Source organism: Polaribacter sp. (assembly GCF_049276715.1).
GTDB lineage: Bacteria > Bacteroidota > Bacteroidia > Flavobacteriales > Flavobacteriaceae > Polaribacter.
This window is the reverse complement of record NZ_JBASWY010000022.1, coordinates 57,672-115,342: the sequence shown is the minus strand read 5'-3', so window position 1 is coordinate 115,342 and position 57,671 is coordinate 57,672. Positions and strand designations below refer to the sequence as shown.

Annotated in this window: 50 protein-coding genes (2 of these 50 cut by a window edge); 18 read left to right on the top strand and 32 right to left on the bottom strand. The window is 28.5% G+C overall.

The genetic code is table 11. The features are described 5' to 3' along the window. Nucleotides 1–742 carry the 3' portion of an APC family permease gene (locus WAO74_RS06050; RefSeq protein ID WP_422160400.1) on the top strand. It extends 581 nt beyond the left edge of the window, so the window shows 742 of its 1,323 coding nt (coding positions 582–1,323); its start codon lies beyond the left edge, outside the window; it ends in the stop codon at nucleotides 740–742. 120 nt (nucleotides 743–862) lie between these two features. Here the strand turns inward: WAO74_RS06050 and WAO74_RS06045 are convergent, their stop codons facing one another. From WAO74_RS06045 to WAO74_RS06030, 4 genes are all read right to left on the bottom strand, one after another. Next, a complete protein-coding gene (locus WAO74_RS06045) occupies nucleotides 863–1,228 on the bottom strand; it encodes a Na(+)-translocating NADH-quinone reductase subunit F (RefSeq protein ID WP_422160399.1) in 366 nt (121 codons plus the stop codon). Continuing rightward, nucleotides 1,228–2,580 (bottom strand): DEAD/DEAH box helicase, encoded by a 1,353-nt coding sequence (locus tag WAO74_RS06040; RefSeq protein ID WP_422160397.1) that lies wholly within the window; start codon nucleotides 2,578–2,580, stop codon nucleotides 1,228–1,230. The genes WAO74_RS06045 and WAO74_RS06040 overlap by 1 nt, the downstream gene beginning before the upstream one ends. A 65-nt stretch (nucleotides 2,581–2,645) precedes the next feature. Continuing rightward, nucleotides 2,646–4,139, bottom strand: coding sequence for a sensor histidine kinase (locus tag WAO74_RS06035; protein WP_422160395.1), 1,494 nt, complete (start codon nucleotides 4,137–4,139; stop codon nucleotides 2,646–2,648). Nucleotides 4,140–4,148: 9 nt separating this feature from the next. Beyond that, nucleotides 4,149–4,889: a LytR/AlgR family response regulator transcription factor gene (locus WAO74_RS06030; RefSeq protein WP_422160394.1), complete on the bottom strand. Its 741-nt coding sequence runs from the start codon at nucleotides 4,887–4,889 to the stop codon at nucleotides 4,149–4,151. 239 nt (nucleotides 4,890–5,128) lie between these two features. Here WAO74_RS06030 and WAO74_RS06025 point away from each other — a divergent pair, with 239 nt between their 5' ends. From WAO74_RS06025 to WAO74_RS05980, 10 genes are all read left to right on the top strand, one after another. Next, nucleotides 5,129–5,281 (top strand): hypothetical protein, encoded by a 153-nt coding sequence (locus WAO74_RS06025; RefSeq protein ID WP_422160392.1) that lies wholly within the window; start codon nucleotides 5,129–5,131, stop codon nucleotides 5,279–5,281. Between the two features lie 11 nt (nucleotides 5,282–5,292). After that, a complete protein-coding gene (locus WAO74_RS06020; protein WP_422160390.1) occupies nucleotides 5,293–8,220 on the top strand; it encodes a T9SS type A sorting domain-containing protein in 2,928 nt (975 codons plus the stop codon). An 81-nt stretch (nucleotides 8,221–8,301) separates the two neighbouring features. Further along, nucleotides 8,302–9,066 (top strand): TatD family hydrolase, encoded by a 765-nt coding sequence (locus WAO74_RS06015; protein ID WP_422160388.1) that lies wholly within the window; start codon nucleotides 8,302–8,304, stop codon nucleotides 9,064–9,066. A 3-nt stretch (nucleotides 9,067–9,069) separates the two neighbouring features. Then, the gene (locus WAO74_RS06010) at nucleotides 9,070–9,780 is read left to right on the top strand and encodes a hypothetical protein (protein WP_422160387.1); all 711 of its coding nucleotides are present in this window, start codon (nucleotides 9,070–9,072) and stop codon (nucleotides 9,778–9,780) included. A gap of 6 nt (nucleotides 9,781–9,786) precedes the next feature. Next, a complete protein-coding gene (locus WAO74_RS06005; protein WP_422160423.1) occupies nucleotides 9,787–10,272 on the top strand; it encodes a methylated-DNA--[protein]-cysteine S-methyltransferase in 486 nt (161 codons plus the stop codon). Between the two features lie 81 nt (nucleotides 10,273–10,353). Further along, on the top strand, nucleotides 10,354–13,710 hold the full coding sequence (locus WAO74_RS06000; protein ID WP_422160385.1) for a hypothetical protein: 3,357 nt from the start codon (nucleotides 10,354–10,356) through the stop codon (nucleotides 13,708–13,710). Between the two features lie 57 nt (nucleotides 13,711–13,767). Further along, nucleotides 13,768–14,157, top strand: a complete 390-nt coding sequence (locus tag WAO74_RS05995) for a hypothetical protein (RefSeq protein ID WP_422160384.1) — start codon at nucleotides 13,768–13,770, stop codon at nucleotides 14,155–14,157. 70 nt (nucleotides 14,158–14,227) lie between these two features. Next, complete coding sequence (locus WAO74_RS05990) at nucleotides 14,228–18,547, top strand: CusA/CzcA family heavy metal efflux RND transporter (RefSeq protein WP_422160382.1); 4,320 nt, start codon at nucleotides 14,228–14,230, stop codon at nucleotides 18,545–18,547. Nucleotides 18,548–18,549: 2 nt separating this feature from the next. Further along, entirely contained in the window at nucleotides 18,550–19,662 is a 1,113-nt protein-coding gene (locus WAO74_RS05985) for an efflux RND transporter periplasmic adaptor subunit (RefSeq protein WP_422160380.1), read from the top strand. 87 nt (nucleotides 19,663–19,749) lie between these two features. Further along, nucleotides 19,750–20,247 carry a hypothetical protein gene (locus WAO74_RS05980; protein WP_422160379.1) on the top strand — a complete coding sequence of 166 codons (498 nt, stop codon included), beginning with the start codon at nucleotides 19,750–19,752 and terminating at the stop codon, nucleotides 20,245–20,247. 27 nt (nucleotides 20,248–20,274) lie between these two features. On the opposite strand, the gene dprA is transcribed toward WAO74_RS05980, so the two are convergent. Further along, nucleotides 20,275–21,378, bottom strand: a complete 1,104-nt coding sequence (gene dprA, locus WAO74_RS05975) for a DNA-processing protein DprA (protein WP_422160377.1) — start codon at nucleotides 21,376–21,378, stop codon at nucleotides 20,275–20,277. A gap of 93 nt (nucleotides 21,379–21,471) precedes the next feature. Between dprA and WAO74_RS05970 the strand changes: the two genes are divergently transcribed. The 3 genes from WAO74_RS05970 to WAO74_RS05960 are packed head-to-tail and all read left to right on the top strand — an operon-like array spanning nucleotide 21,472 to nucleotide 23,439. Next, nucleotides 21,472–22,371: a hypothetical protein gene (locus WAO74_RS05970; RefSeq protein ID WP_422160375.1), complete on the top strand. Its 900-nt coding sequence runs from the start codon at nucleotides 21,472–21,474 to the stop codon at nucleotides 22,369–22,371. A 42-nt stretch (nucleotides 22,372–22,413) separates the two neighbouring features. Further along, nucleotides 22,414–22,926, top strand: a complete 513-nt coding sequence (locus WAO74_RS05965) for an acyl-CoA thioesterase (protein WP_422160373.1) — start codon at nucleotides 22,414–22,416, stop codon at nucleotides 22,924–22,926. Between the two features lie 6 nt (nucleotides 22,927–22,932). Next, nucleotides 22,933–23,439, top strand: a complete 507-nt coding sequence (locus WAO74_RS05960; protein ID WP_422160371.1) for a mechanosensitive ion channel family protein — start codon at nucleotides 22,933–22,935, stop codon at nucleotides 23,437–23,439. A 32-nt stretch (nucleotides 23,440–23,471) separates the two neighbouring features. Here the strand turns inward: WAO74_RS05960 and WAO74_RS05955 are convergent, their stop codons facing one another. From WAO74_RS05955 to WAO74_RS05940, 4 genes are read right to left on the bottom strand one after another with little or no spacing between them, the layout of a single operon-like run. Next, nucleotides 23,472–24,695, bottom strand: a complete 1,224-nt coding sequence (locus tag WAO74_RS05955) for a murein hydrolase activator EnvC family protein (RefSeq protein WP_422160369.1) — start codon at nucleotides 24,693–24,695, stop codon at nucleotides 23,472–23,474. Further along, nucleotides 24,695–25,465, bottom strand: coding sequence for a DUF4292 domain-containing protein (locus WAO74_RS05950; RefSeq protein WP_422160368.1), 771 nt, complete (start codon nucleotides 25,463–25,465; stop codon nucleotides 24,695–24,697). Before WAO74_RS05950 ends, WAO74_RS05955 begins: the two co-directional genes overlap by 1 nt. 3 nt (nucleotides 25,466–25,468) lie before the next feature. Beyond that, nucleotides 25,469–26,449, bottom strand: coding sequence for a tetratricopeptide repeat protein (locus WAO74_RS05945; RefSeq protein WP_422160366.1), 981 nt, complete (start codon nucleotides 26,447–26,449; stop codon nucleotides 25,469–25,471). Continuing rightward, entirely contained in the window at nucleotides 26,450–27,466 is a 1,017-nt protein-coding gene (locus tag WAO74_RS05940; RefSeq protein ID WP_422160364.1) for a sugar phosphate nucleotidyltransferase, read from the bottom strand. 286 nt (nucleotides 27,467–27,752) lie between these two features. On the opposite strand from WAO74_RS05940, the gene WAO74_RS05935 reads away from it, so the two are divergent. Beyond that, nucleotides 27,753–29,621 (top strand): ABC-F family ATP-binding cassette domain-containing protein, encoded by a 1,869-nt coding sequence (locus WAO74_RS05935; RefSeq protein WP_422160363.1) that lies wholly within the window; start codon nucleotides 27,753–27,755, stop codon nucleotides 29,619–29,621. Here the strand turns inward: WAO74_RS05935 and WAO74_RS05930 are convergent. Together WAO74_RS05930 and WAO74_RS05925 are read right to left on the bottom strand one after the other, a co-directional pair. Next, the gene (locus tag WAO74_RS05930) at nucleotides 29,618–30,337 is read right to left on the bottom strand and encodes a 3'-5' exonuclease (protein WP_422160361.1); all 720 of its coding nucleotides are present in this window, start codon (nucleotides 30,335–30,337) and stop codon (nucleotides 29,618–29,620) included. The genes WAO74_RS05935 and WAO74_RS05930 overlap by 4 nt on opposite strands. A 106-nt stretch (nucleotides 30,338–30,443) precedes the next feature. Beyond that, complete coding sequence (locus tag WAO74_RS05925; protein WP_422160359.1) at nucleotides 30,444–32,612, bottom strand: T9SS type A sorting domain-containing protein; 2,169 nt, start codon at nucleotides 32,610–32,612, stop codon at nucleotides 30,444–30,446. A 210-nt stretch (nucleotides 32,613–32,822) separates the two neighbouring features. Here WAO74_RS05925 and WAO74_RS05920 point away from each other — a divergent pair, with 210 nt between their 5' ends. Together WAO74_RS05920 and WAO74_RS05915 are read left to right on the top strand one after the other, a co-directional pair. Then, the gene (locus tag WAO74_RS05920; protein ID WP_422160357.1) at nucleotides 32,823–33,518 is read left to right on the top strand and encodes a response regulator transcription factor; all 696 of its coding nucleotides are present in this window, start codon (nucleotides 32,823–32,825) and stop codon (nucleotides 33,516–33,518) included. Nucleotides 33,519–33,540: 22 nt separating this feature from the next. Beyond that, entirely contained in the window at nucleotides 33,541–34,581 is a 1,041-nt protein-coding gene (locus WAO74_RS05915) for a sensor histidine kinase (protein ID WP_422160356.1), read from the top strand. 8 nt (nucleotides 34,582–34,589) lie between these two features. On the opposite strand, the gene purD is transcribed toward WAO74_RS05915, so the two are convergent. The 18 genes from purD to rnpA form a co-directional block, all read right to left on the bottom strand. After that, complete coding sequence (gene purD, locus WAO74_RS05910; RefSeq protein ID WP_422160354.1) at nucleotides 34,590–35,864, bottom strand: phosphoribosylamine--glycine ligase; 1,275 nt, start codon at nucleotides 35,862–35,864, stop codon at nucleotides 34,590–34,592. 45 nt (nucleotides 35,865–35,909) lie between these two features. After that, nucleotides 35,910–36,680, bottom strand: coding sequence for a glycosyl transferase family 2 (locus tag WAO74_RS05905; RefSeq protein WP_422160352.1), 771 nt, complete (start codon nucleotides 36,678–36,680; stop codon nucleotides 35,910–35,912). A gap of 7 nt (nucleotides 36,681–36,687) precedes the next feature. Continuing rightward, entirely contained in the window at nucleotides 36,688–38,043 is a 1,356-nt protein-coding gene (locus tag WAO74_RS05900) for an exopolysaccharide biosynthesis polyprenyl glycosylphosphotransferase (protein ID WP_422160350.1), read from the bottom strand. Nucleotides 38,044–38,090: 47 nt separating this feature from the next. Further along, nucleotides 38,091–39,002 carry a hypothetical protein gene (locus WAO74_RS05895; RefSeq protein ID WP_422160348.1) on the bottom strand — a complete coding sequence of 304 codons (912 nt, stop codon included), beginning with the start codon at nucleotides 39,000–39,002 and terminating at the stop codon, nucleotides 38,091–38,093. Beyond that, on the bottom strand, nucleotides 38,989–39,609 hold the full coding sequence (locus WAO74_RS05890; protein ID WP_422160346.1) for an O-antigen ligase family protein: 621 nt from the start codon (nucleotides 39,607–39,609) through the stop codon (nucleotides 38,989–38,991). Before WAO74_RS05890 ends, WAO74_RS05895 begins: the two co-directional genes overlap by 14 nt. 575 nt (nucleotides 39,610–40,184) lie before the next feature. Then, a complete protein-coding gene (locus tag WAO74_RS05885; protein ID WP_422160344.1) occupies nucleotides 40,185–40,841 on the bottom strand; it encodes a WecB/TagA/CpsF family glycosyltransferase in 657 nt (218 codons plus the stop codon). A 109-nt stretch (nucleotides 40,842–40,950) separates the two neighbouring features. Next, on the bottom strand, nucleotides 40,951–42,108 hold the full coding sequence (locus tag WAO74_RS05880; RefSeq protein ID WP_422160343.1) for a glycosyltransferase family 4 protein: 1,158 nt from the start codon (nucleotides 42,106–42,108) through the stop codon (nucleotides 40,951–40,953). A 16-nt stretch (nucleotides 42,109–42,124) separates the two neighbouring features. Next, on the bottom strand, nucleotides 42,125–42,640 hold the full coding sequence (locus WAO74_RS05875; RefSeq protein WP_422160341.1) for a serine O-acetyltransferase: 516 nt from the start codon (nucleotides 42,638–42,640) through the stop codon (nucleotides 42,125–42,127). A gap of 3 nt (nucleotides 42,641–42,643) precedes the next feature. Next, nucleotides 42,644–43,405, bottom strand: coding sequence for a glycosyltransferase family 2 protein (locus tag WAO74_RS05870; protein WP_422160339.1), 762 nt, complete (start codon nucleotides 43,403–43,405; stop codon nucleotides 42,644–42,646). After that, the gene (locus tag WAO74_RS05865; RefSeq protein WP_422160338.1) at nucleotides 43,402–44,484 is read right to left on the bottom strand and encodes a hypothetical protein; all 1,083 of its coding nucleotides are present in this window, start codon (nucleotides 44,482–44,484) and stop codon (nucleotides 43,402–43,404) included. The genes WAO74_RS05870 and WAO74_RS05865 overlap by 4 nt, the downstream gene beginning before the upstream one ends. A 158-nt stretch (nucleotides 44,485–44,642) precedes the next feature. Beyond that, entirely contained in the window at nucleotides 44,643–45,881 is a 1,239-nt protein-coding gene (locus tag WAO74_RS05860) for a glycosyltransferase family 4 protein (protein WP_422160337.1), read from the bottom strand. 6 nt (nucleotides 45,882–45,887) lie between these two features. Next, complete coding sequence (locus tag WAO74_RS05855; protein ID WP_422160335.1) at nucleotides 45,888–46,670, bottom strand: FkbM family methyltransferase; 783 nt, start codon at nucleotides 46,668–46,670, stop codon at nucleotides 45,888–45,890. A 4-nt stretch (nucleotides 46,671–46,674) separates the two neighbouring features. Continuing rightward, on the bottom strand, nucleotides 46,675–48,039 hold the full coding sequence (locus tag WAO74_RS05850) for a lipopolysaccharide biosynthesis protein (RefSeq protein ID WP_422160333.1): 1,365 nt from the start codon (nucleotides 48,037–48,039) through the stop codon (nucleotides 46,675–46,677). Nucleotides 48,040–48,205: 166 nt separating this feature from the next. After that, nucleotides 48,206–48,763 (bottom strand): dTDP-4-dehydrorhamnose 3,5-epimerase, encoded by a 558-nt coding sequence (gene rfbC / locus WAO74_RS05845; protein ID WP_422160331.1) that lies wholly within the window; start codon nucleotides 48,761–48,763, stop codon nucleotides 48,206–48,208. A gap of 60 nt (nucleotides 48,764–48,823) precedes the next feature. Beyond that, nucleotides 48,824–49,864 carry a hypothetical protein gene (locus WAO74_RS05840; RefSeq protein WP_422160329.1) on the bottom strand — a complete coding sequence of 347 codons (1,041 nt, stop codon included), beginning with the start codon at nucleotides 49,862–49,864 and terminating at the stop codon, nucleotides 48,824–48,826. Between the two features lie 20 nt (nucleotides 49,865–49,884). Next, the gene (locus WAO74_RS05835; RefSeq protein WP_422160327.1) at nucleotides 49,885–51,573 is read right to left on the bottom strand and encodes a DUF6909 family protein; all 1,689 of its coding nucleotides are present in this window, start codon (nucleotides 51,571–51,573) and stop codon (nucleotides 49,885–49,887) included. A 28-nt stretch (nucleotides 51,574–51,601) separates the two neighbouring features. Then, complete coding sequence (locus WAO74_RS05830; protein WP_422160326.1) at nucleotides 51,602–53,236, bottom strand: S41 family peptidase; 1,635 nt, start codon at nucleotides 53,234–53,236, stop codon at nucleotides 51,602–51,604. Next, nucleotides 53,223–53,615: a ribonuclease P protein component gene (gene rnpA, locus WAO74_RS05825; protein WP_422160324.1), complete on the bottom strand. Its 393-nt coding sequence runs from the start codon at nucleotides 53,613–53,615 to the stop codon at nucleotides 53,223–53,225. The genes WAO74_RS05830 and rnpA overlap by 14 nt, the downstream gene beginning before the upstream one ends. Before the next feature lie 184 nt (nucleotides 53,616–53,799). Here rnpA and WAO74_RS05820 point away from each other — a divergent pair, with 184 nt between their 5' ends. Next, nucleotides 53,800–54,978: an acyl-CoA dehydrogenase family protein gene (locus WAO74_RS05820; RefSeq protein WP_422160323.1), complete on the top strand. Its 1,179-nt coding sequence runs from the start codon at nucleotides 53,800–53,802 to the stop codon at nucleotides 54,976–54,978. A 67-nt stretch (nucleotides 54,979–55,045) separates the two neighbouring features. Here WAO74_RS05820 and WAO74_RS05815 read toward each other — a convergent pair whose 3' ends face one another. The 3 genes in view from WAO74_RS05815 to WAO74_RS05805 are tightly spaced (at most 19 nt apart) and all read right to left on the bottom strand, a layout consistent with a single transcriptional unit that may run on beyond the window. Beyond that, the gene (locus WAO74_RS05815; protein ID WP_422160322.1) at nucleotides 55,046–55,249 is read right to left on the bottom strand and encodes a YgaP family membrane protein; all 204 of its coding nucleotides are present in this window, start codon (nucleotides 55,247–55,249) and stop codon (nucleotides 55,046–55,048) included. A 19-nt stretch (nucleotides 55,250–55,268) separates the two neighbouring features. Continuing rightward, nucleotides 55,269–55,574 carry a hypothetical protein gene (locus WAO74_RS05810; RefSeq protein ID WP_422160321.1) on the bottom strand — a complete coding sequence of 102 codons (306 nt, stop codon included), beginning with the start codon at nucleotides 55,572–55,574 and terminating at the stop codon, nucleotides 55,269–55,271. Nucleotides 55,575–55,586: 12 nt separating this feature from the next. After that, nucleotides 55,587–57,671, bottom strand: partial view of an efflux RND transporter permease subunit gene (locus tag WAO74_RS05805; RefSeq protein WP_422160319.1) — the 3' portion only. The gene runs 1,110 nt beyond the window's last position; only the last 2,085 of its 3,195 coding nucleotides appear in the window; its start codon lies off the right edge, out of view; the stop codon is at nucleotides 55,587–55,589.

The following is a 57,671-nucleotide window of genomic DNA, read 5'->3' as shown; positions in this document are numbered from 1 at the left end:
ATCAAGTGTTTTTTCAATTTTGATAGTTTCTTCATTAACTTTTGTTGCTTTTGAAGGCTTTCAATTAGTAATTAATGCAGTTAATGAAATGACGAATCCAGAAAAAAATATACCAAGAGCAATTTACAGTGCAATTTCATTAGCTGTAGTAATTTATGTAGTTATAGCAATGGGTGCGTTATTTGCAATACCAACTGAAGAAATTATAAAGAATAAAGAATTTGCACTTGCATCAGGTGCTGGAAATGTATTAGGCTCATTGGGAACGAATCTTGTTATTTTCGGAGCAATTTTAGCCACAAGTAGCGCTATAAGTGGAACTGTTTTTGGTTCTTCTCGTCAAATGTCTGTAATTGCGAAAGACGGTTATTTTCCTCAAATTTTATCCATCCGAAAAAATAATAGTCCTCAAAATGCAATTATTGCTATGGCAGTAATTTCTTGTATTTTAATCTCAATTGGTGGTTTGGAATTAATTCTTGAATTTGGTAGTGTTACTTTTCTTTTAGTTTCGTTACTTATGGCAATTGCTAATTTTAAAATTAGAAAAAAAACGAACTCATCTACTTTTTTGACAGTATTATCAATAATTGGATTAAGTATTGGTGGAATTTTAATTCTTTACTACGAATTAACAAACAACTGGAAACAAATGATGGCAATAGTTATAATATATATATTACTTGCATTAGGAGCTTGGAAATTTTCATCTAATAAAAAAACTGGGCATAACAATGTATAAAAATAATAGCGGTTTAATCGCTAAAACCAAAGTAAGTAAATATAAAAAAGGTCTGGGTTTAACCGAAAAGTTAGTGTGTGCAAATCCGCTACTATTCTTATACTAGACCGTTAAACGAACCTACTCTAAAATCTTTAAAAAATCTTCAAAAGCCACATAATAAGGCTGATCTTTAAAAACAGGATTTTCTACACTTTCTGCATTGGCAATGCCAACACCAGCAAACCAAACTTTGGCATTTTGTTTTTTGGCATGTTCTTTAAAAGTTTCCATCCAAAGAACATCGTATTCATTAGGGTTTTGTAAATTACTGGTTGTTTTTACCAACACAAATATGGTGGGTTCTCCTTTTTTAAACAATACAAATTGTGGATGTCTTTTTAAAGTGCTATTAATGGCTTGGAATTCATAGCCCATTTTTTCTAACTTTTCTCCAACAATATTCATTGCCAAATTATGCAATTCTTGTGCTGATAAAATTTGCATTACTTCTTTTTATTACGCTTATTGTAATTCTTGTCTCCTCTAGTTTGTGGCTTCTTATATTTTTTAGCAATTTCTCTTCTATAAGAACCACCCAAATTTACTTTGCTATTCTTTTCACTTTTTTCATGAAAAGCATCACCAGGAACATATTCTAATTTGCTTCTGTTTTTAGATTGCTCATGCTCTTCTTTTGGTCGTTCATCTTCTGTTAATAATTTCGATATTTCAACCTCTTCTGGAAGTTCTAAAAGCGGAATTTTAAAATCCATTAATTCTTCAATGGCCGCTTTTGCTTCTTGTTCTTTTTCTGTAGAAAATAAAATCGTTTTTCCTGCTCTTTCTGCTCTACCAGTTCTACCAATTCTGTGCATGTAATTTTCTGGAAAATCTGGTGTATCAAAATTAAAAACATGGCTTACATTATCGAAATCTAAACCACGAGCCATTACATCTGTTGCAACTAAAATTCTATTGTTTCCTTCATCAAACTGACGAATAGAACGTATTCTGTAATTCTGTGTTTTATTAGAATGAATTACACAGGTTTCACTACCAAAAACTTCTTCTAAATGTTTAAATAAATAATCTGCAGTTCTTTTAAAACCAACAAAAATTAATACTTTATGGTAAGTTTCTCTGTCTTTTAAAAGATGATTTAACAAATTAACTTTGGTGAAAAAATTAGGAATGTTATAAGAAATCTGCTCAATATTATCTAAAGGAGTTCCACTAACAGCCACAGAAATTTTAGTGGGATTTTTAAAAAAATCGTAAATTAATTCATCTACATCTTCTGTCATAGTTGCAGAAAATAAAATGTTTTGTCTTTTTTCTGGAAGAATATCGAAAATGTTCATCAATTGAAATCGAAAGCCCAAATCTAACATTACATCGACTTCATCTATCACCAATTTTTGAATCGATTTTAGCTTTAAAGCATTGCTTAAACCTAAATCGTACAAACGACCTGGAGTTGCCACAATTATATCTTGCCCCTGTAAAATAGATTGTTTTTGGGTGTTAATATTTGTGCCACCATAAACACCTAAAACGCGTAGATTTATATATTTTGATAGTTTTTCAATTTCATCTACTACTTGCAAAACCAACTCACGAGTTGGCACCAAAACCAAAACTCTTGGGTGTAATTGTTTAGAAAACTTTAAATCTCTTAAAATTGGCAACATGTATGCAAAGGTTTTTCCTGTACCTGTTTGCGCAATTCCAACCACATCTTTTCCAGATCTAACTATAGAAAATGCTTGTTCTTGAATGGGTGTTGGTTGGTCAAAACCTAAATCATCAATAGCATATTGTAGTTGATTTGATAAATCTAAATCTTTAAAAGTCATTTTCTAAATTTTATGCAAAGATACGTTTTCTTTAAAGCATGTAATTTATGATTTTAAAAGTGTTTTTAATCAATAAATAATTTTACAATAACTCTAGTTCCAACGTCTAAATCTTCGAATATTATTTGATGTTTCTGTTTTAAATGATTAGAAAAAACCGCTAATCTTTCTTCTGTAAGTTTTAAACCAATAGATTCTCTTTTCAACATTTTTTGCGCTTTAAACTCTTGCGCTTTTTTTCTTCCTATTCCATTATCTTCAATTGCTATTTCTATGTAGTTTGGATCTGTTTTAGTGATAGATAACACTAACTTTTTTTCTCCTTCTTTTGGAGATAAACCATGCCAAATTGCGTTTTCTACAAAGGGTTGTAAAATTAATGGTGGAATTTTAATTGTTTCTAAATTAATACTTTTATCAATATGTGTTAAGAATTCTATCTGGTTTTTAAATCTTAAATTTTCTATGCTTACGTAGAGTTCTAAAGTGTCTATTTCATCTTGTAAAGACACTTCTTTTTCTCTTGAAATAGTTAATATTTTACGAATTAATTTAGAAAACTTATTCAAGTAATAAACTGCATTTTCCTTATTATTTTTAATGATGTTTAGTTTAATAGAGTTTAAAGAATTAAAAATAAAATGTGGATTCATTTGACTTTGTAAAGACGAAACTTTTAGTTCTGCAATTTCTTTTTCGAAAGCCAATTCTAATTGTTTTATTCTTTCTTCTTCTGCTAATTTATTTAAAGCTACAATTTCTGTGGTTTTGGTTTCAACTTCTTTTTCTAATCTCTCTGTAAGTAAGTTTTTTAGTGCTGAATTTTCTTTATACTGTTCTATTAATTTTTGTTGAGATTCGTTTCGTTCTTCTAAAATTAAACTCTGCTTTTTTGCCAAACCTAAAGAGAAAAATATATTCTCTATAAAAACACCAACATAAAAATAAGACCAAGAAGAATAAGAACTACTACTTCCAAAAAGAGAGCTTGTTAATGCCAAAATAGAAAATATAGAAAATGCCAAACTACCAATAATAATATAATATTTAATAGCAGTTTTCATCCTAAAAAGATGATAATAAATAAAAATACTTAAAATGATTAATGCAGGTACTAAAATGAAAAGGAAGCCTCTTCTCACTAAATAAAAATCGTAAAATAAATCGATTATAAAAAAACCTAAAAGAACAACAGCCAAATATTTGACAATATTTTTAATCCTTTTTGATGTTTTACTTTTAAATAAAGAAAGTCCTCCAAACTCTGTTACAAAAATTAAATAAGCACTATTGTACAACCACTCAAAAGAAGTATGAAGTGAATTTGGCAAAGGCAAACTAGAATTTAAAACTGTTCTAAAATAAATACTTGAATTCACAATAACTTGATCTACAATTATTATTGAAGCATAAATTGCATACCATAAATAAGCATTATCTTTATAAATTCTGTAAAAAAAAATATTTTGAATTAGAATAATAATCAAAAAACCTATTATAAAAACAGAAAAAATCCCAAGAGGATTAACATCATAAAAATTACGAATTCCTTCTAACATTCCTTAAAATTAAACTCTTTTCATAGCTTCTAAAATGTATGCTCTGTTAGGTCTAGAAACTGGTATAGTTTTATTGTTTTCTAAAATCAAATAGTATCCTTCGCTTTTTACATATTCTCTTATATAATTGATATTCACTAAATAAGATTGATGCACCCTAATTATAGAATCAGAATTAAAAGCTTCAAATACATCTTTTATTTTTTTTGAATACAAGTGTTTTTCACCATTTTCTAAATATATAGTTGTATAATTTCCATCTGATTTACAATGAGTAACTTCTGCTATATTTAAAAAAATAATTTTTCCACTAGAAGGAATCGCAATTTTTTTTGTTTTTTTTTCTGAGGGTAATAGCAAGTCTTGTAAAGAAAAGCCAAGTTGTTTGTTTAACTTATTTTTTTTAATTCTTTTTACAACTTTTACCAAGTCATCATTGTCAATTGGTTTTAGTAAGTAATCTATGGCGTTTTCCCTAAAAGCTTTTAATGCGTAATTATCATAAGCTGTGGTTATTACCAAATCAAAATCACGATATTTTAGATGAGATAATAATTGAAAACCATCAATTTTTGGCATTTCTATATCCAAAAAAACACAATCTGGCTTTAAGTAGTTAATGGCAGAAATAGCATCTTCTGGATTTGTAAATGAATCAATTATATTAATTTCCTTACAAAAGGTTTTAATTTCCCAAGCTAAACTTTCTATAGCATCTTGCTCATCATCAATTAATATAGCTGTAATCATTTAGACAATTTTTATACATATTACAAAATAGTAAGCTATAAGGTTTTATTCTTTTCCTTTTCAACTCACTCAGTTCATAATCAACCAAATATAATTCATATTTAATTATTTATTAGAATTACTCTAAATATAAACTGAATATCACAAAAAATACAAGAGATATGTCCAAAAATAGAATAGCACAATTAGTTCGTGAATAATCATACTAAATTTAAAATGATTCAAAAATAAAAGAAGTTATGTCAAAAGAAATTATAGACAGAAAAGAAGCACTAAAAAAAATGAAAATTTATAGTAAATATTTTGCTTTAACTGCATTAGGTACCTATATAATGTTACACCCAAAAAAATCGCAAGCTTCAAGCCCAGAAGCTCCAGGAACTGGATTTTAAAAAAAAATATGATGAAAAAATTAAAAAAAATTATATTGATTATTGGAATATGTTTATTTAATCAAACAATAATTGCTCAAGATAATTATGGAGAGCAGATTATTGAACAACCTGTACAAGGTGCAAGTCACCATTTTGGGAACTCTGTCTCTATTGATGGTAATTATGCAGTAGTTGGTGCCCCAAATGAAAATGAGCAAACAGGAGCTGCAAATGTGTTTAAGAAAGATGAGAATGGAAATTGGGTTCATATTCAAAAAATAACGGCTTTTGTTGGGCAAAGTATAGATGAATATTTTGGCACAACTGTGCATATTCAAGGAAATTATATTTTTGTTTCAGCACCAACTGATAGATTAAATGAAGCTCAATTTCAAAACCCAGCAGGCTCTGTAATGATTTATAAAAATGATGGAAATGATAATTTTGTCGGTATTCAAAGAATTCGTTCTTCAGATATTAGCACAGGTGACTATTTTGGAGATTCTATAGATAGTTATGGTGATTATTTGGTAGTTGGTGCTCCACATGAGGATCATGATTTAGCTGGCAATAATACATTCGCAAGTGCTGGTTCTGCTTATGTGTTTAAAAAAGATGCTGTAAATGACGAATGGAATCAAATACAGAAACTAGTTCCAAGTCATAGAGAGGTGTCTGATGTTTCTGGAATTTCTTTAGCTATATCAGAAAATTACATTATTTTAGGTAGTAATAATAACACAGATGTAGACAATCTAAACCCTTTAATAGGGAGTGGTAGTGTATTTGTTTTTAAAAAAGATGATGTAAATGATGTTTGGTTAGAAACACAAAAGTTAAAAGGAAGTAATAACCAGTATACTAGTTTTGGGAGATTTGGTATTGATATTAATGGAGATTATATTGCTGTTGGAGCACCTGGAGAAGATAGTGTATATATTTTTAAAGTGAATCAAGTAGATGGTGTTTGGAGTCAAATCCAAAAAGTAAATGCAGTAGGTTTCAGTACTAGTAGTTTTGGAAAAAGTATCGCATTAAATGGAGATTTTTTTATAGCTTCTGCACCAAGTGCATCTGTACAGCAACCAAATGGAACTAATATTGTTTCTGGAACTGCTTTTATTTTTAAAAATAATAATGATACTTGGAATCAAGTTGGACAAATAGCACCTTCAGATGGCGAGTTAAATGACTTTTATGGAGGTGGAGATTCTTCCTTTACATTTTATTCCAATTCTGTTATAGATTTTGATGGCATTCACTTTATTGTTGGAGCTGGCTTTAATGATGTTACTAATGGAGGAAATACTTTTGTAAATGCAGGTAAAGCTTATATTTCTGGGAATTTTACTGGTTTATTCAATCAAATTTTTACTTGGACAGGAGCTATAAGCACAGACTGGAATACTGCTGGAAATTGGGATGTAAATGCAGTACCTACAGCATCAGATGATGTAATTCTAGCTGATGTTGTAAATGCTCCAAAAGTAAATTTTAATCAAAGCTATGTTGTAAATAATCTAACAATAAATGAAAATCTAACTATAAAAACTAATGCTAGTTTAACTGTAAATGGAAATTTAGATCATGGAGCTAATATACAGGTTGAATCTTTTGCAAATGGAAATGGAAGTTTTATTTTAAGAGGAAATCAAACTAATCTAAATCCTGCTGATTTAATTTATTTAAGATATGTAAGTGGTAACAATTGGCATATGTTATCTAGTCCTGTTACTAATTTCGATATTGATGTTTTTGCAGCTGCAACTGCTCTTGCAGAAGGTCAAGGAAATAACAGAGGTATTGGTTTTTACAATAATAACACAAATCCAAGATGGATTTATTATCAAGATGGTGCTGATGATACAGGAGATTTTATTGAAGGAAAAGGATATTCTATACAAACTTCTGAAAATGCTTTTCTAAACTTTACAGGAAAATTAAAAGCAACTGATTTAAACAACTATGTTATCACAGAAAATTTAGATGGCTGGAATTTAGTTGGAAATCCATATCCAGCATTTATAAATGCAAATACAAATGCTGATGAAAATGAAAATTTCCTAACTGAAAATGCAGACAATTTGGATCCTGAATTTGCAAATATCTATGTTTGGAACCCAAACACGACTTCTTACGAACCTATAGGAAATGGCTTAGGAGCTAAATATATTGCACCAGCACAAGGTTTTTTTGTAAAATCTAAAGTTAGTGGGGGAACAATAGACATTAATAAAAGCATGTTAACGCATCAACAAGGAGATTTATTTTTGAAAACAAACCCAACAAAAAAAATGGTATTACAAATAAAAGATGATACCAATATTTCAGAAACCACAATTGCTTTTAAAAATGGAATGACCAAAGGTTTAGATGTAACTTATGATGCTGCTGTTTTTTCTGGGGCAACAAATAATTTATCAATCTACACACATCTTTTAGAAGACAATAAAAACGTGCCTTTTGCCATTCAGTTTTTACCTGAATTAGAAAACAACGATTTCATAATTCCTCTTGGAGTTTATCAAAAAGAAGAAACAGAAATTACACTTTCTTTAAAAGAAATCGACATTTCAGATGATATAAAAATATATCTAGAAGATAAAACAGATAACACTTTTACTGAAATTACGAATGATAATTATCAATTTTCTCATCAAAAAGAGGATTCTGAAACTGGAAGATTTTTCCTTCATTTTCAACAAAAATCTCTAAACGTAGATGATGTTGCTAATTCCAAAATTCAAATTTATAAATCTGATGATTCTACAATTACTGTTTTAGGAATTCCAAAAGGAACATTAAACATCTATGATATTACTGGGAAAGAAGTTATGAAAAACAGAGAAATTAACAACCTCAAAGAACAGATTCAAATACCGAAATTATCAAAAGGAGTTTATCTTTTTAAAGTAAAAATTGGTTTACAGCAAGTTGTTAAAAAATTAATTTTTTAATTTTGATGAAATAAATTGATATCATTTCTTATAAAGTTGAATATACCTTAATTTTGTTGAGATATATTCAACTTTTTTTTGATGATTACAGATACACACACTCATTTATATTCAGAACAATTTGATGAAGATAGAAAAGCGATGATTCAGCGTGCAAAAGATGCAGGTGTTTCTAGGTTCTTTATACCTGCAATAGACTCTTCTTACACAGAAAAAATGTTTTCTTTGGAAAAAGAATATCCAAAGGATGTGTTTTTAATGATGGGTTTGCATCCAACATCTGTTAAAGAAAATTATTTAGAAGAATTAAATCATGTAAAAAACTGGGTTGATAAAAAAGACTTTTATGCCATTGGTGAAATTGGAATCGATTTATATTGGGATAAAACTTTTCTAACACAACAACAAGAAGCTTTTAGAACGCAAATTCAATGGGCAAAAGAGAAAAAACTACCTATTGTAATTCATTGCAGAGATGCTTTTGATGAGATTTTTGAAGTTTTAGAAACCGAAAAAGGAGAAGATTTATTTGGAATTTTTCACTGTTTTACAGGAACTTTAGCACAGGCAAAACAGGCTATTTCTTACAATATGAAATTGGGTATTGGTGGAGTTGTTACTTTTAAAAACGGTAAAATTGATCAATTTTTAAACGAAATTAATCTAAAACACCTTGTTTTAGAAACAGATGCACCTTATTTAGCGCCAACTCCTTTTAGAGGAAAAAGAAACGAAACTGCTTATATTACCAATGTAATTGATAAATTAGTTGATATTTATAACCTTTCTTTTAAAGAAATTTCAGAAATTACTACCCAGAATTCAAAAGAAGTTTTTGGAATATAAACTATGGTAATTAATACCATCAAAGCCAAATCAAACTTTTTTAATTTTAGTCATCCACAACCTTATTTAATTTTTAGTCTTGGTTTACTTTTAATTTCTATAGTATTTATAAATATCAATGATGAATATTTAAGCATCGATTTTCTAAATTCAATTTTAACTTTTATCGTTTTTATTTCAGGAATTATATTTGTATTATCATATATAATTCTTAAGTTTTCTAAAGAAAATCTGCAAGTCGTTAAAACAGGAACTTTAAAAATCACTACAGAAGAATTTATTTTTAATGGGGAAATTAAAATTCCATTTAATTCAGTTACAGATATCAAATTAATTACCAATGATTATGAAGGTAAATTAAAAAATTATAATAACGATTTTAATTCTAGTTACACTTTAGGAACTGAAAACTTCATCATTATTAAAGCAAGTAAAATGCAAATTAAAAAACAGATTCAACTAAATTCGGAAAGAGAATTAAATTTACTACACGACTTTCTTTCCTATCAGATTATAGAAAATAAATTTAAAAATGCACCTGTTAAAAAACTAATTTCTATTTTTAGGGATAACTACAAGTCAACAAATGAAGCAAGAAATTTTATTGCTTCAAAAATTAATTTAGGAAAATTAAATACTACAGAAGGTTTATTAATGATGAATTATACCTCTGACAATGAAGCAAAAGAGTTAAGAAAAAAATATAATCTTTAATTGATAATAGAAACCACATACCAAAAAACACCCATAGGAATCGCAAAAATTGTTGGCGATAAAAACGGAATTCAATCTGTTTCTATTTTAGATGATGATACCATTTCTGATGAATTACTAAATTCAGAAATTCCTGAATGTTTGCTGGATTGTGTAACTCAATTAGAAGAATATTTTAAGAGTGAAAGAGCCAGTTTTAATTTAACTGTAAATCCAAAAGGAACTTCTTTTCAAAAGAAAGTTTGGAAATCTTTATTACAAATTCCTTATGGAAAAACAACAAGTTACTTAGAACAAAGCAAAGCTTTAGGCGATATGAAAGCCATAAGAGCTGTTGCCTCTGCAAATGGTAAAAACCCACTTTGGATTATTATTCCCTGTCATAGAGTAATTGGTTCTGATGGTTCTTTAACAGGTTATGCAGGTAAAATTTGGCGTAAAAAATGGTTACTAGAGCATGAAAACCCTGTGAAACAGCAATCTCTTTTCTAATTTTAATAAAAGTCCAAGCATAAAAAAACTATTTTTACGTTCTTTACATATTGATGCTGTATGTATAAAAAAAGTCTTTTTTTGTTATTTCTATGTATTGGATTTTCTATCCAATCGCAAATTACATCAACAGATTTTAGAAAGATACTAATTGAAGTAAAAAAAGACACGATTCAGTTAGATTCTGTTGCCATTAATCCCCAAAAATTTAAAATTTTAGACAATTTAAATAATACGATTCCAAGTATTGCGTATCAAATCGATTTTAGTAAGGCCATTTTAATTATCGATGCTCGAAAATATCAAAAAATTACAGTGGAATATTTTAGAATTCCAGATTTTGTTACTAAAATTTACACCCCATTTGATGAAAAATATATTATACAAAGCAATACAAACCAAGCTCAATTATATAGTTTAACCACTAACAAAGAAGCCAAAGACATTCAACTATTTGAAGGTTTGCAAACCCGAGGTTTTATTACAAGAGGAATAACCAGTGGTAACAACCAAAATGTGGTTACAAACTCATCTTTAGATTTAGAGATTTCAGGAAAACTCTCTAAAGATTTAACTTTAAGAGCAAATATTTTTGATACCAATATTCCCATTCAAGAAAACGGATACTCACAAAACTTAACAGATTTCGATCGTATTTCTTTAGAACTTTTTACTGAAAAATGGAACGTAAAAGCAGGAGATATTTCACTAGAAAATAAAGAAAACTTTTTTGTGCCTTTTACCAAACAAGTATCTGGTTTAAATATAAATGCATCATTAAATGACGAATTAGAAGTTACTGCTTCTGGCGCTATTGTTCGCGGAAAATTTAATAATTTTAAGTTTGTTGGTGTAGAAGGCAATCAAGGCCCTTACAAACTTTTTGGTAATAATAACGAAGCTGTAATTTTAATAATAGAAGACAGTGATAGAGTGTATGTAAATGGTATTCCTATTGAACGTGGAGAAAACAAAGATTACATCATAAATTACAATTTGGGCGAAATTATATTTAATACTACGTACCCAATTACAAATGATATGAGAATTACAGTGGAATTCCAATATGCTGAAAGAAATTATACACGATTTATAACCTACGAAAAAGCAGCTTATGAAGGAGAAAAATTCAGTATTTCAGGCTTTTTCTACAGTGAAAATGATGCAAAAAACCAACCTTTGCAACAAAGTTTATCTAATAATCAAAAAGAAATATTGGCAAATGCTGGTAATAATGCAGCTGCAATGGTTTCTGAAAGTGCGTTTTTAGATTCTTTTAATGAAAATAAAATTTTATATAAAAAAGTAATTAATGGAAATGTAGAATTTTTTGAATACTCCACTAATGAAACAGACGAATTATACAATGTTACCTACACAAATGTTGGACAAAATAATGGCGATTATGTTTTAGATGACACCATTGCAATTGGAAATATTTTTTTATACGTAGGTACAAATCAAGGTGACTACAGTCCGATTGTGCGTTTAGTTGCGCCAACAAAATCACAATTTCTTGTTGTAAAATCGAATTATAGCCCAACAGAAAAAACCACTTTTTCTTCTGAAATGGCTTTAAGTAACAACGATGCAAATTTATTTTCATCTATAGATGATAATCAAAACCAAGCATTGGCTGCAAAAATTGGTTGGCAACAACTCTTAATTGATAAAAAATGGAAATTAAAAAGTAGCATAAACCACGAATATGCTCATAAAAACTTTAAAACTTTGCAACGCTGGGAGTCTATCGAATTTAATAGAGATTGGAATTTACTTACTAATAATGGGACTAAAAATTATTTTCAATCGGAATTATTGTTAGAGAAAAATAAAGAAAATTATGCATTGTATAGATTTAATAATTTAACCTATACCTCTATTTTTAGTGGTATAAAACATGAAATAACATCTAAACTAAAATCAAAAAATACAACCTTTTTTGTAGACGGAAGTTTTTTAAAAAACTCCTCTACTTTAGAAGAAAACTCATTTCTTAGAGCAATTGCAAAGGTTGAGCATTCTTTTTCTAAAAGTTGGGTTGGCGCTTTTACAAATCTTGAAAACAATACAAGAAAAAATAATACTACTCAAGAATTTATAGCAACAAGTCATCGCTACAAAGAGTTTGAAACTTATTTGGGTATTGGAGATACTGCAAAAGTATTTGTAAAATTTGGCGTGAATTATAGAACTAATGATAGTATTAAGGAAAATCGATTTCAAGAAATAAACAACAGAAAAACATTTTACATAAAAAGTAAATTGATAAAAAACAAGAATACCAATTTAAGTGTTTATGCCAATTACAGATTAACGGATAATAATTTTTCGGAAAATGAAAAAACATTAAATTCTAAAATAGTTTACAACCAAAAAATAGCTAAAAATTTTATAACACTTGGTTCTACTTACGAAACTTCTTCTGGCAATGTTGCTAGGCAAGATTATGTGTATGTAAAAGTAGAACCTGGTTTGGGTTTTTATACTTGGATTGATTATAATAATGATGGTGTTAAAGATTTTAATGAATTTGAAATTGCATTATTTCAAGATCAAGCAGAATATTTACGATTACCAAAACCCAATTTACGTTTTATTGCTACTCAAAAAGCGAAATGGAAACAATCGATAACTTTAAATTTTATTGATTGGAAAACCAAAAATGGACTCAAAAAAATACTCTCTCATTTTTACAACCAAAGTTTTTTAACCGTCGAAAATGAACAAGAAAGAAATGGTAATTCGTTTAATTTAAATCCGTTTGATTTAGCCGAAAACAAACTAATTGCCCTAAATTATAATTTTAGAAACAGTTTGTATTTTAATAAAAATATTCAAAAATATAGCACAAGTTATACCTTTGCAAGTGCTAGAATTAAACAACAATATTTTATTGGCACACAAGAGAACGAAAGTGCTCTTCATCAAATAGATTTTGCACACAAAATTGGTAATTTCTGGCTATTAGAAATACTGCTAAAAAATAGTGAGAACAATTTAGATACAGAAAACTTTAATGATAGAAACTATCAAGTTCTTACAAACGAAATCCAACCAAAAATTAGTTTTTTATATAATGACAATCATCGTTTTTCTGGCTTTTATCATTTTAAAAATAAGCGCAATCTACTGTTTAATTTAGAAGAATTAGATCAACATAAATTAGGCTTAGATTATTTTTACATCAGCCAAAAAAAGAATCAAATTTCTGCAAACCTTACTTTTTTTCAGAATAATTTTACAGGCAATGCAAACACGCCAGTTGCCTATCAAATGCTTGAGGGTTTGCAAGCGGGTAAAAACTATACATGGAATGTTGTTTTTAATCAAAAATTAAATTCTTTTTTAAATTTAAATTTAAGTTATTTTGGCAGAAAGAGTGAAAATTCACAAAGTATTCATTCTGGAAATGTTCAATTACGAGCAAATTTTTAAATCAATGTATTAATTGTTACACAGAGTAATTAAAAAATATAGTATTTTTACAGAAGTATGATGAAATTCTACGCAATATTACTTTCTAATATGATTCTTTTACAGAGTCTAAACATTAATTTTGAAACTTTTTCAAAATTAAATGTGTTATTAGAACATGCGCAGTTTCATCAAGAAAAATATGGCGATAGTTTTATAGAATTTTTATATAAACATTATGGAGATCAAAAAATTAGCGAAAATTTAAACCATAAAGAACATAAAGATTTACCTTTTAAACATAATTCGAATCACTTTAATCATTTGGTAAGTATTTTAGAAATTAATGTAGAAAAATTTAATCTAAAAAAACAAAAAACATTACTTTCTAAATCTAATTTCTTCTACAAAGAAAGTTATACCAACTTCGAAAAACCAAGCATTTTTCAACCTCCCAAATTCGCATAATTTATTTTAGAAAAAGTGAACCTGTAAAATGCATCAGGTTATTTCATATATCTATTATTTATTATAAATTATGTTAGAAAAAATTATCAAATTCAGCTTAAAAAATAAGCTGATTATCTTCCTTTTTATTGCTTTTGTCATTGGCTTCGGAATTTTTTCGTTAACCAAAATTCCAATTGGTGCAGTGCCAGATATTACAAATAATCAAGTGCAAGTTATTACAACTTCTCGCAATCTATCTACACAAGATGTAGAACAATTTATTACCTATCCTGTTGAAATAGAAATGGCAAATTTGCCTGGAGTTGAAGAAATTCGCTCGGTTTCAAAATTTGGATTATCTGTTGTAACCATAGTTTTTACGGATGAAATTGGCACATATTTACCAAGACAATTAATTGCTGAAAAAATTAAATCTGCTTCTGAGAAAATTCCACAAGGATTTGGATCTCCAGAAATGGGACCCATTACTACTGGTTTGGGCGAAATATATCAATATATTTTAGATGTAAAACCGGGTTATAAAGATCGGTATTCAACTACTGATTTACGTACGCTTCAAGATTGGATTGTAAAGCGTCAACTTTCAGGAATACCTGGAGTTGTAGAAGTAAATACTTGGGGTGGAAATTTAAAACAATATGAAGTTGCCATCAATCCAGAAAAACTAACTGCGATGAAAGTTTCTGTATCAGAAATTTATGATGCACTCGAAAAAAACAACAGTGTTGCAGGTGGGGGTTATATAGAAAAAACCAATGAAACCTACTTTATTAGAGGTGAAGGTTTGGTGAAAAGTTTAGAAGATGTTGGTAATATTGTTGTAAAAAATAATGTCATTCCTATTTATGTAAAAGATGTTGCTAAAATAGGTTTTGGAAGTGCTACACGTTTTGGAGCAATTACCGGAAATGGTGAAGGCGAAAAAGTGTTGGGACAAATAATGATGTTAAAAGATGGCAATTCAAAAGAAATTATTGATGCTGTAAAAATTCGTGTTGAGGAAATTCAAGGTTCATTGCCAGAAGGCGTTTTTATCAACGGATTTTTAGAACGTAGCGAATTAATTGCAAAAACGACATTTACAGTTTCTGAAAACCTAATTTTAGGATCGTTGATTGTGATTTTTGTAGTGGTTTTATTACTAGGAAATTTGCGCTCTGGTTTGGTTGTTGCCTCTGTAATTCCTTTAAGTTTATTATTTGCTATTTCATTGATGTCCATTTTTGGCGTAGATGCAAATTTGATGAGTTTAGGAGCGATTGATTTCGGAATTATTATTGATGGAGCTGTAATTATTGTCGAGTTTATTGCCTTTCGAATTATGAGAGAAAGCGAAAAATTGGGCATCTTATCCAAAGAAGAAAAACAAGTTGAAATTGATGCAATTACACTAAAAAGTGCTTCAAAAATGATGAATTCTGCCATTTTTGGACAATTAATCATCTTAATCGTTTTTATTCCTATTTTATCTTTAAGTGGTGTTGAAGGAAAAATGTTTAGACCAATGGCATTGACCTTTAGTTTTGCTTTGATTGGTGCTATGATTTTTTGTGTTACCTACGTTCCTGTGGCTTCTGCGCTGTTTTTAAAACCTCAAAAACCAAGTGACAAAAATATTTCAGTTCGATTGATGAGAATGTTAAATTCGTTTTACAAACCCTCCATTCATTGGGCTTTACAAAACAAAAAAATAGTAGTTGGTTTGGCAGCTTTCATGTTATTATCAAGTGTTTGGTTGTTTAGCAGAATGGGTGGCGAATTTGTGCCAACTTTAGATGAAGGAGATTTTGTAATTCAGCCAGTATTAAAAACAGGAACATCTTTAGGAAAAACAATAGAAATTACTACTAAAATTGAACAAATCCTATTAAAAAACTTCCCAGAAGTAGATCAAGTAGTAAGTAGAATTGGGGCTGCAGAAGTTCCAACAGATCCTATGTCAATGGAAGAAAGTGATGTCATCATCAAATTAAAACCTAAAAAAGAATGGGTAAGTGCTGATAGTAAAGACGAATTAGCCAACAAATTTAAAGAAGCGTTATCAGTAATTCCTAGGATGGAAATAGAATTTACACAACCTATTGAAATGCGTTTTAATGAGTTAATTACGGGTGTAAGAGCAGATGTTGCTGTGAAAGTTTTTGGTGAAGATTTATCAATACTAGCAAAAAAAGCAGATGAAATTAAAAACCTAATTAAAAATGTAGAAGGTGCATCAGACATTATTGTTGAAAAAGTGGAAGGTTTGCCTCAAATGAGTGTGAACTATAACCGAAGTAAAATTGCACGTTATGGATTGAACATTTCAGACATCAATCAACTAATTACAATGGGATTTGCAGGCAGTGTTGTAGGGAATGTTTTTGAAGGTGAAAAACGATTTGATTTAGTAATTCGCTTTGATGAAAATCATCGAAAAAATTTAGAAAGCTTACAAAATTTGTATGTTGATGCTCCTAATGGAAATAAGGTTCCTTTAAGCGAATTAGCTAGTATTCAATACACTACAGGACCTGCAAAAATTTCTAGAGATGATACCAAACGAAGAATTGTTGTCGGAATTAATGTTCGAGATCGCGATTTGCAATCGGTTGTAGATGACATTCGAAAAATTATTGATACCAACTTAAAATTACCTGTTGGTTATAACGTAACTTATGGAGGACAATTTGAAAATTTACAAAGTGCCAAAGCTCGTTTAATGATTGCTGTGCCAATAGCACTAACATTAATATTTTTACTCTTGTATTTTGCTTTTGGCTCTGTAAAAGAAGCATTTTTAGTCTATACTGCAATTCCACTATCTGCTGTTGGTGGGATAGTTTTACTTTGGTTGCGCGATTTACCTTTTAGTATTTCTGCAGGTGTTGGTTTTATAGCACTATTTGGAATCGCAGTTTTAAACGGAATTGTATTAATTGAGCACTTTAAAGAACTAAAAGAAGAAGGAATGACTAACATAGAAGAACGCATTAAAAGAGGTACTAAAGAACGTTTACGACCTGTTTTATTAACAGCAGCAGCAGCAGCTTTAGGTTTTTTACCCATGGCAGTTTCCACAAATGCTGGTGCTGAAGTACAACGTCCTTTAGCAACAGTAGTTGTGGGTGGTTTAATTTCTGCAACTATTTTAACATTAATCGTTTTACCAGTTTTATACGCTTGGTTTGAAGAAAAAAAAGAACTAAAAATCAATAAAAACCTTCTTTTGTTACTCATTGGTTTCTTTGCCATTTTACAATCAAATGCACAATCAAAATTAACGATTGATGAAACACTTTCTTTAGCCAAAAAAAATAATGCCAGTTTAAAAGCGGCGCTATCAAAAGTGAATGAAAGCGAAGCCTTAGTTTCGAGTGCTTTTGAATTTGATAAAACTTCTATTTATTACAGTTTTGATGAAAATAATATCGCTGTTAATAACTTACCTATTAGAGTATTTGGTGTTGCCCAAGATTTTAAATTTCCAACGTTTTATTTTGCTGATAAAAAAGTAAAAAAAGCACGATTTAGTATTGAGCAAACCAATTATAATATGGCTGTTCAGCAACTTGAAAAAGAAGTTTATGCAAATTTTTATCAGTTAAATTACGCCAAAAATAAAGCAGAAACATATCGTTTTTTAGACAGTTTGTATCAAGATTTTGCAAAAAAATCTGAAAGAAGGTTTGAATTGGGTGAGACCAATTATTTAGAAATGATTACTGCAAAATCAAAACAAAAACAATTAGAAACACTTTACAAACAGGCTTTGCAAGAGGTCATTTTAGCTACTGAAAATCTAAAAAGTGTGGTTCAAATTGATAGCTTAATTACTGTTGATGAAGATTTGTATAAAGTGCCATTGCAACAATTAACAATCAATGAGAATTTAGGATTGCAGTATTTTGAAAATGCCAATAAATTTCAAAATGCGTTGTATAAAAAAGAGCAACAAAATTTATTACCAGATATTAGTTTAGAATATTTTCAAGGAACTAACAGTCAATTAAATACTTCTTTAAGAGGATATCAAATTGGATTAAAAATTCCGTTATTTTTCTCTGGGAATGCCTCCAAAATAATGGCTTCTAAAATTGCCAAAAATACCATTATTGAGCAACAACAAGATTATAAAGTGAAGTTACAAAGCAGTTACAATTCACTTTTGGCAACCCTACAACAGCATGAAGAAGCCATTAATTATTATGAATCTCAAGGGAAAAATTTGAAAGAAGAAATTATAAAAACTGCCAATCGAACTTTTTCTGAGGGAGAAATAGATTTTTTTCAATACATCCAAAGTTTGGAAACAGCTAAAGATATTGAGTTGTCTTATCTAGACAATTTAAACACTTACAACCAAACAGTTATCAACATTAATCATCTTATTTTAAATACATTTTAACCATGAAAAAAGTAACAATTTTCTTGCTTTCTCTTGCATTTTTTGCTTGTGGAAAACAAGAAACTAAAACAGATACAACTGCTGAAAATAAAGAAATCAGCAATCAAATTGTTATCAACAAACAACAATTTGAAAACGAAAAAATGGAATTAGGGTCCTTTAGTGAACACGAATTTATATCTTATGTAACTGCAAATGGAATGATTGATGTTCCACCAGAAAACAGAGCCATTGTAAACACATTTGTAGGTGGTTATGTAACTAAAATTCCTCTTTTAATTGGCGATTATGTAAAAAAAGGACAGTTTGTAGCAAGTTTAACCAACACTGATTTTGTTGAAATCCAGCAAAATTATTTAGAAATTGCTGCGCAATTAAACTATCTTAAAAATGAATTTGAGCGACAAAAAACACTCTTTGATGAAAAAATTTCATCAGAAAAAAACTATCTAAAAGCAGAAAGTGATTACAAAAGTAACTTGGCAATTTATAACGGATTACGTAAAAAATTACAAATGATGCAAATCAATCCATCTGAAATTGAAAAAGGGATTTTAACAACTAGCATCAATTTATATGCGCCAATTGATGGTTATGTTACTGAAGTTTGGGTAAGCAATGGATCTTTTGTTTCTTCTGCCAGTAAAATGATGGAAATTGTGAATACAAAACACATTCATTTAGAGCTAAATGTTTTTGAAAAAGACATTTTGAATGTAAGAAAAGATCAAAAAATACTGTTTAAAATTCCAGAATCATCTGAAAATTATTTTGATGCAGCTGTACATTTGGTTGGAACAACAGTTACAAATGACAGAACTGTAAAAGTTCATGGACATATTGAAGATGAAAGTCAACATTTTATGACAGGAATGTTTGTTGAAGCAAAAATTAATTATGACAGCAAAAAGGAAATTGCTTTGCCAAATTCAGCAATTATTTCTGAAGAAAATCAATCTTATATTTTAGTTGTTAAAGAGCAAAAAAACGAAGAAACAACCTTTGAAAAAGTATTGATTTCAATTGGTAAAAAGGATGAAAATTATTCACAAATCATCAATTTTGATGATTTTAAGGATAAAAAAATACTACTTAAAGGTGGTTTTATGCTATAATTTTTTTTAATTTATAAGAGTAAAAGAACGTCAGATTATGTATGTTTGTATTTACATTTAGGATAAGAAAAAATCAATTTAAAAAATATGAAAAAAGCACTTTTAGCCTTTGGCCTTTTAATAACTTCTATTAGCTATTCTCAAAAAGAAATAAAATTAGATATTGCAGATGCCTTAGTTATTAAAAGTATCGAACTTTCTTACGAGAATTATTTAACAGAAAATTCGTCTATTGGTATTTCTGCACTTTTTAATTTAGCGAAACAAGATGCATCTTTTAGATATAATGAGAATGTGATGATTACTCCATATTATCGTCATTATTTTACTACTAATGAACAATGGAACTTGTTTGGAGAAGGTTTTTTTGGCATCAATTCTGGAAAAACAGAATCTGTTAAAGATTCTGGTATTTACGATGTTAAATATACTGATGGTGCTTTAGGTGTTGCTATAGGTACAAAATATATTGCAAAAGGTGGTTTAGTTATAGATGCTTATGCAGGACTTGGTCGTAATTTATTTGGCTCAAATTCTCCTGTAATTGTACCAAGAGTTGGCTTAAATGTTGGATGGAGGTTTTAATAGCTTTTTAGGTTTTTTTAATTTAAATTAAAGAATCTCAAACATTTTTCCTGGTAAAGGTTTTGTTATTCCTTTTAGTTCCATCTGTAATAAAATTGAAGATAATTGATATAGAGGAATATTGCATTCTATGGCAATAATATCTAACAATTCTTTGCCATTCTTCTGAAGGTAATCGTATATTTTCTGCTCGTCTGAATTTAAAGATATAAAAAGTTCTTTTTGAATTGGCTTTTTAGGTTTTTCTTTTAAATCCCAATTTAACATTTCTACAATGTCTAAAGTAGAAGTAAGCAATGTAGCTTTATTATTTTTTATTAGATTATTACAACCTTTGCTATAAATATCTGTAGATCTTCCAGGCAGGGCAAACACATCTCTATCATAAGAATTGGCAATATCTGCTGTTACCAAAGAGCCTCCTTTATCTGCAGATTCTATAATTATGGTTGCCTTAGAAATACCCGCAACAATTCTATTTCGCTTTAAAAAATTTTCTCTTAATGGTTGTTCTTCGCTCCAAAATTCGGTTATAAATCCACCATTTTCATTTACTTGATTGATGTATTTTTTATGAACTTTAGGATAAATTTGCTCAAAACCATGAGCCAAAACAGCTATTGTTTGTAAATTGTTTTTAATAGCAGCCTTGTGAGCACAAATATCTACTCCATAGGCAAAACCACTTACAATTATTGGTTTGTGTTGTGCTAATTCTTCTATTAAATTATTGGTGAAATCTCTGCCATAAGAACTCATATTTCGAGTACCTACAATAGAAATAATTTTATTATTCTTAAAATTGATATTCCCATCTTTAAAAAAAAGAATAGGACTATCTATACAATTTTGAAGGTTTTCTGGGTAATCCTCTTCTAAAAAATAAGAGTATGCAATATTATTTTTTTTAATGTAAGCCAACTCATTTTCTGCAAGTATTATATTTTCTTTATCAAATAAATGTTTTAGAACATGATTTCCAATACCGTTTATTTTTTCTAAGATAGATGATTTTTCCTTAAAAATCTGTTCCACGTTTCCAACGTTTGCAATCAGTTTTTTAGCTAAAATATCTCCTATAGCTTTACTTTTTTGCAATCTTAAAATAGCCAACAACTTTTCTTCCTCCATTTGGTAATAGTTTGATTTTCAATATATACATTTTGTTGATAAAAAACACAATCATTTTTTTAATTTCTAATCTAAAATTTTATATTTGTTTCTATGATTTTAGCCAACTACATTAGCGATTTATTGTACAGATACGATTGTGTAATAGTACCAAATTTTGGTGGTTTTGTAACCAACAGAATTTCTACAAGAATAGACAATTCTACAAACACTTTTTATCCACCATCAAAACAAATAACTTTTAATAGTCATTTAAATATTAACGATGGTTTGTTGGCAAATTATATAGCATCATCAGAAAATATTTCTTTCGAACAAGCTTCAAAAGCTATTGTAAAAAGCGTAATTGAGTGGAAAATTGAAATTGAAAAAGCACCTTTACAAATTGCTTCTTTGGGCATTTTATCGTTAAATGATAAAGGTCAAATTATTTTTGAACCTAATAAAAAAGCCAATTATCTTCCAGAATCTTTTGGATTATCTGCTGTGAATAACTCTTTGGTTGAGCGTAAAAAAGAGAAGGTAGTTACTTTAATTCCGGAAAAAGAAGAGAAAAATAGCATTCCATCATTTATAAAATATGCTGCAACAGCTGCGATTTTGTTAACTTTAGGTTTTGTTGGCACTACTATTTATCAACAAAATGAGCAAAAAGAAAGTTTAGCCAAACAAGAAAAAGCATTAGAGAAAAAAATACAATCTGCTACTTTTGTAATTTCGAATCCTTTACCAACTATAGAATTAAATGTGGTGAAAGAAATTCCAAAACCTTTTCATGTGGTTGCTGGCGCTTTTCAATTTCCAGAAAATGCTCACAAAAAAGTAGATCAACTTAAAGAACTGGGTTACAATGCTAGTATTCTTGGCGTTAACAAATGGGGTTTAACCGAAGTTGCTTATAGTAGTTTTTCCGATAGAAACGAAGCCATAAATAACCTTTATAAAATACAAAATACAGTATCTAAAGACGCTTGGTTATTGGTGAAAAAGTAAGGTTTATAGAGGTGCTATTAGTATCTTTGCAAAAATTTTTACATGGAAGCAAAAACACCTAAAGAATCTTTAACCATACTTACAGATTTAGTTTTACCTGGTGAAACTAATTACTTAGACAATCTTTTTGGTGGAGAATTATTAGCAAGAATGGACAGAGCATGCAGTATTGCTGCAAGACGTCATTCAAGAAGAATTGTGGTAACAGCTTCTGTAAATCATGTTGCTTTTAATAAATCTGTACCAGTTGGAAGTGTAGTAACTGTAGAAGCTAAGGTTTCTAGAGCTTTTAAATCATCCATGGAAATTTATGTTGATGTTTGGATTGAAGACAGACAATCTGGACAGAGAACTAAGGTAAATGAAGGCATTTATACGTTTGTAGCTGTAGATGAAACTGGCAAACCCGTTCAAATTCCGCAAATTGTGCCAGAAACCGAATTAGAAACAGAACGTTTTGAAGGTGCTTTAAGACGCAAGCAATTAAGTTTAGTTTTAGCAGGAAAATTAAAACCAAGCGAAGCTACAGAACTAAAAGCCCTTTTTAAATCTTAAAAAATTATGTTAGAATATTTAAATCATCATAAAATTATAGAATCGATAGCTGTTTTAGTTTTAGCTTTTTTTATTCGATTATTTATTACAAAATCTCTGCGTAAAATTCAAGTAAGATTCGGCTTTCAGAAAGCTCGAATTTTAATGACCACAAAAATAACAACCATTTTAATTTACATGTTAGTAATTGTAATCATCGCCTTTATTTGGGGCGTAGATGAAAAACAATTGGTCGTTTATATTTCTTCTTTATTAACCATTTTAGGGATTGCTTTTTTTGCGCAATGGTCTATTTTGTCTAATGTAACTGCAAGTCTCATTTTGTTTGTAAATTACCCTGTTAAAATTGGTGATAGCATTACAATTTTAGAAAAAGACAACAACGTAACAGGAGAAATTAAAGACATTGGTGCTTTTTTTATTACATTAAAAACACCTGAAAAAGAATTAGTTACTATACCTAATTCTGTAATACTTCAGAAAAATATTAAATATTATCCTGCTGAAGAATAAAAAAAAGAGTTCTTACAAAGTTGATTTAAACTTTATAATTTTAAAATCCATTCAGAAGGATTTAAACGAGTTGTATTTTTAAAAAGCACGAAAATTAAAGTAGTTTTACCTGTAACTTTATTCGTAAAAATTTTTCCTATTCTTTCACCTGTATTTACTTTATCGCCTTTTTTAACTAGAGAAGTTTCTAAATTTTTATAGGTAGAAATGTAATTCCCATGTTGTATAAGTACATTTTTTCTTCCTTCTGCTGTTAACTGAATTCCTAAAACAATCCCATCAAAAATACTTTCTGCATAAGAATTTTCTCTTGTTGCAAAATGCAAACCTGTACTATTAATTGTAATTCCTCCAATGGTTGGATGTGGTTGAACTCCAAACTTTCTAGTAATAATACTTTCTTTAACTGGCCAAGGTAACTTAGCTTTGTTTAACTCAAATTTTGCAGCCAACGCTTTGGCTTCTGGACTTAAAATAAATTCATCTTTTGAAGCAGACACAGGTTGATTTTTAACCTCTTTGTTGGCTTTCGCAATTGCTTCTCTTATTAATTTATCAATTTTATCTGCAATAATTTTTTCTTGTTTAATACTATTTTGTAAGTCTTTTCTGTATTTACTCTCTTTTCTTTTAATAATTGTAATTAGTTCTTCTTGCTTTTTTTTATCGAGTTCTATTTCTTTTTTTTGGTTATTTTCCGTAACTAATAATGTTTCTTTCACTTTCTTTTGGGATACCAAAGAATCTTTAAAACTCTTTACAATACTGGCCTGAACTTCAATTTCTTCTCCTTGTTTTTTTCTAAAAGAACGATATTGCTTCATATATTCCAAGCGTTTATATGCTTGATAAAAATTCTGAGAAGACAACAAAAACATAGTTCTACTTTGCTGAGATTTACTTTTGTAAGATTTAAAAATCATACTAGCATAATCTTCCTTTAAATCTTTAAGATTGTTATTTAGCCTTTTCAACTTTTTTTCTTTTGCCTTAATTTCTATCGATAAAATTTTAGCTTCAGCTTTAATAGTAGTAATTAGCTGATTTCTCATATCAATTTTAAGATTGATATCTGACAAATCATCTAAAGCATTTTTTTCCTTTTTTTTCTCACTAGAAATTAAAGAATTTAGTTTTTGAATTTCAGATTTGTATTTTAGGCGTTGTTCTTCTAACTGCTTTTTTGTTTGCGAAAAAGCAGAAACACTTAACATAAATAAGGTAAAAAAAACAATAAAGAAGCTCTTATTTTTCATTAAAATTCTAAACGTTTATAACCATTTGGAATATCGAAAGACATTTCTACATTTGTGTCAAATTCAACTGATTTATATTCCAAATCTATAGCAGTTAACGATTTTGTATTTTTAGCTATGATGTTAATTTCTGATGGAAAAACTACTTTGTTAATTAAATTATAAGAAGGATATTTTACATCCAATCTTAAATTTTTTTCAACATTTACAATGGCTTGCTCCTCTAATTTAAAATGCGAAGGGTTTATGGTAAAAAAAATATCATACAAAGCAGCCTGTTTTTCTGGTGTTAACACATAGCTATTATTTGTAATTTCCACAATCTGTTTTTCTTGACTTACATCCAATAATGCTTGTCCAAGAAATAGGTTTTGTAACTGATTAAAATTAATTTCTACGCCTAATAATTCTTTGATCATCGAGAAATCTCCTTCAAAATAATTTTTAAATAAAGACGAGTAATATCTTACAGAAGTTGGTGTAATTTCAGCTTTAAAAATAGTAATTAACTTGGTTCCTTTTAACCAAATAACCTCATCTTTTTTTATTTTCATTTGCACAGATAAACTTTGGTTTGTTTTACCATTATTAAAGTTTACCTTTAATTTTGCATCTATTGTTTTCTTATCAAAATTAGCTGCTATATGTTTTTTTGCTACTTTTTTTGCAGAGATCTCTTTGGCTATCGCATTTGTATCCATCACGTTTTTTGTTGATTTACAAGATGTAAATAGTATTGTAAAAAGGAGTGAATATTTTAAGAACTTCATCTTTTAACTCTTCAATTTTTTTACTTTTTGCAAGTAATTATTTTCTTCTTTAGCATTTCCCAAACCTTTGTATGCATTCGCCATTTCTTCGTAAAAATCGGCTTCCATTTCATCATCTATTACAAAATCAATACCATTTTGTAAAATAGTTAACGCAGTTTTATAATTTTTCTGATAATTTAATGCTTTTGCGTTCATTAAATACACATAAGGTTGTGCAGGAAAAAGTAAAATCCCTTCCTCACTATATTTTAACAATTCATCAGGTTTATCTTCAAAAGCTTTAAGAATCTGTTCTAAAGTTTTATACGTTTTCTCTTTATCAAAATCATCAATTAAAGAAGTAATATCTGTTAACTCTTCTACTTGAGTTTCCTCTACATCTTTTTTAAGTAAGCTAGCCCTTAATCTCTCTAAATTTGATGATAAAACATCTTCACTTTCTAAAACATTCATTAAAGAAATAGCTTCTTCGAATTGTTTGTTATACATGTAAAGTTTAACCAAAAATTCTCTTTCTTTAGGATTGATACCAATAATTTTTTGCTGAATTTCTATAGCTTCTTCAAAATTTTTATCTTTTTCATAAATTTCTACCAAGTGTTTTAGCATCCAAATATTTTTAGCATCTTTTTCTAATGCTCTAATTATATATTCTTTTGCTAAAAGTGTTTTGTTCAGCCATAAATAATTTTTAGAAAACTCAAAAAAAACGGCTACATCATTTTCTACAATTTGATTGCAATTTTCTAAATTTTCAATGGCTTTTTGATAATTACCAATTGATTTTTGCGAAAGTGACTGAAAAAAATACTCTTGAAATTTTAACTCTTTTTCTTCGGTTAAATCCTTTTTTTCTGGAATACTATCTTGTGAAAAAGAAAAACCAGAAAAGAGAAAAAAGAACAAATAGAAAAGAGCCAATTTTATAAATCTAAACTGCCTCTCTATTCTATTTTCTCTATTCTTAATTCTTAAAATCATTTATATTAATTCTGTATAATCTCCAATGCTTATAGATGTAAATTCTCCATCATATTTTGCATGATTTCCAATCATAGCATTATCTAAGTTTGCATTCGAAATTTCTACATCAGACTGTATTAGAGAATTTACAATTGTAGAATTATTTACCAAACTATTTGCACCTATAGAAACATAAGGTCCTATTTTAGAATCTCTTAAAACCACATTTTTACCAACAAAACAAGGTTGAATAATTTCTGAATTTTGAAGAACAACACAGTCTGAAACCAAATTATTACCAGCCATGTACTCGAAACTCAACGTTTGTTTATTGGTATCTACAGTTGGGTCTTTTTTACCACAATCCATCCAAGCATTTACGGTTCCTGGAATAAATTTAGCACCCTGTAACTTTAAAGATTCCAAGACATTTGTTAATTGATATTCGTTGTTTTCTTTTAAATCATTATCTATTAAATATTGAATTTCTTCCAATAATTTTTCGCCACTTTTAAAATAGTAAATACCTATAATTGCTAAATCAGATACAAAATCTTTTGGCTTTTCTATAAACTCTGTAATAATACCATCTTGTAATTTTACAACTCCAAAAGCACTTGGGTTGTCTACTTTACTAACCCAAATTGCACCATCTGCATTTACATCTAAGGTAAAATCTGCTTTAAACAAAGTGTCTGCATATGCAACTACACAAGGTCCGCTTAAAGATTCTTTAGCACAATAAATTGCATGTGCAGTTCCTAAAGCTTCCTCCTGAATGTAAACAGAGCCTTTCGCCCCTAATTCTCTCGCTATTTTTAATAATTTTTCTTCTGTATCGCTTGGAAAGCCCTTTGCAGTTGTACCAATTACAAAAGCTATTTCATCAATTTTTTCGTTTATTACAGAGGCAATATCTTCTACCAAACGTTGCACAATTGGTTTACCTGCTATAACTGTTAGTGGTTTTGGAACTGTTAGTGTGTGAGGTCTTAAACGAGACCCAATACCAGCCATAGGCACAATAATTTTCATTTACTTTTTTTTATATTATGCCTGCAAGATAGCACTATTTTCAGAAATTTTAAAGATAGTTTTTACTTAAAAAAGTCTTATTAGAGTTGATACAGCCATAGAAATCGAAATTAAAAATAAAGAGTGAAATCTATGTTTTTAATCATCAAAAAACTTTAATAATATAAGTTAATTATTCTTTTCGAAATTGCCTTTACGCACAATAAATCATTTTATTTTAAATACTATTTAAACCTAAATAAACCCTTGGATTTTTCGTTTCTTTGCAAAAATTAAAATTAATCTTGTGAACTACCTTTCAGTTGAAAATATATCAAAATCTTATGGAGAAAAAGTTTTATTTAAAGACATTTCTTTTGGGATTAATAAAGACCAAAAAATAGCTTTTGTTGCAAAAAATGGCTCAGGTAAAACTTCCATTTTAAACATTATTGCTGGTTTAGATAGTGCAGATGAAGGACAAGTTGTAAGCAGAAAAGACATTTCTATTGCATATTTGGCTCAAAATGATATTTTAAATTCTGATTTAACGATTGAAGAAACCATTTTTGCTACGGATAATAAAATTTTATCGATTATAAATGCCTACGAAAAAGCCTTAAAAAATCTAGATGATGCAACTGCCTATCAAGCTGCATTTGATCAAATGGATCAATACAATGCTTGGGATTTTGAAACACAATACACGCAAATATTATCAAAATTAAAACTAGAAGATTTATCACTGAAAGTTGGTGCGCTTTCTGGTGGACAGAAAAAACGTTTATCTCTTGCCATTGTTTTAATTAGCAAACCAGACTTATTAATTTTAGATGAGCCAACAAATCATCTAGATTTAGAGATGATTGAGTGGTTAGAAGATTTTTTCGCCAAAGAAAAAATAACACTTTTTATGGTTACACACGATCGTTACTTTTTAGAACGCGTTTGTGACGAAATTTTAGAGCTAGATGAAGGTAATATTTACAAATACAAGGGTAATTATTCTTACTATTTAGAAAAAAAGGAAGAACGAATTCAGTTGGAGCAAGTTACCACAGACAAAGCAAAAAACTTGTTTAAAAAAGAATTGGATTGGATGCGCAAGCAACCTAAGGCACGAACTACAAAATCGAAATCTAGAATAGACGATTTTTATCAAATAAAGGAAAAAGCGCATCAACGCAGAAACGATCATAAAGTTCAGTTAGAAATTAATATGGAGCGTTTAGGAAGTAAGGTTTTAGAGCTTCATAAATTGTACAAGTCTTATGATGACAAAGTTATTTTAGATGGTTTTGATTATGTTTTTAAACGTGGAGAACGTATTGGAATTATTGGTAAAAACGGAACTGGAAAATCGTCTTTCTTAAACATTATTACCCAAAAAAGTGAAGTTGATGCTGGTAAAGTTGTTGTTGGAGAAACTGTTAAATTTGGTTATTACACCCAGTCTGGAATTCAAGTAAAAGAAGGACAAAAAGTAATTGAAGTTATTAAAGAGTTTGGTGAATTTATCCCTCTAACAAAGGGAAGAAAAATATCGGCTTCGCAACTTTTAGAACGTTTTTTATTCGATAAAAAGAAACAATACGATTTTGTTGAAAAACTTTCTGGAGGAGAACAAAAACGTTTGTATTTGTGTGCAGTTTTAATTCAAAATCCGAATTTTTTAATTTTAGATGAACCTACCAACGATTTAGATGTTGTAACTCTAAATGTTTTGGAAAACTTCTTATTAGATTATCCAGGAAACTTATTGGTTGTTTCTCATGATCGATATTTTATGGATAAAATAGTCGATGCTCTTTTCGTTTTTAGAGGAGAAGGTGTTGTAGAAAATTTTCCGGGAAATTACTCAGATTTTAGAGCTTACGATAGTTCTCCAGAATCTGAAATTGAAGAAGAAGTTAAAGTTGCAGAAAAGGTGGTTTCAATAGAAAAAAAAGAAAACAAAAGCTCTTTAAGTTTTAATGAAAAAAGAGAATTTGGTGCTTTAGAAGCCGAAATTGAAAGGCTTCAAAAGAGAAAATTGGTCATAGAAAATCAGTTTTTAAATGTCGAAATTGCAACAGAAGATATTGCAAAAAAATCTGAAGAATTGCAAGAAATTATTAGCACTATTGATAAAAAAGAAGAACGATGGTTCGAACTTTCTATGAAGTTAGAAGATTAATTAACGCTGATAATATTCTTATTATCTAATAAATCTTCATTATTAAAACGCAATAATATTTGTGCAACAGCTATGGTGTCTTTTTCGCAATAGGTTACAATTCTTTGCATGTTTTTTTCTTTGTAATAAACTGCTGCAACTTCACTCCCATCAATATCGTCTTTTGGAGATGGAATGCCAAGAATTGAAGTTAATAACTTCAATGAAGTATAGTGTTTAAAATCGCCAAATTTCCATAATTCTAAAGTATCTATATGTGGCACTTCCCATGGTTTTTTACCAAATAAATTTAGTTTTTTAGGTAATTCTATTTGGTGTACAATCATTCTTCTTGCTATAAAAGGAAAATCGAATTCCTTTCCATTATGTGCGCATAAAACATTTGTTTTTTTAGCAAAATGTTTATCTAATAGAACTTTAAAATCGGTTAGAATTTTGTGCTCATCATCACCAAAAAAAGAAGTAATTCTCAATTGTTTTTTACTTTCTACTTCTATAAAATAACCAACAGAGATACAGATTATTTTACCAAATTCTGCCCAAATTCCTGCTTTAGCATAAAATTCTTCTGCAGTAAATTCCTCCTTTCGTTGATATTTTGTTTTTTTATCAAAAAGTTCTTGAGCTGTTTTTGATAGTTTTGCCCAGCTTTCTGCCTGTGGCACTGTTTCGATATCTAAAAAAAGGATATCATTTAATTTATAGGTTAGATTCATAGCATTGCGTTCTTTTTCAGTTCTAAATATAGTAAAAAAGAAAAAGCTCTAAAAATTAATTTAGAGCTTTTTAAAATAAAATACTTTATTTCTTATTGATAAAACATTATCTAATAACTAATTTAGAAGTTGCTGTTTTTGTGCCTTCAGTAACTTTTAAAATATAAATTCCTGATGAAATTGTGGTAACATTGATGTCAGCTTTTGTAGCTGAGAAACTTGTTGATAATACTTTTTTACCCAATACGTTAAAAATAACAACTTCTTTTTTATCAGCACTATTAGTAGTAATGGTAAATGAATTATTTGTTACTGGATTTGGATAGGTTGCAAAACCTTCAATCATATTATTTCTTACTGATGCAGTTGCATCCTTTGGAGTTACATCTGGCCAATTGTCAGAAATACGCAAAGCATCGATTTCAACAAAGGGTGTTTCACCAGTTGAATCTTGTCTTAAAATAAATAGGTTAATTGCAGATGCTGGGAAAGTATCAGTAGAAGACAAAGTTGCTGTAGGAATGGTACTTTCAAATGAGGATACATCTGGGTTTATCCAGGTGCTTACAGTATTGGTATCTTTATTATACGCCATTACAACAAAAAGTACATCATTCACATTATAAGTTCCACTAGTAAATGGTGGGTTAGAGGATTCAGCACCAAAACCAATATCATAAGTAGTCCCACTTGCGTCTGGGTTTGGTCTTACCCAAAATCTAGCATCATACCCACTTGTACTGCCTGCCAAAGATGCTATATATCCACCATCTGCAACATCAGTCATTGCTGAAATATCTGTAACTTTTAGTAGAAAAGATGCATACACAGTTCCTGAGGTTACATCTGCAAAAGAAATGTAAGATTCAGATCCTGAGCCATCAAATGTCAGTTTATTTCCTGTAGATGCTTTTAAGCCTGTATAATCTAAATTCCCAGCTGCTATTAACATTTCATCACCTGAATTTACTTTTGTCCAAGGAGTTTGGTCTGCTAAATTAACTCCTACTGCATAGTCAAATTCATCAATAACAGGAAAAGCAACACAAGAAGGGCTTGAAATATTTCTTGTTAAATCACAACTACTATTTGCACCATCACCTTGAACAGTAAAGACAACATTTGTACCTTCTGTTACTCCACTTATTAAAATGGTACCAGTAGCATTTGTAGAAGGATTGTCTCCACCTATTGTTCCATTATCAGTTGCAAGTGTATAAGTGGAAGTATTACCTCCTGTAAAATCAATTGAAATATCATATGTATCTGTTGCAGAGGTACTTGTAATGCAAGTTGTTGTAATCGCTCCTAAATTTAAATCACAAGGATAAGCAATTGAAAAATTAACATTTTTGAAAACTGCAGGTGATAATGAATTCCCAGAGTTATCAACCAATTCCATATTCAAATTATACGCTTGACCAGGGGTAACAGGAATTGAAAATGTATTTGTATCAAATAAATCAACAGAAGCTCCATTATCTATATTATATTTTACATAACCATCACCAGCATTTGCAGCAGCTACATTAAAATTAGAAACCGAAAATTCTACATCAACAGAGGTTCTTGCACTTAATTCTTCTTCTTTAGGAGAAATAATAGTTAATTCTGGTGTTACAACAAACCCATCAATAACTCTAATATTATCAACAGCAATGTCTTCATCTCCATTATTTAAACCATCAAAAACCAACCTTATATCAACTAAATTTCCAGTACCTAAACTCAAAGTAAATTCAGAAAAGACATCAGTTAAAGCTTGACCATCTCCAACACCATCAAAATTTGTATCCTGCATAGGTGCAGATACATTAAACCCAGTATTAGCTGAAGTTGCAAACTGTAAAACCTTTGTATAGGTGCCAGAATTATCATAATCAACCTCTATATAAAACAAGTCTCCACCATCCCAGTCAAAATTACTATCTGAAGGTTGATCTTCTGCCAATAATAAAGCAAGAGTAAGATTTGATTTGGAAGATATGTCTATATCATCAAAAAACAATGTTTGTAATGATGATGTACATGGTGAGCCATCAGTATCCATAGCTGCAAAAAAGAAATTACCATCTTGCCCTGAAACTTGGTAATCAGAAGTAATATCACTTCCATCTGTTCTTGTAAAAAAATCTCCAGAATTGTCATTACAAGTTTCAGAAGCTGTTCCTGAATTTCCAGTTTCAAAAGACTCTTGAAAAACAGTTGTTTGTCCAAAAGAAAAGGCAGAAATAAATAAGGTTAATAATAAAGTAAATAAGTAATTTTTTTTCATGTTTGATAAGTTTTAATTAATTGATGTAAATATACTATTTTTAAACTTTTTTTTATGATTAAATTATTAACAATGTTTTATTTAACTGTCATTTACCCATGCTCTAGTATTAACTAAATGTTAGGAAATCTCTGTGTTGTTTAAATGATTGTAAAGTAATTGTTATTGTAAAATATTAATCGTTATTTTTGATTCTACTTATTTTACATTATGAATAAAAGCGAAATAAAAATACTTTTAGTTGATGATGAACCAGATATTTTAGAAATTGTAGGTTACAATTTACGAAATGAAGGGTATCAAATTTTTACAGCAGAAAATGGTGTAGAAGCTGTAAAGTCTGCTAAAAAGAATACACCTCACTTAATATTGTTAGATATTATGATGCCAGAAATGGATGGAATTGAGGCTTGTGAGAAAATAAGAAAAATTAAATCTTTAGAAAACGTAATCATATCTTTTTTAACTGCCAGAGGAGAAGATTACTCTCAAGTAGCTGGTTTTGAAGCAGGTGCTGATGATTATATTACCAAACCAATCAAACCAAAAGTATTGGTTAGTAAAATAAAATCTTTATTAAGAAGATTAAAAAATGAGGATGATACTGAGGATTCTCTAACAATTGGAGATATAGTTATTGATAGAGATGAGTATGTAGTTTATAAAGCAGGAGAAAAAATATCTCTTCCTAGAAAAGAATTTGAACTGTTTTCTTTGTTAACCTCTAAACCTGGCAAAGTTTTTAAACGAGAAGTAATTTTAGATACTGTTTGGGGCAATGAAGTTGTTGTTGGAGGTAGAACTATAGACGTACATATTAGAAAACTTCGAGAAAAAATAGGTGACAATCATTTTAAAACAGTAAAAGGTGTTGGATATAAATTTGTTTTAAAAGAAGAAAAATAATCAGTAAATACCAATCATTTCTTTGAAACTTAGAAAAACTTATTCTTATGCACTTTGGTCTGCAGTATACCTTACCCTATTATCTGTGTCCATATCCTCTATTTCTTATTTTTTTATAGTTCAACAATTTGGTGTTATCACCATTATTTTATCTATAATTTCTTTATTTATTATTTCTTTTATAATTATTCAATATAGAGCAGAGCACTTTATCTATAGAAGATTAAAAAAAATATATGAAGAAGTTTCGATTTTAAATATTAATGATTTAAAAAGAGAGTCTGCTACAACAGATATAGACAAACTTTCTAAAAGCATGCAAAAATTCGTTGAAGGTAAGCGTTTAGAAATAAAGAATTTAACAGAAAGAGACTCTTTTAGAAGAGACTTTCTTGGAAACGTAGCTCACGAATTAAAAACACCACTTTTTACAGTTCAAGGCTACATCTTAACTTTAATGGAAGGCGCTATTAATGACAAGCAAATTAGAATGAAATACCTTGACAGAGCAAATAAAGGTGTGGAAAGATTGGTTGCAGTTATTAAAGATTTAGATATGATTGCCAAATTAGAAATTGAAGGTACAAAGCTAAATATTGAAGTTTTTAACATTCTTGAGCTTATTCAAAATGTTTTCGACTTATTTGAAATGAAGGCAAAAAAAAGAAATATTTCTTTAAAATTTGATAGGGTCTATGAATTCCCTGTTTTTGTAAAAGGTGATATAGAAAAAATAGAACAAGTACTTATTAACTTGGTTGTTAATTCTATTAAATACGGAAAACCGAATGGAAAAACGATTGTTGGTGTAGATGACTTTAATGATAAAAAATTTATTGTGAAAGTAATTGATAATGGAGAAGGGATAAAAAAAGAGCATTTAACACGCTTATTTCAACGTTTTTATAGGGTTGATCAAAGTAGGTCTCGTGATCAAGGTGGCTCTGGTTTAGGGCTTTCTATTGTAAAGCATATTGTAGAAGCCCATGATGAAAACATTTATCTTAAAAGTGTTTATGGTAAAGGGTCTGAGTTTTCTTTTACCATAGAAAAAGCTCGATAATTTAAAAACTAAATTAAATCGAAACCAATATCTTTTCTGTAATTCATATCATTAAAATGAATTTTATCAATGCTTTTGTAACTTTTTTCTAAAGCTTCTTCAATCGTATTTCCAAAAGAAGTTATGGACATAACTCTACCCCCATTCGTAACTACTTTATCATCTTTAATTACAGTTCCTGCATGATAAACAATAGATTTGTCTACATTTTCAAAACCAGTAATTTCTTTATTTTTAGAATACGCCTCTGGGTAACCTCCAGAAACCAACATTACAGTCGTGGCAATTTTATCGGATACAGAAAATGATTTTTCGTGCAAAGTTTGATTTGCTACACCATCAAATAAATCGAATAAATCAGATTCAATTCTTGGCAATACAACTTCAGTTTCAGGATCACCCATTCTTACATTATATTCCACAACAGAAGGATTTCCATTGTCATTCATTAAACCAATAAAAATAAAACCTCTATAATCTATTCCATCTTTTTGCAAGCCAGCAATTGTAGGTTTTACAACTAATTCTTCTACTTTATTTAAAAATGATTCATCTGCAAAAGGCACAGGAGAAATAGCACCCATTCCACCAGTATTTAAACCTGTATCTCCTTCTCCAATTCTTTTATAATCTTTTGCTGATGGTAAAATTTTATAACTTTTTCCATCTGTTAATACAAAAACAGATAACTCTATTCCTTTTAAAAACTCTTCTATAACCACTGTGGTTGAAGCTTCCCCAAATTTTTTATTAGAAACCATTTCTTCTAATTCAGCTTTTGCCTCATTTAAAGAGTTTAGTATTAAAACCCCTTTTCCTGCTGCTAAACCATCTGCCTTTAGCACATAAGGAGGTTTTAAAGTTTCTAAAAAAGTAAAACCATCTTTTAAATTGTCTTTTGTAAATGATTTATATTTTGCAGTTGGAACTCCATGCTTTTCCATAAATTGCTTCGAAAAATCTTTACTTCCTTCGAGTAAAGCACCATTTTTTTTAGGGCCAATTACAGGAATGTTTTTCAAATCAGAATCCGCTAAAAAAAAATCGTGAACACCATTTACTAGAGGTGCTTCTGGACCAACAACCAACATTTGAATATCATTTTCTAAAACAACATTTTTTACCGCTTCAAAATCAGTAGGATTTATATTGATGTTTGTTGCTAATTTTTCTGTCCCTGCATTTCCTGGGGCTACAAAAAGTTGATTGATTTTTTTGCTTTCAGAAAGTTTCAAAGCAAAGGCATGTTCTCTGCCTCCAGAACCTAAAATAAGTATATTCATTGTTTTTTGTTGAAGTTGCAAATATATTTCAAAATTATTAGGAAACTAAAATCCCCACTTTAAAAAATATTTGATTGCTGATGAAGTATGTCTTAAAAATAGTTTCAAATCTTTTGATGAACCTTGTTTTAAAACATGAGTAATTTCTTCTTTGGGATAATATAATTTTAATTTATTTTGTTGATCTATTTTCTTACATATATCCACATCTTCCATGTACAAAAAATAACGTTCATCAAAACCTTGCAGCTTCACAAAATCTTGAGTTCTATATAATTGAAAACAACCTGCTATGTATTCTGCAAAAAAAGGCTGATTTAAATCCTGATCTTTATATTGTCCCTTATAAATAGTTTTCTTAAAAAATGGTTTTAAGAAAATAAATCTTCTAGCCAAAAGTTCTGAAACCAATGGATACCTTCTACACGAATATTGATGCTCACTATCAGGAAACAATACTTTTGGTGCAATCATTGAAATAGATTGATTTTTATTTAATTCAGCAATTAAATTAGTTAAAACTTTAGGTTTAAAAGTTACATCTGGATTTAATATTAGATGAAATTGTGACTTTAAATTAATAAGGTCTATAACCATATTATGACCTGCACCAAACCCTATGTTTTTTCCAACAGCTATATATTTTATAGTTGAATCATTAAATTTATTTTCAAAAATTCTATTTTCTGTATTATCTATTAAGTAAAGCCTCTTTTTTAAAGGAACATTCAGAAAGCAGCCTATTGTTTTCGTAAGCTCTTCTAAGTTTTCTTTATAAAGAACTATAGATGCTGTTATTTCTAAGTTTTCTTCCATTCTAACTCTAATATGCTTTTTCTTCTCCTTTTAAAATACTAAGAAAAGTTTGTGCAATTATTTTAATATCTAAAAAAAATGACCAATTTTCTATGTAAAATATATCTAATCTTACCCTGTTTTCTATATCTGACTTATTCTTAACTTCACCCCTAAAACCAGAAACTTGAGCTAAACCAGTTATACCTGGCCTTACAGAATTTCGCATCAGATAGTTATCTATTTCCTTCAAATATCTTTCTGTTTGAATATTCATATGAGGCCTAGGTCCTATTACACTCATATCACCAATTAAAACATTAAAAAACTGTGGTAATTCATCTAAACTAGTTCTTCTTAAAAATGCCCCTACTTTTGTAATTCTTGTGTCGTTTTTTGTGGTGGAAATTTTATCTGCTAAGGAGTTTATTTTCATCGATCTAATCTTATAACAATAAAACTGTTGACCATCAACTCCATCTCGAATTTGCTTAAAAATAAAAGGCCCTTTTGAATTAATTTTTACAAAAACAAATAAAATTGGCAACAACCAAGAAAGTATAAACACAAAAACGAACAAAGAAAAGAAGATATCAAACATTCTTTTTAATATGTGGGTTTCAATCCTTTCAAAAGGTAATTGTTTTGGTTTTAAAATTGGTATGGTTCCATAATATTCTAGAATAAAATCTTTACTGTAGATTGCTTTATTTTCTGGAATTAATCTAAATTCAATATTATTTTTAATACAAAACTCTCTAATATCTTTTATTTGTTTTTGTGTTACAGAATTTACTTCGCAATAAATCTCATCTATATTATTGTTAAAGGAGTATTTTAACCCTTCATTAATGTCCCCTAAATGGTTTTTAAACTTACTAGTTTTATCAGAAAAAAAGCCAGAAAATCGATAACCCAAATCTTGTTTTTTATCAAATAATGTAGCAATGTTTTGCGCTGTTTTGCCTTCTCCAAAAACAATTACATTTCTAAAGTTTTTACCTTGTATTCTGTATTTTTTTAATAAAAAGAAAAAACAAAATTTTAAAACAGTAATACTAAGAAAAACTGCACTAATGGTAAAAAATTGATCATCTATAATTTTACCCTCTTTAAAGATTGTGAAATAAGCAAAAAAAGCTAATGTGAAAACAAAAAAATGAGATAGAAGACGACTTAATAAGCTGGTAATATGCGTATATCTATAAATAAGATAAAACCCTGTATAATATGATGTTAAAATCCATGTTACAGATAAATAAGTTAAAAAAGGTAAAGTGAGATATTCTGGATTAGAAACATAATACAATATTATATTAATAATCAAAAGATCTACTAAAGCAATAATAGGTTTAATAAAAACAGACTTTTTTTTCTTCTCCATTAATCAAAATGATTTATATATAACTAATAAATTATAGCTTCTATATTTTATTCTAATTTCCATTTCTTAAGGGTCTTATCTATACCACTAGAATAAAAATAATTTTCTATTCCTTTTGTAATTGATAGCACACTTCTGTTATGATAATTTAATTGATTTGTTATTTCTCTATTTTTTAAACTAACAACTAGAATTTCACCTTTAAAAGTACCACACACCAAATTATCTTTATCTATAGTTGTATTTAAAATAAAATTATTTTTGATTTTTACAATAGTACTTGCTTTAAAATCTAATCCTAAAAAAACTATTTTTCCTTGAATTGTGGTAAATATTAAACCGTCGTTGTAAAAATTTAAATTTGTAATTTTTTCTTTACATGAATGTATCAGCTCACTTTTTTGGGTTCTAAAATTAAATTGATAAATTTCGCCTAAATCTGTGGCATAATATAAATTTTTATTGTGGTAATATATTGATCTGGCAAGTGAATTTAAGGAAATTTCTTGAACAATTTTAAAGGCTGGTTTGTCTCCAAAATCAATTACAGTAATTTTTTTATCATTTGTACTTATCAATACATATTTTTTTTCAGGAATAAGCAAAGCATCTATGGATTTGCCTTGCTTGTAATAAAACACTTCTTTAACTTCTTTTTCTTTTTTATTGAAAAACCTTACACTAGACACGTTTTGCTCAAATTCATTAGAGATTGATACAATTTCATTATAATTATTAAAGATTTTTAGCCCATAACCTCCAATAAAATATTCTTCAAACGCCAAGTCTTGCTCATTTTTATTAAAATATTTTACATCTCTTTTTTCTATGTAAAATATAGAGTCTTGCTCTTCGAAAAAATCTCTGATAGTAAAACTACCATTTACAATTGTTTCTTGGGCATTAACCCCTAGAGTTGTTGCCAACATTAAAAATAAAGTAATTCTATAATTTCTCATCGCTAGCTGCAACTATATAATAATTAAAAAAAAGTGAGAAAAAAACAATACCATGATGACGATCTAATACATTTTCTATATAAAATGTGAACATCATTATTAAACAAAAACCAATTAAACTTTGATATGTGTTTTTTGAAATATTAGCACTCTTAGATATTAATAAATTTAACAATATTAAGGATAAAATTATAAAACCTACAATACCAAACTTTAGAAAAATGGACAAAAATTGATTATGACTATTTAAATCGCTATCCATCAAATAATATTTTCCGCTAATAAAATGATTGAAATTAAGAACATCTTTTTCATTCATTTCTAAGTTACCAAAAAAGGGATTCTCTTTTATTGAATTCACAGATTCTTTCCAAATTTCTAATCTAAAGTTTAATGCAGATTTATAACTGGTATCTATTTTTTTATTAAAAAACAAAAAGCAAACAGCCAAAATTGGAAGTATAATAAAAATTTTTGTAGATTTTTTTTTGAAAAAATAAGTAAATATGTATCGTAAAATAAAAATAATATAGATGACCATGGCTACTTTACTTCCCAAAATAAAAAGCATGGTAAATGATATAGAAAGAACTAAGACAAAAAACATAATTTTTTGTTTAATATTTGGTAAGTTTCTTTCTGGTATTGTTGGAAATAAGAAGTTTATAGAAAAAAGAATAAATATTGATAAATATGTATGATGAATATTTAAAATTTTTAAAAACGCAATTTTATCAAAATTTATTCCTAGGTGAAAGGACCTTAATAAGACTATAGAAATTGCAAGTAATAAACCATATATTAGACTATAGGAAAGTAATTTATTGTCATGCTTATTTCTTAATAATATTGGGATTAAAAATAGCAATGCAAAATGAGAATATTCTTCACTAAAAACTTTTAAGGTATGATTAATATCCGTTTGTAATATAGAATTTACGATAATATAACAGAAAAAGAAAAAACTTATGTAGCAAGATCTTTTTAATGATTTTTTTGCATAAAATTTGTGCTGAAAAAAAATGGTTTGTACTAATTTTAATAACAATGAAATTACTAAACTAAATGAGCTTAGGTTTATAGAAAGAGGTAAAAGAAACAAACTTAAATTGAGCATAAAAAAAGAAAAATCTTTTTCTTTATAAATACTCTCTGCACTTTTATAAACTATACTTTTTAAGCTCATATTTTTTTATTTTTAAAATACTTGAGCATGTACATTTCTATTATAAATAAAGGTGTCGAATATAAATAACGCCTTGCTAATCTGAATTCTGTAAAACTTCTATATAACCACTCTAATTTTATATCGATAATCCATTTAGGAGCTCGCTTTTTTGTTTTCGCTATAAAATCGAAAACAGCTCCAATAGAACAAATAGCTTTAGCATTTAGTAAATTTTTATTTTTGTGAACCCATTTTTCTTGCTTTGGCGCAGTCATACCAATAAATAAAATATCTGGCTCAAATTCGTTTACTTTTTGAATCATGCTATCTGTATCTATATCAGAAAAAACTTTTTTGAAAGGTGGAGAGAAAAAGCCGAATTTTATATTTGTGTATTTTTCTGAAAGATTTAATTTCATTAAATCAAGAGTTTTTTGCGAAGAACCAAGATAAAAACATTTTAAGTTTTCCGAATTTGCTTGCTCTAAAAATTTATCATGAATATCTGCTCCAGCAATTTTTTTAATTTTTTTACCTTTTAGTTTTTTTATCAAAAAAACTATTCCTTCTCCATCAGGAAGCAAAATGTCTGATTCTTCAAGTGCTTTTTTAAATTCTATATCTTCTTTTGCAACAATATATGAATGGGCATTAATAGTATTTATAATCAATTTAGATTTGTTAATCTTAATTGAATCTATATCGCTATTGAATATATTATATTTTCCGAGTTCAATACCTATCATAATAATTCAAAGATACTTAATTCTAAAAATTATTTTAATGTTTTAGAATACTTTTATAAAAATGATTTATAAAGATTTTATGACTTTCTATAGAGTAATTTTCTAGGTAAGAATTATAAGCATTTAACCTAAATTCTTCTTTTTTTGAATCAGAAAGACAATTCCAACTTTGTAAAGCATTTAATAATGAATTGGGGTTGTTAGAATCAAAATGAAAACCATTTTTTCCATTTTTTACAAGTGCTTTTGGTGCACCAATATTACTAGCAATAATTGCGCAATTATTAGAAAATGCCTCTATTATAGCAAGACCAAAAGGTTCGTGCCAAATTGATGGGAAAATTAAAGCATTAGCCTGTTGCATTTGTATCGCAATTTCTTCTTTTGATAAAAAACCTAAATAAATAATGTTCTTATATTCTAAACAAGATTCTTCTACAAGCTTTTTTAAAGGTCCAGTACCTACAATTTTTAAAATGTCTTTTGTGTTTTTAAAAGCTTGTAATAAAACATTTATTCCTTTTTCTTCTGATAACCTTCCTACATATAAAAAATGCTTTTTTGGTTTTAGTGGTTCTGCTTTTTTAAATTCTTCTGAGAAGTTGGGTTTTACTGTAAATCGTTTTTTATCAATATTTAATATTGATGAATTAAACAACTCTACCATAAAAGGTGATGGACAAATAAATGCATCTACCATTTTCCAAGTGCCAATTTTTTTATGAAACCAAACAATACTTGCCAGCCAAAAAGTTAGTAGATAAGAATTTCTATAAACTTTATTTTGAACTGCTCTCCAAGGAAAATTTTGATTTAAACTTTTTGTAAAGAGTTCTTTATTATGAAATAAGGTGGCTGAAGGACAGATTAGTCTAAAATTATGCAAGGTAATTACAAGGGGTATTTTCTTTTTTTTTATGCCTCTAATTATTAAAGGACCTGTTGCAAAGTGCCAATTATGCAGGTGAATTATATCTGGCGAAAATGATTCTATTTTTTTCTTTACAATGCTGTTTTTCTTAAAATTCCAAATGGAAGTTAAAAACTCTAATGCTCCAAAAACTCCCTTTTCATTTCTAAAATATAGTGTTTCCACTTGGTGAATATCACTCAATGCATTTTTTTCTAAATCAAAAACAACGTCTTCACCCCCTTTTAATTGATATCTAGTATGTATGAATAAAATTTTCAATTCAACTTTTTATTAATTAAACTTTAATTTTTCTAATTAATTTAGCTGGGTTTCCAGCAACAATGCTAAAAGGTTCTACATCTTTCGTAACCACAGATCCTCCACCAATTATAGCATTTTCACCAATTGTTATTGGTCCTAAAATAACTGAATTTGGGCCAATAATTACATTGTCTTTTATTACTGGTGAACCTAAGTCTAAACCATCTATATCTTCTTTATTACCTATAGTTGTGTTGTGCTTTAGGGTTATATTATTACCTAGAATAACTTTTTTATTAAGAACAGTGGCTCTTCCATGATGAATAATTAGCCCCTTCCCTATTTTTGTTGATGCTGGTATTTCACATCCTAAAATTAAATCAGAAATTAGCTTATAAAAAATTATAATTGGTGCAATTATAATTAGTTTTAGCTTGTTAGTTGCCTTCTTTCTGAAGAAAGAAACCACTGTGAAGCTCATAACAATTATCCTACCTTTAAAATTAGGGTTATTTTTACAATCGTTTTTTAAATCGTTAAATAAACCCATAACTTAGTTATTAAATTTCTTTTTCAAAAAAACAATAGGCTTCAAAATAATTCTTAAGAATAAAGCGAATATTCGTTTATGCATTTTCATTCCTGCCATTTTTCTTGCAAGATAAGATTCTTTTAGTTCTTCAGAAAAACTTAATTGACCACTAATGCCTCCTAATCTAAAATTAACAATAGGTTCAGGAATGTGAATGAAAGCATTTTTATTATTTAAATAAACCTCTAATACAAATTGATAATCTGCAGATGATTTTAAAGTGGTGTTGTATTTTAAATTTTTATAAACTTCTTTACTAACAAACATTGTAGGGTGAGAATATGTCATATGAAAGTATTTAAATTTAAATGCTGAAGGATTAAATTTATAAACTTTTTTTGAATTATTATCATACACATCATACCTGTTCGCATGAATAATTTTTGCGTTTAAATTATTTAAATATGCTTTAACTGATAGTTCTACAGCATTTAACTCATACCAATCATCACTATTTATTGTGCCTATTAAATCTCCTTTTGCAAGATTAATTCCCTTATTCATTGCGTGATAAAGACCATTGTCTGGTTCACTTATCCACTTAGAAATTTTACTCTCATTTTTTTTTATAATCTTGATAGTGTTATCTGTAGAATTCCCATCAATAATTAAATATTCAATGTTTTTATACGTTTGATTATGAACACTATCTATAGTTTGTTGTAAATGTTTTTCTCCATTAAAAACAACGGTTATAATACTTACTAAAGGATTATTTATCATTTAAACTTCAATAATTTATTTATTTCTAAATCACTCATATCCCTATATTTTTTGCTAAAAACTGTTCCTATAGATACCCAAAGTAAAATAAAAGTAACAGTAAAAGCAGGTCTAAACTCTACCAAACTCACAATAGTTATAGTTAAAATATAGTATCCTAAACGTTTAATAAATTTATTATTAGATTTAAAAATAGCTAAACGAATAGCATAAATATAAGTGGTTATTTGTAAAAAAAACATAATAAAGCCTCCTTTTAAAATCATTTGTAAATAACCAACTTCGATTGTAATTCTTGTTTCATCATCTCCCCACCAAGTTTTCTTTAAAATATTAACGGTGTAGCTTCTAGTGTGATTAATAAAATCACTATAATAAGTGCCTAATGACCCTCTACCTACTATTTTTTCTGTGAAACTCAATTCAGATAAGAGTTCTGTAAATAAGAATGTTCTTGAATCTTGAAATTCAATATATGAAGCTATGTAATCTGAAACATATTCATAACCAATGGTAAATATTAAAGTAACAACTAATAAAAACCCAAGTAAAATATATCTTAAAATTAATTTTCTAATATTTAATGCTATAATTTTATCCATTGTAAGAAGAAATAAAACTAATAGTAAATACAAAAATTCTAGCCTTCTTGAATCTAGATAAGCAACACTAATGTAGCAAAGTAACACTAGAAAGACTTTAACTTTATTGGTGAAATTATAGTAACAAAATGCTACTAAAAAAACAAAATTAACGGGCCTTAACAACCAAATCCATTCTTCATTAACGCCTAAATAAGGAATAAATAAACAAGTAAATATCATTAAAAGAAATGCAAATGGGATCACTTTTAAAATTACATTCCAATTTTCTATTTTTAATCCTAACAATAAAGTAAAAGGTGTTAACCAAGCAATACCCATGTAAACATTACCAAAATTTGTTACCCAATCTTGCAGTGTAAACGAAAAGCCTCTAATTAAGGTAACAATGCCCCAAAAGATTAACAAATAAAATAATAATTGAACTGTAACAGGTATTTTTTTTAAAAGATGTAAATTTCTTATAGATAAGTACAAGATAATTATAGTTGAAAGTAATAGAAAGCTTGTAATTGTAATATTTATGAAAGTAAAACCATCTGGTAGAAATAAGAAATGCAATAATATATATATTACAATACTTATTAAACCCCATTTTAAAAGTCTTTTTTGCTTTATAAACACTTATCTTGTTTTTAATTAGACTGCTCTATTGCATCACTATATAATTGTAAATACTTTTTAGCAACAGTTTTGGAATCAAAATTTTCTAAAACTTTTAATCTAGCTAACTCACCTAAATAATTTTTAGTATTATTTTTAATTACCCATTCAATACCAAGTGCCAAATCATTTGGGTCTAATGCTTTTGCTAGATACCCATTTTTTTTATGATATATCATATCACTATTTCCACCAACATTAAAAGCAACTACTGGAGTACCACAAGATAAACTTTCCATTATAACATTTGAAAGATTTTCTTGCAAGCTAGGAACTATCATAACATCTGCAGCGTTATAAATTTTATTTAAATTTTTATCGTCTGATATTTCACCAAAATAATGGGTAACAAATCCAAAATTTTGAGAATCTTTAGGTTTATTAGAACCAAAAACTAATAACTCCAAATCTTCAATTTCTAAAAAACTTAATGCTTTTATTAATTTATCGAAACCTTTTCTATTATCTGATGTAGCATCCATAGCTCCAAATAGAATATATTTTTTTCCTTTTGATAACCCCAAAAACTCTCTAGCTTCATTCTTATCTGAAGGTTTATATGCATTTGTATCTATTGGATTTGGCAAATTAACAACTGTTCTATTTTTAAAAAGCGAACTAGCTTTCGCAGAATTTTGCAACCATTTACTCAAACCAACTATTGTTAAACTTGAAATATTATTAAAAACAATTTTCTTTCTATTAAATATTTGCTTGCTTAAATCATTTTGAACATCAGAGTTTAAAATTGGACAATTACCACAACTTTCTGTGTATCGTTTGCAAGAGTCTGCATAATGACAACCACCTGTAAAAGGCCACATATCATGCAAAGTCCAGATGATTGGTGCTTTAATTTTTGATAAATCTTCAATTCTTAGCATGCCTGCATTTATCCAATGTAAATGAACAACATCTGCATTCTGTTGGTTAATATATTTAACAATGTTAAAGCTTGGCGAAAATGATGCAGAAAATGGGGATACCAGATGAACATTCCTTAAAGGAAAAGGATTTAAGACTTTTTGAACTTTAGCAGTAATTTTTCTTATAAAATTTTTTGGAGTTACAATATTGTTCTCAGTGCCATTTTTATCTAAAACAAACATTGTAGAATTTACTTTTTCGCCTAAAAGTGAATCATGCAATCTTTTTGCAGCTCTTGAGGCTCCTCCTTTTTTATCGCTAAAATTTACAATGAGTATTTTCATTAATAATTATAATCTATACCCAAATATATTTATTAAATTATCGAAATTGTCTATTGTGGTTCTAGAAATTAATGGCTGCTTAGGGCTTTCATATCCTGATTCTAAAAAATATCTGAAACCATTCTTTTTTAAAATATTGAGTATTTCTCCTAAATTTTGTTCTTGATTGTATTGCGAGTGATATTCTATAAAAATATTTTTTACAAAAGATAAAGATGTATCAATATCTTTTATAATTTCATACTCAGCACCTTCGATATCTATTTTAAGAAAATCGATGTTTTTAATCAAAAGCTGCTTTAAATCAAATGTTAAAACTTTAATTGTTTTATCATCTTGCTTATCTACAAGTCTGCCTCCTGCAGAACCTTCTTGATGAAACATTAAGGTAGTTTCTTTAGTCCATACAGCTTTATTGATAATCTCAATATTTGTATAATTTGCGTTTTTTATATTCTTATTTGCAATTGATAGAATTTTAGGATCTGGCTCGAAACCTATAATTTTCGCATCAGGATACATTCTCTTATAACTTATAATACTCAAACCAATGTTAGTGCCACAATCTATTATATATGGCGATTTAGTATTAGCTTTAAATTTGTAAACATTTCTTTGAATACACTCTTTATATTGCGCAATAAAAGAGGGAGGATCAGCAGCTTCTAGTTCTAGCCCTCCAATGTTTGTTTTGAATGCTTTATATCTAGGCTGTTTGCTTATGCTGCGTAATCGCTGTTCTTGCTTACTAAAAACTTTGTTTAATATTCTTTTTATAGCTTGGTTCATATTATTATTTATTCCAAATACCAGTAGCTTTATTATTTACTAATTTAAAATATTGTATTGGCATTAATATTATTGCTGGTAAATAACATAAAATGGTGGCTAAAATAACTCCTTTTATTCCTAAATTTAAATTTTTAGCCAAATAAATAGATAAAGGTATATTTAGTATGGCTGAGAGCAAACTGAGATAAAGTTGCATCTTAATTTTACCAGTACCATTTATAAAAAAAACGAAGGCAGAGTTGAATGTAAATAGTAAAACGAAAACAGCCATAGATATTGATAATCCTATAGAAATATTTATCTTATCTCCAACCCAAATAAAATAAAACCAATCAGATAATACTATCATAATAATTAACAATATTGGTATAAGTAACCATATTTTCATAATACTTTTTATCGATGTTTTTATCCAAATATATTCCTTTTTAACAATAGCTTCTGTAAATGAAGACCAATATGGAGTTACAATAATTGTAAAAACCATTGTTAGAATTGAAAAATATTTAAAGGCAATATTATAAGGAACTACTTCATTTGGGCTAAAAAGTTTACTTATAATAAAGTTATCTGTAGAATATAACACAACTCCTGCTATTTGGATGATAAAAAAACTGAATCCAATCCCCATGATATCTTTTAAATACTTTCTTTTCCAAAGAAAAATGGAAGGTTTTAAATATTGATATTTATAGTTAAATCCAAAAAAATTTAACACTAAAAGAATGATAACTGGCAGTACAGAAAAAATTATTGCAAAAATTAATAATGATCCTTCAGAAGTTTTAGTTAATAGCCATATAATAATAAGTGATAAAACTTGAGTTATAAAATGAATCTTAACTTGAATAGAATGATTCTGATTTGCTAAATAAATTGTGCTTATTAAGTTTGCTATTAATTGTACAGAAAAACTCCCAAATACAATTATCATTAAAAGATTTAAATTGGTATTTATATTTTCACTTGTATTGAATATCTGTTGCCAATCAATAAAAAAATTTAAAATGAAAAAACCTAGAAATAATAATAAGCCAACTCCTATAATAGTAAAGTAAGCAGAACTAACATACGCTTTGGCTAGCTTTAAATTATTATTTGCTAATGCTTCAGTAAGCCTATTTCGTAAACCATTTCCTAAACCAATATCAAAAAAAGTAAACCATGCAATAAAAGAACTTATAGTTAACCACACACCATAATCTTCTGTATCTAAATAGTCAATAGCTATAGGAACCAAAAGAAAGCTTGCTAAAATAGCACCTGCTTTGTAAAAAAAAGAGACAGCAACATGTTTAACTATGTTTTTTGTTCTTGAGCTTTTGACACCAGATTTATGGAGTATCTGTTTTAATTTTTCTTTCAATTAAAAAATTTAATTTATTAGATTTTAGTTACTTTGATTTTTTAGCTATCAGAATACAGTTACTATCATTTTAAAAATTTCTGATACAATTCTATAAATTTTTAAACAAAATAAATGCCATCCCATCTCTAATTATAATTCGTAATTGGAGAAAAGAGTAGTTTGTTTAGTTTTTAATTATTTCAGAAAATTCTATGAAAGACTTTAATTTTTGATCTTTTTCAGACAATATAATTTCTTCTTTTTTAAGTTTCCAATTAATATTGAGCTGAGTATCATTATAAATTACCCCACTTTCAGAATTTACATTGTAATAATTATCGCATTTGTAATTTACTCTTGTATTATTTTCTAAAACCGCAAACCCATGTAAAAACCCTCTAGGAATAAATAATTGTTTGTTTTCTTTTTCTGATAACTCGATTGAAAAGCTTTCTCCAAAAGTATTTGATCCTAATCGCACATCCACAACAACGTCTAAAATTCTTCCAGTAATAACCCTTACTAATTTTGCTTGCGAATATTGTCCAACTTGTAAATGCAATCCTCTAAGCACGCCATATTGAGAAACTGACTCATTTTCCAAAATAAAATTAACCTTTAAGCCTGTTTTATTATCGAATTCTTCTTTGTTATAATTTAATAAAAAACTTCCTCTATTATCTTTTAATAGTTTAGGTTCTATGATAAAGCATCCATTTAGAGGCGTTTGTGTTACTTTCATCAAATAATCAATTAGGTTTTTACAAAATCTACTTTTTAAAAGTGATTCTGCTAATTGTTTTTATTTTTTATAATTATCAAGAAACTTATTCAACTTAATTAAAAGAAGAAAAGCTATCATTACAATAGCACCAAGGACTGAAAGTAAAAATGAATAATTTTTTGTAACTCCTTTTATTTCATAACCTATGGGTTGAAAGTTAGAAATTACATTAATTACTTCATACTTGTTTGATTTATCTTTAGCAATATTTTTTAAATCAAAGTTTATTTTCCTGTTCGTTTCGAAAAGCTCGAGTTCTTTTGTGGTCCTTCTTTCTCCACCTAAATCTATACTAGTACCTGTTGTCTGCTTCTTTGCTTCTTCAATCATCACTTGCATATAGACTTTTCGCAAAGAATCGATTTGTGTTAAGTTTTGACGATACAAAGAGTCTGTTCTATTCAAGTTTTCATTTGTTAGTTCTTTTAATCGATTAAAATACTTATTATTAACAACAGAAGAAATAATAACATCATCTAATTTATTAAAAACATTATTTTTCTCAGCAATTACAGTAACCTTATGAACCTTATAATCATAATCTGTAAATGAAGCCTTAAAATCTTCATATTCGTAACTTTTAATTGTTAATGTATCCACAGATAAAATTAAATCATTATAGGCATTTATTCTATCATTATCTACTCTTAAAGGCTCTATTTTAAAGTTCTTTAAGGATGCTGCAGATGCAGAATCTATTTCAAAAAGTTCAGATAAAGCTTTTGTATTCTCCTGCTTTACTAAATCATTATAATAATTAACATTATTATAAAGCTGTAAACTACTTTTAAAATTAGGCTCAACTAATAATTCTGAACCAAAAGTAGTTGGTTTATTCACTTGAAGAAAAATACCTACAACTAAACCAACAGCACCAGCTAAAGCTATTCTAATGAAATTATTTTTTAAGAATATTAAAATAGTAATAAAAAAATGAAAAATCCCTTTAAAAATACTCCCAATAAAATTAAAAAACCTAGAAAATCCTTTCCCAATAATTATAAAAAGAGACCCTAAATCTACTTCTTCTTCGTTATTTTTCTGCTGGTTTGTTGACATAGTTAATTTTTGATTGTTTATTAATTTTGATTGAATATTTGTTCGAGTATTTTTTGAGTAATTGCGTAAGTTGGCACTACACCTGTCATTCCTAAACCTCCAGAAGCTAAAGTTGCTCCTGTTTCTAAAGGGTTGTCTGATGCGTAATATGCATAGCTTACTTTAACATTCTCTGATATATTTCCTCTAATTTTTGATGCAGATTGAATTGCTTTTTGATAGTGAGCTCCTTCCATTTCTAAACCAATTACATTCCAAGTAGAATCATGGAAAAACTTTAATAAGTCTTTATTTTGGAGTGATGTTCCTAAAACAGAAACCATAGAGCCATCAAAAACTTGAACACCAAAACCTTCTAAATCTTTTTTAGATAATTCATTTTTAAAAGGATAATTATCTGCAGTGCCTTCAAAAATATGTGCAGAAGGTATCATAATATCTCCTTTACCTCCTTCTAAAATACCTGCTTTCCCCATAATAGAAACCGATTTTACATCTAAGTAAATCTTTTGGTTATCAGCATTATAAGGCTTTAAAAGTTCATCCATAGTTTCGTAAGCTTGCTCTCCAAAAGCATAATCCATAACAATAATTACAGGACTTTCTTCGTTATTTGGTTCTTTTTTTAACGAAAAACTAGGGTGCTTTATTTTACTTGTATCAATAATTTGCACATCAATATTGGTGCCTGAGGTATCATCAACATATATCAGTCCATTTTTTGCTGCGTATTCTTTTACCTTTTTTTGCAAGGGCTTACTGTCAGAATTACTCAATAATTGAAAAAGTTCAAAGTTCTTAAGCTCCTTGCTCTCTTTTACTAAAGCGTCTTTTGCGTAAACCGAATTTAAAACACTATGCATATTTGCACTAATAATATGCAGTGGTCTTTTTAAAAGATTGTATTGGTTTAAAACTTTTTTAATGTCATTTGCCCAAATTTCTCCATAAATATGATGCCCTATTTCTTCGATTAAAACTGAACTAAAAATGATGGTTCTTTTCTTATCTTCGAAAACCTCTTTAATAGCTAATTTGCCTAACCAATAGATTAGTTTAAAAAATTTATGCGGGTTTTCTTCAGTAGAAAATATCTTATAGATTTTAGAAACTTCATCAAAAGTTCGGCCCAAAATATTACCCAAATGAACCAATAAAACTTCTTTCTCTTTTTCAGATATTGGTTTTTGATGCAAAATTACATCCTCTAAATGTTTCCATTCTCTGGTAAAATTTTCTCCTTCATTTAAAGAAACCCTTTCTTGAATTTTATGCGATTCTATAAATAAGAATGTTAAATGTGTAAGAATATCATAGATTTCAGATCTTCCTCTTGTAATCTCAATATTCATTTGGTCTTTGTCAATTCTATAGCAATTTCTTCTTCTTTTTGGTGGAATAATAGCTGCGAAATGAGAATTTTTATATCCTTCGTCTGCAGTTAAATTTATAAATTGACACTCTTCAATGCCTTCTGGTAAACGTTCTATAACATAAACCAAACCATTTAATTCAATTCTATCTTCTGCAATAGAACCATAAATTTCTGGTCGCAAAAGTAAAAGTGATTTTCGCAAAGTTTCCCCAGAAACACCCATAGGTTTGTAAAAACCTCTACTAAATAAATGACGCATAGAAATGTATAATTTTTCTATGGCATTTGTAGATTCTTGAGCTCTTGTTCTATCTATTTTTTTCAATTCTGACATTCTTCATTTTAAGGGGTAAATATAAAAATTATTTACCTGATAAAATTTCTTTATATTTATCTTTATTATTAAGCAATTTCAAGGCTTCAATTATGGTTTTATCATTTTTAATATTGTGTTGATAAACACCTTCTTTATAAAAATATCTCTCTAAAATTTCATTTTGAATTACAATTCTAATAACATCTTCATTTTTTGAAATTTCAGCTATTTTATTTTCAAATAACTTTTCTTTAATATTTTCGTACTCCTTTTTAATATTATTGTTTTCTGATGATTCAAATGCCTTTTTAAATAATTTTTCCTGTTCTGTAACAAATGTAGTATCCACTTTTAAATAATTGATAAATTGTTTAAAATCTGATGATGAAAACTCGTAACTATCCATATTAGTGATAGCTGCGTTCTTATAAAAATAATTTGTTGCAAAATTAAATATAGCTTTCGAGCTTAATAGCTTTTCTGTAGCATCTGTTTTTTTTGAATTTTGACTTTCTACATCAGGTAAAACTCCACCTCCATCTAAAACAGTTCTACCATTTTCTGTTTTAAACTTGTTAATTCCTTTATCAGAAAATTTTGGAACTTCTCCTGTTTTTAAATCTCTATTTGTATAATCTAATTCTTGAATACATCTTCCACTTGGAGTGTAATATTTAGAAATGGTTAGTTTTAATTGTGTGCCATAAGTTAATTCTTTTTGACGCTGAACCAACCCTTTACCAAAAGAACGTTCTCCCATAATTACAGCTCTATCATAATCTTGTAAAGAACCACTCACAATTTCAGAAGCAGATGCAGAACTTCCATTGATTAAAACCACAATCGGAATTTCTAAATCTAAAGGATCATTTGTGCCTTTATAAGTGTTGCTCCATTGTTTAATTTTAGCTTTTGTAGTAACTATTGTTTTCCCTTTTGGGATAAAAAAATTCGATATGTTTATGGCTTCCATCAAAGATCCTCCTGGATTAGAACGCAAGTCAAAAACCAACTTTTTCATTCCTTTTTTTTGTAAATCTTTAAACGCTTTTTTTACTTCAGAAGATGCTTTTTCATTAAATCTTGTTAAAGTAATATAACCCGTTTCTTCATCAATCATTTCGAAAAAAGGCACAGGATTTATTTCTACTTTTTCCCTATTTAATTCTTTGTTAATTATTTTTTCTTGACGGTCAATTTCTACTAAAATTTTAGTGTCTGGAGTTCCTTTTAAAAACATCGAGAGTTGGTCTCTTTCCATATTTTTTAAAGATTGTCCATTTACAGAAACAATAATATCACCTGCTTTTAAACCAGCTTTATCTGCAGAAAAACCTTTATAAATTTCACTGATTTCAATTCCTCTCTCTGTGTAAAAAACTGCAATTCCAATTCCTGCATATTCGCCTGCTCTTCTAATTTTGGCTTCTTCTACATCTTGCTCATTGTAAAAATTGGTGTACGGATCTAAATCTTTTAACGTATTTTTTATTGCTCTGTCTGTTAAATCTGCAGGATTTATTTCATCTACATAATACATATTCAACTCTTTAAATAAAGAATTGTAGATTTCAATTTGCTTGGCAACTTCAAAAAATTTCGATTTAAATGAGAATGACAAAAAAATCGTTCCCAACACCAAAACTAAAATTAGTCTCTTTTTTATTTTAAAGTTTTTCATTTGATATATTTTTTACATCTTCTAAAAATAAATTTAATAATTTATTCATCTTCGACGATAGTTCTTCATATGTTTTTTCTTCTTTACCAAGATACGAAATCATAAAAATATGTGGTTCTTCAAGATTATTGTAAACAATTTCTTTTTGTAAACGATACGTTTCTCTAAGTAACCTTTTAATTCTATTTCGATCTACAGCTCTTTTAAAATTTCTTTTTGCCACAGAAACACCCATTTGGGCAGGAAAATTAGATGTATGCTCGGTTTGTAAATACATCATTCTTAATGGAAAAACTTTTAAAGAAGTTCCATCTTTATAAAGCTTTTCTATTAACTTTCTACTTTTTAAACGCTCTTGTTTTCTTAGAGTAAATTTCATCAATACAAACTTAAAGTAAATACATAACTTTTAATGAGTTTCAAGTTATGAAGTTTAAAAATTGCGTATTTTTATTTCCTCAAAAAATAAAATCGTTTTTCCTTAAAAATGTTATAATTTAAACAATTATTAATATTTTTGTTAAATATTACACAAACAGGAAATTTAATACGCAACATACAAGATGAAACCAGATTTATTTCAAGCACCAGATTATTATAATATTGATGATTTATTAACGGAAGAACACAAATTAATTAGAGAATCTGCAAGAGAATGGGTAAAACGTGATGTTTCTCCAATTATCGAAGAATACGCGCAAAAAGCTGAATTCCCAACTCAAATTATCTCTGGTTTAGCAGAAATTGGTGCTTTTGGACCTTACATTCCAGAAGAATATGGAGGTGCAGGTTTGGATCAAATTTCTTATGGTTTAATAATGCAAGAAATAGAGAGAGGAGATTCTGGAGTTCGTTCTACTGCTTCTGTGCAATCTTCTTTGGTGATGTATCCTATTTATACTTATGGAAATGAGGCCCAAAGAAAAAAATATTTACCAAAATTAGCTTCTGGAGAATGGATGGGTTGCTTTGGTTTAACAGAACCTAACCATGGCTCAAATCCTGCAGGAATGGAAACCAATTTTAAAGATAAAGGCGATCATTACTTATTAAATGGTGCAAAAATGTGGATTTCTAATGCGCCTTTTGCACAAGTTGCTGTTGTTTGGGCAAAGAACGAAGAAGGTAGAATTCATGGTTTAATCGTAGAACGTGGAATGGAAGGTTTTTCTACTCCAGAAACACATAATAAATGGTCTTTACGTGCTTCATCAACTGGAGAATTAATTTTTGACAACGTAAAAGTGCCAAAAGAAAATTTACTGCCTAACAAATCTGGTTTAGGTGCTCCTTTAGGATGTTTAGATTCTGCTAGATACGGAATTTCTTGGGGTGCAATTGGTGCTGCTATGGATTGCTATGATACTGCTTTGCGTTATGCAAAAGAACGTGAACAATTTGGAAAACCTATTGGTCAATTTCAATTACAACAAAAAAAATTAGCAGAAATGATTACAGAAATTACTAAAGCGCAATTATTAGCTTGGAGACTAGGTACTTTAAAAAATGAAGGAAAAGCAACTTCTGCCCAAATTTCTATGGCAAAGCGTAATAATGTAGATATGGCTATAAAAATTGCCAGAGAAGCAAGACAAATTTTAGGAGGAATGGGAATTACTGGAGAATATTCTATTATGCGTCATATGATGAATTTAGAAAGTGTAATTACATATGAAGGAACACATGACATTCACTTATTAATTACTGGTTTTGATATTACTGGTTTCAATGCTTTTAAATAGCAATTAGAACCAAATATTTAAAAAATTAAAAGAGGTCTCTTCTAAAAGTGAAGAGAACCTCTTTTTTTTAAACAGGGGATTTTTTCTGTTTTTTAACACCAATCTTCATTAGAATAGTTTCTAACAAACACCATTTTGTAAAAGCCGACTGAATTAAATTTACACCAATAAATACGGTAAACCACATCCAATTTTGATTAACATAAAATGTTAAGACAACACTTAATAAAACCATTACACCCACTATTACTCTAAAATATTTGTTTAACATTTTTAATTATTTTTTTAGTTTATATAAATCTCTCTACAGGAACAACAATCGCTTTTAAAGGATTGTTTGTTTCTAGGTTTTTATTGAATTCTTCTAAAAGTGTAAACAAATCATCTATCTTTTCTTTATTCGTAAACGAGAAAAACATTATAGATTGATTACCACTTTTGCCCCCTGAAAACCAATTTGAAGTCACTAATAATGAGGATAAATTTTTATATCCATCAATACCTGAACTACTAAAATTTTCAATATTTGCTTTTTTAAATAGTTTCAAAACATCTTTCTGAAACTCTTCTACTGCTGTAACAATTACTAATTTCATTTTGATTATATTTTATTTATAATTCTTCTTTTCAATCATATAATATACCAATGGAACAACCAATAAAGTTAATACTGTAGAAACAATTGTCCCTCCCATTAACGAGATTGCTAATCCTTGAAAAATTGGATCAAATAAGATAACAAATGCGCCAATTACAACAGTTCCTGCAGTTAACAAAATAGGCGTTGTTCTAACAGCTCCAGCCTCTATAGCTGCTTGTTTTAACGGAATCCCTTCTGCCAATCTTAAGTTGATAAAATCTATCAACAGAACCGAGTTTCGTACCATAATTCCTGCTAAGGCAATCATTCCAATAAAAGAAGTTGCTGTAAAAAATGCACCCATCATCCAATGTCCTAAAATAATTCCTATTAATGATAAAGGAATAGCAACCATCATTACAATTGGTGCTTTAAAATTTTGAAACCAACCCACTATTAAAATGTAAATTAAGATAATGGCACCTAAAAAAGCGATTCCTAAATCTCTAAATACCTCCAAGGTAATTTGCCATTCTCCATCCCACTTTACAGTGTAATCATCTTCAAAATCTGGCTGACCTAAATACATTTCGTTTAATTTATAGCCTTCAGGAAGTTTAATATCTTTCAATTTATCTTCCATTCCTAAAATGGCATAAGCAGGACTTTCTAATTTCCCAGCCATATCTGCAATTACATAAACAACCCTTTTTTGATTTTTTCTAAAAATACTTTTTGCACTTACAGTTTCTTTAATTTCCACTAAATCTGCAATGGGTATCATTAAACCTTGTTTCGATTTTACTTTTAATTGAGAAATATCTGAAATGGTAGATTTCTCTTTTTCATCTAAACTCAAGATCAAATCAACTTGATTTACAGCATCTTCATCATATAAATTTGTAATTGGGCTGTTAGACAAAGCCATATTCATTATATAAGTAATTTGCTGAGGGGCAATTCCACACAACATGGCTTTTTCTTTATTAATTTCCAATTGATATTCTGTTTGATCATTTTCAACCATCCAATCAACATCTACAACATCATCTGTATTTTTTAAGATCGTTTGAACTTGATTTGCAATATACATTTGAGTTTCATAATCTGGCCCATAAACTTCTGCAACAATTGTAGATAAAACTGGTGGTCCAGGTGGCACCTCTACCAACTTTACATTGGCATTGTATTTCTTTGCGATTCTTTGAATTTCTGGTCTAAATAATTTTGCAATTTCGTGACTTTGAATTTCACGTTCACCTTTATCAACCAAATTTACTTGAATATCGGCCATATTACTTCCTCCACGTAAATCGTAATGACGTACTAAACCATTAAAAGTAATGGGTGCTGAAGTACCAATATAATTCTGATAATTTACCACTTCTGGTCTTGTGGTTAAATATTGTGCAATTTCTTGCGTAACAACAGCTGTTCTCTCTAAAGTAGTTCCTTCTGGCATATCTATGACTACTTGAAACTCGTTTTTATTATCAAAGGGCAACATTTTTACAGCCACTGAATTGGTAAAAAACAACACCATTGTTCCCATCAACAGTAAAAAAGTTCCTCCTAAAAATATCCATCTTTTTGATTTACTTTCTAATAACGGACTTTCGAACTTATTATAAATTTTATAAATAAAAGTTTCTTCTAAAGGCTTTTCAGGTTTTTCTTCAGCACCTTTTTTGTCTTTTTCTCTTAAGAAAATATATCCTAAATATGGTGTAATAGTTAAAGCAACGAATAATGATAAAATCATTGCAATAGAAGCTCCAATTGGCATTGGTGCCATATAAGGCCCCATTAAACCAGACACAAAAGCCATTGGTAAAACAGAAGCTATAACTGTAAATGTTGCTAAAATGGTTGGGTTCCCAACTTCATTTATTGCGTATAAAGCAGCTTGTTTAAAAGGCAATCTCTTCATCTTAAAATGCCTGTGCATATTTTCGGCAATAATAATAGAATCATCAACCACAATACCTGTTACAAAAACCAATGCAAATAAGGTGATTCTGTTTAAGGTATAATCTAACATGTAATAACTTAATAGTGTTAATGCAAAGGTAATTGGCACTGATAAGAACACCACTAATCCACCTCTCCAACC

Bases quoted from the DNA above. Each gene is read 5' to 3' on its own strand.
- WAO74_RS06045 (WP_422160399.1), bottom strand. From the start codon at position 1,228: ATGCAAATTTTATCAGCACAAGAATTGCATAATTTGGCAATGAATATT.
- WAO74_RS06040 (WP_422160397.1), bottom strand. From the start codon at position 2,580: ATGACTTTTAAAGATTTAGATTTATCAAATCAACTACAATATGCTATT.
- WAO74_RS06035 (WP_422160395.1), bottom strand. From the start codon at position 4,139: ATGTTAGAAGGAATTCGTAATTTTTATGATGTTAATCCTCTTGGGATT.
- WAO74_RS06030 (WP_422160394.1), bottom strand. From the start codon at position 4,889: ATGATTACAGCTATATTAATTGATGATGAGCAAGATGCTATAGAAAGT.
- WAO74_RS06025 (WP_422160392.1), top strand. From the start codon at position 5,129: ATGTCAAAAGAAATTATAGACAGAAAAGAAGCACTAAAAAAAATGAAA.
- WAO74_RS06020 (WP_422160390.1), top strand. From the start codon at position 5,293: ATGAAAAAATTAAAAAAAATTATATTGATTATTGGAATATGTTTATTT.
- WAO74_RS06015 (WP_422160388.1), top strand. From the start codon at position 8,302: ATGATTACAGATACACACACTCATTTATATTCAGAACAATTTGATGAA.
- WAO74_RS06010 (WP_422160387.1), top strand. From the start codon at position 9,070: ATGGTAATTAATACCATCAAAGCCAAATCAAACTTTTTTAATTTTAGT.
- WAO74_RS05995 (WP_422160384.1), top strand. From the start codon at position 13,768: ATGATGAAATTCTACGCAATATTACTTTCTAATATGATTCTTTTACAG.
- WAO74_RS05990 (WP_422160382.1), top strand. From the start codon at position 14,228: ATGTTAGAAAAAATTATCAAATTCAGCTTAAAAAATAAGCTGATTATC.
- WAO74_RS05985 (WP_422160380.1), top strand. From the start codon at position 18,550: ATGAAAAAAGTAACAATTTTCTTGCTTTCTCTTGCATTTTTTGCTTGT.
- WAO74_RS05980 (WP_422160379.1), top strand. From the start codon at position 19,750: ATGAAAAAAGCACTTTTAGCCTTTGGCCTTTTAATAACTTCTATTAGC.
- dprA (WP_422160377.1), bottom strand. From the start codon at position 21,378: ATGGAGGAAGAAAAGTTGTTGGCTATTTTAAGATTGCAAAAAAGTAAA.
- WAO74_RS05970 (WP_422160375.1), top strand. From the start codon at position 21,472: ATGATTTTAGCCAACTACATTAGCGATTTATTGTACAGATACGATTGT.
- WAO74_RS05965 (WP_422160373.1), top strand. From the start codon at position 22,414: ATGGAAGCAAAAACACCTAAAGAATCTTTAACCATACTTACAGATTTA.
- WAO74_RS05960 (WP_422160371.1), top strand. From the start codon at position 22,933: ATGTTAGAATATTTAAATCATCATAAAATTATAGAATCGATAGCTGTT.
- WAO74_RS05955 (WP_422160369.1), bottom strand. From the start codon at position 24,695: ATGAAAAATAAGAGCTTCTTTATTGTTTTTTTTACCTTATTTATGTTA.
- WAO74_RS05950 (WP_422160368.1), bottom strand. From the start codon at position 25,465: ATGAAGTTCTTAAAATATTCACTCCTTTTTACAATACTATTTACATCT.
- WAO74_RS05945 (WP_422160366.1), bottom strand. From the start codon at position 26,449: ATGATTTTAAGAATTAAGAATAGAGAAAATAGAATAGAGAGGCAGTTT.
- WAO74_RS05940 (WP_422160364.1), bottom strand. From the start codon at position 27,466: ATGAAAATTATTGTGCCTATGGCTGGTATTGGGTCTCGTTTAAGACCT.
- WAO74_RS05930 (WP_422160361.1), bottom strand. From the start codon at position 30,337: ATGAATCTAACCTATAAATTAAATGATATCCTTTTTTTAGATATCGAA.
- WAO74_RS05925 (WP_422160359.1), bottom strand. From the start codon at position 32,612: ATGAAAAAAAATTACTTATTTACTTTATTATTAACCTTATTTATTTCT.
- WAO74_RS05920 (WP_422160357.1), top strand. From the start codon at position 32,823: ATGAATAAAAGCGAAATAAAAATACTTTTAGTTGATGATGAACCAGAT.
- purD (WP_422160354.1), bottom strand. From the start codon at position 35,864: ATGAATATACTTATTTTAGGTTCTGGAGGCAGAGAACATGCCTTTGCT.
- WAO74_RS05905 (WP_422160352.1), bottom strand. From the start codon at position 36,680: ATGGAAGAAAACTTAGAAATAACAGCATCTATAGTTCTTTATAAAGAA.
- WAO74_RS05900 (WP_422160350.1), bottom strand. From the start codon at position 38,043: ATGGAGAAGAAAAAAAAGTCTGTTTTTATTAAACCTATTATTGCTTTA.
- WAO74_RS05895 (WP_422160348.1), bottom strand. From the start codon at position 39,002: ATGAGAAATTATAGAATTACTTTATTTTTAATGTTGGCAACAACTCTA.
- WAO74_RS05890 (WP_422160346.1), bottom strand. From the start codon at position 39,609: ATGTTTTTTGTCTTAGTTCTTTCTATATCATTTACCATGCTTTTTATT.
- WAO74_RS05875 (WP_422160341.1), bottom strand. From the start codon at position 42,640: ATGGGTTTATTTAACGATTTAAAAAACGATTGTAAAAATAACCCTAAT.
- WAO74_RS05870 (WP_422160339.1), bottom strand. From the start codon at position 43,405: ATGATAAATAATCCTTTAGTAAGTATTATAACCGTTGTTTTTAATGGA.
- WAO74_RS05860 (WP_422160337.1), bottom strand. From the start codon at position 45,881: ATGAAAATACTCATTGTAAATTTTAGCGATAAAAAAGGAGGAGCCTCA.
- WAO74_RS05855 (WP_422160335.1), bottom strand. From the start codon at position 46,670: ATGAACCAAGCTATAAAAAGAATATTAAACAAAGTTTTTAGTAAGCAA.
- rfbC (WP_422160331.1), bottom strand. From the start codon at position 48,763: ATGAAAGTAACACAAACGCCTCTAAATGGATGCTTTATCATAGAACCT.
- WAO74_RS05840 (WP_422160329.1), bottom strand. From the start codon at position 49,864: ATGTCAACAAACCAGCAGAAAAATAACGAAGAAGAAGTAGATTTAGGG.
- WAO74_RS05835 (WP_422160327.1), bottom strand. From the start codon at position 51,573: ATGTCAGAATTGAAAAAAATAGATAGAACAAGAGCTCAAGAATCTACA.
- WAO74_RS05830 (WP_422160326.1), bottom strand. From the start codon at position 53,236: ATGAAAAACTTTAAAATAAAAAAGAGACTAATTTTAGTTTTGGTGTTG.
- rnpA (WP_422160324.1), bottom strand. From the start codon at position 53,615: ATGAAATTTACTCTAAGAAAACAAGAGCGTTTAAAAAGTAGAAAGTTA.
- WAO74_RS05820 (WP_422160323.1), top strand. From the start codon at position 53,800: ATGAAACCAGATTTATTTCAAGCACCAGATTATTATAATATTGATGAT.
- WAO74_RS05815 (WP_422160322.1), bottom strand. From the start codon at position 55,249: ATGTTAAACAAATATTTTAGAGTAATAGTGGGTGTAATGGTTTTATTA.
- WAO74_RS05810 (WP_422160321.1), bottom strand. From the start codon at position 55,574: ATGAAATTAGTAATTGTTACAGCAGTAGAAGAGTTTCAGAAAGATGTT.